Below are 56,284 nucleotides of genomic sequence, written 5' to 3'. Positions count from 1 at the left end.
CATTCTTCACGCCGCATCCGAGTCCAGCACGGCATCGGCCATATGAAGAACTGGAGATCCCTCGCCCGCCACCACGGCCGCCGCGAAGACATGAGCGACATCATCCAAGCCGTCGCCGCACTGCTCTCCCACCAGCAGGCCGCCACGTCGGCGATCAGCACGCAAAGGTGAGCACAACCGCCGACCCACGGTCCTCGACGCGCCACCGCCAACCATGCACGAGCTCGTAAGGGTTGTCCCGCTATTTGTGCGTCCGGCCCATCGTGTGGTGGCGCGGACACTGACCGGGCGGCCGACTGGCCAGATCGGGCTCTAGGAATCCGGTTGGGCCCGCCCGCGGACGATGCGTATCCTCTCGGACCATGTGCTACCACGCGTTCAACGGTGCCTTCCGGCACTACGTATGCATCGCGTGCCGGCTCTCCTTCAAAGGCACCACATGGCCGATCCGGAAGCGCATCTGTCCTGGCTGTCGTGAACAGCTCGTCTTCGCCGGCTACGACTTTGCTGCGCCCCGGCGACGCGACACGAAGGCATGGTCAGTTGTTGCGACTGTGCTCGCGGAGGGGCTGACCTACGATCACCGCCCCGGCTGCGGCTGCTCATGGCTCCCCTCTTTCCGGCCCCGGACCCGAGCTCAGGTGCGTGTCCGGCGCCGCGCAGCCGAGCGGCTGGGCCTGCCTCTGTCGGTGACTCTCGCTCGACGCGACGCCTTCACCTCAGAGAGCCGCGACGAGCAACCGCCCTCTCCGTCGGCCGCGAAGCGCGATACGACCTGAGCGCCGCGGCGACGCGGCAAGCCGCGCTGGCCATGTGAGCGGTCAGGGCGTGGTTCGCCTTGAGAAGATCCCGCTGTGGCTGGAATGATCACGGCAGCGGAGCCGTCCTGGATACCCCCGTTCACCGGGCTGCGCTCGCGCGACTTTCGAAAGCTGGTCACGCTGTTGCGCCGAGAAGGCGCCGATCGAACTCGCCGCGGGCGTCCCTGGTCACTGCCGCTGGAAGAGCGGGTACTCCTGGTCACCGCGTACTGGCGGACCAACCTGACGTTGCGGCAGCTCGCTCCACTGTTCGGTATCTCCAAGTCATCCGCCGACCGGATAGTCGGCCACATCGGGCCGCTGCTGGCACTCAAGCAGCGGCGGCGGTTCCACGCCGGCACCGTGCTCATCGTGGACGGCGCACTGGTGCCTACCCGCGATCACAGCATCGCCGAGCAGTCCAAGAACTACAGGTACTCGACCAATCACCAAGTGGTCGTCGACGCTGACACACGGCTGGTCGTTGCGGTCGGACGACCAGTGCCGGGCAACCGCAACGACTGCAAGGCATGGGCAGAATCGGGTGCGAAGGCAGCCGTCGGCAGGACCACGACCATCGCCGACGGCGGCTACCAGGGCACTGGCCTGGCGGTCCCGCATCGTCGGCCCGCGGGCGGCGAACTGTGCGGATGGAAGCATGAGCACCACCGCTCCCACAAACAGGGCAGGGCTCGCGTAGAGCACGTCTTCGCGCGCATGAAGACCTGGAAGATCCTTCGCGACTGCCGACTCAAGGGTGACGGTGGCCACTACGCGATCTTGGGTATCGCCCACCTGCACAATCTTCGTCAGGCCCGCTGATCGGACGGCCGACCGGCAACCAGGAGCGCACAAGATCAATTGCGGGACAGCCCTTACTCCCTGAGTGTCGGCGTTCCGCCTCGATGCGCGCGATAGGGGCGCTGCTGATGATGATGGCCGCGGCCCGGGGCAAAGGGCCGGAGAAACTTCCCCTCTTGCGAGTCTTCTTCCCGCTTCCCCCGGGAACGTTGCTGTGCTCATCGGTGTACTCGCGCCCGGCGTTGCGGCGGTCACGCCGTCTGGGAGCGGGTGGAGGTGATCACGATGGATGTGTAGGGCATGGTGGCGTGGCCGCCGAGCTTGTCGATCGCGGTCCCGGCGCTGTCCAGGACCTCCGCCATTTTGTCTGCGGGGAGTTGGGTGAGGCCGCCGAAGGTGGGGAGCTGGTCGAGCCACTCCTCTCGGGAGTAGGTGCGCTCCCAGGCGAAGCGCCACTGTTCGGGCTCGCTGAAGCTGCCAGTCTGCCGGATCCCGTCGGCGATTTTCGCGAACAGCGGCTGGTAGGCGTCCACGGCCGAGCCCCTGAGCAGGCCGGGGTTGAACGGGGAATCGGGGGCGACCCGTTGGAGTGCTTCTGCGAGGGCGTCGATCACCTCGGCCGGGAGCTGGGGGACGTGGTGGAAGGGGGCGAGTCGGCCGCCGGGCTTAAGCACCTGGGCCGCCTTGGCCGCGCCGGCGACGGGGCCCACCCAGTGCCAGGCGGTGCCGGCGATGACCGCGTCGAACTGCCGCCCGGCCGGCTGCCAGTCCTCGAACCTGGCGACCTCGACCTCGATACGGCTGCGTCGCGCGAAGGCGGCCATCCGCTCGTCGGGCTCGACACCGAGCACCGTGCAGCCGGCCGCCTGGAACTGCCGGGCCTCGATGCCGGTCCCGGCTCCGACGTCGAGGACGTGCCGGCCGGGGCTTGCCGCGACGATCCTGTCCACCAGGGCCTGGGGATACGGCGGTCGGGCGCGGTCATAGCGTTCGGCATCCACTCCGAACGACTCGGCTGTCTGCCGGTGGCGGTGGGGCTCGGGGCCGGACTCGGCCGGCTGTCCCTGCGATAAAGTGGGCATGCGCCCACACTAGTGGGCACATGCCCACTTGTTAAGGCAGAGCGGCGCGGAGAGGGAGACAATGCCGTCAGGGGTGCACATTCACAACGTGCGCGGTCAGTTGTTCGAAGCCGCCGAGCGTGTCCTGCTTCGGGACGGGCCTTACGCGTTGACCAGCCGGGCGGTCACGGAGGAGGCGAACTGCGCCAAGGGTGTGCTGCACCGGCACTTCACCGATTTCGACGCTTTCCTGGCAGAACTGGTCCTCGACCGCGTCCGCGACATCGAGGACCGGACCACGACTCTGCGCGCGGCCGCCGGCACCGGGAGCGTGGTGGACAACCTCGCCGACGCGCTGCAGGATCTGTTCGGGCCGGTCACGGTGGCGATCGTCGCGCTCATCACTTTCCGTGACGGCCTCCGTGCCCGGCTGCGCGAGGCCGGTCTGACCGGCATCCCACTCGCCATGCAGGGCACCGCCATGATCGCCGCATACCTCACCGCCGAGCGGGAGTCGGGGCGACTGGCCGGTGACGCCGACATCGACACACTCGCCCCCACCCTCGTCGGGGCCGGGCACCTGCTATTCGCCGACCGGACAAGCGCCCCACCGCAGACCGCCGCCGTCCACAAGATGGTGACCACCGTCATCGCCAGCGCCTTGCGACCACTCCCATCGTGACCTGAGCGCACAGACCGCACGTCGCCGCCAGCGAGCTTACACAATCGTCGTTTCCGTATCTGACGGGCCGGCTGCGTGGGTGTAGCGCAAGCTGGCCTGGGCGCTGAGGTTGAACATGGTGGCGATGCGGAGGGGATTGGGTCCGGCGGCGGTCGCTTCTTCGAGGACTTGGTCCTGGCGGAGGCTGTCGGCCGTGGCGGGCAGCCCCTTGAACAGGCGCTTGAGCCAGAAGTCGCTGACCGGACTCTTCCTCTTGGCTGTCTGCTGGGTGCGGACGAGATACGGGCTTGCCATCGCCGCTGGGCGAGGCAGCAGGCCGCAGACCGAGACGCCGTCGATCTGCCGTGCTCGGCGGCCCAGCGGCCCTTCGGACGCGGTCAGCGTCCAGACGAGAACGGAGCTGTAGAAGGCTGCGCTCGCCTGCGCGTCGTCCGTGATGAGCTCGGCCCAGGCGAACGTGCTGGGCTGGTCGCTGCGGCCTGGCTCCGCGGCGTCCCCTGCCTCCCGGAGCGAGAAGCGCGTGCCCGCGGAGTCGGCGACGAGCGCAGTGACGGCGCCGGTGCTGTCGGGGGACGGAGGCAGCAGCACGGATCCGCCGACCGCGGCGACCTCGTCGACCCCGACATGGAGCACCCAGCCGGGTGCGGGCGCGTCTTCGCCGGAGGCCGCGCCGATGGCGCTTACCCACTGCGACTTCGGGCCCAACAACCTTCCCGTGGACCGGGTGGCCTTCCAGGTCACTGCCGTGGTCGACTGGGGGTTCGCCCACTTCGGCGGCCCCCTCGAGGACCTGTCCCGATGCGAGCAGATCGTCGGGATGCACCACGCCAAGCACCGCCAGGGGCCCGACCGCCTCTTCCGTGTCTATGGCGGGCGGGTGGCCGGTTCGCCAGGCGGCCGGGTGCGCCGACTTGGAGCGGTTCTGCTGCCAGTGGACGCTCCACGGTCACCCGGGCCGTCCACAAGATCCGCCCGTTGCTGGCCGCTGTAGCCGATCACCCACCGCGCCAGCCAGGCATCGTCGGTACCCGCAACGGACCCGCTCGGACATACAGCTGCAGTCCGAACAAGGAGCCTGTCGTGTCCCGGTCCGCGTAGTCATGGTCACCAGGTCCTGCGTCATGGCCGCCTCCTCCACGGCTACTGGATCCAGGCGGGAAATGGACACGTATGACGACGAACTGAGTCGCAAGGTGGACGCCTGGGTCCGGGAGCAGCTCACTGCCTCGCCGGAGTGGGCACCCGAGCAGTACGTCAGCCTTCGTCGCCATCTGAAGGCTGACCCGCCTTCTGTCGACACAGTGAAACCGCCCGCCGTGTCCCCCTCATCGAAGAAATTCGGCCCATGGTCGCCCGACGCCTGCTGACAATCGGCGACCAACCCGACGCCCGCGTCTTCACCGGCCCCCGCGGCGGACGGATCACCACCGCCGTGCTGCGCGACGCCACCCACTGGGACGACGTCGTCCAGACCCTCGGCTACGAACACCCGCGCCGACACGAGCTGAGACACACCGGCCCGACCTAGACGGCGGACGCCGGAGTCCCCCTGCACGTCCTCCGGTTGATCGCCGGCCACGGCTCCCTGCAGACCACCCAGCGCTACCTCCACCCCGACCTGCAGTCCGTGATCCACGCCGGCCGCACCCTCAGCAACCACCTGAGCACTACCCCCGGCCTCCCGCCGCCCTCCCCCGGCATGTCCGCGACCCTGCGGAGATTGTAGGAACCAGACAACTCCGCGTAGGGCTGAGATGAACATGGCCCCCGGCGAAATCACGCTGACCTGCGGCTTTTCCACGACCGTGATCCCCAGGTGGTCCCCAGGAACCTGACGCTCCATCACATGGAAACGGTTGCCAAAAACCCGAAGGGCCCGCTGACCTGGCTAAATGCCAGTCCAGCGGGCCCTTCGTGCACCGTCGGGACGACAGGATTTGAACCTGCGACCCCTTGACCCCCAGTCAAGTGCGCTACCAAGCTGCGCCACGTCCCGGTGCTTGGTCGGTCGGGGTGGTGGCCCCGGGTGACCGTGCACGAGAACGATACCGCACCTCGGGGGGTGTTTGTGCGCAGAGGGGGTGGGGGCCGGGGCGGGGGGAGTTGAGTAGGGGTACTCATGTGGGGTGGGGCGGGGCGGGGGGAAGGTCGGGGCATGACGAAACCGATTCAGCAGGAGACGACGGCGGCGTATGCGGCGCAGGCGGCGATCTCGTTCGCGGTGGCGCTGGGGGCCATGGTGGTCGGGGTGGCGTATCTGCCGGTGGGGGGATGGGAGCGGGCGTTTCTGGGGCTGGGACTGCTGTATGTGGTGACGGCGGCGTTCACGCTGGCGAAGGTGGTGCGGGACCGGCAGGAGGTCGGGCAGGTCGTGAGCCGGGTGGACCAGGCGCGGCTCGACAAGCTGCTCGCGGAGCACGACCCCTTCAAGATGGAGGGCATCTAGTCGGCGGCCCGCGCGTGACGCGTGCGGGTGCGGGACTTCCGACGGTCGGGGGCCTCCACGGGGACCGCCCCGGCGGGGGCCCTCAGGGCGTAACGGGGGCGTCGGACGCGTCGCACGGGGAGGGCGCGGAAGACGGGGAGGGGGCGGAAGAAGGAGGGGGCGGGGAAGCCGTTTCAGGAGGCGTGTCGCCCAGCAGATAGCGGGCTCCGGGGCCCGCCGCCCCCGCCGCGTCGTCGACGTTGTAGAGACCGCAGCGCGTCAGGGAGAGGCAGCCGCACCCGACGCAGCTGGTCAGCTTGGCCTTGAGGCGTCGCAGCTCGGCGATCTGGTCGTCGATGCGCTGCTCCCAGGACCGGGCCACGCCGTTCCATTCGGCGGTGGTGGGGACGTGGTCGACGGGGAGCCGGGCGAGGGACGCGCCGACCTCGTCGAGCGAGAGCCCGATCCGCTGGGCGGCGCGGATGAAGGCGAGCCGGCGCAGCGTGGAGCGGCGGTAGCGGCGCTGGCCGCCCGAGGTGCGCTCGGAGTGGATCAGCCCGAGGTCCTCGTAATAGCGCAGCGCGGAGGCGGCGATGCCGCTGCGGGCCGAAAGCTCGCCGATGGGCAGCAGGTCACGGGTGGAGAGGGTCACATCGGCCCAGCATACGCTTGACTTCAAGTCGGCTTGAAGTTGCAAGGTCGTCCCATGACGATGACGCACCGCACCGGGCCGTCCGGCCACTCAGAAGAGCCCGAGCGCTACGGGTACGACGACCTGCGCCACCTGATGTCGCGGATGACCGGCGACGAGAAGCACGACACCGCCGCCACGTCCACCCTCGACGTCCTGTGGGTGCTGTACGACCGGGTACTGCGGGTCGGGCCCGAGAGCGCCGACGCCCCGGACCGGGACCGCTTCCTGCTGTCGAAGGGCCACGGCCCGATGGCGTACTACGCCGTTCTCGCCGCCAAGGGCTTCATCCCGTACGAGTGGCTGGCCGGTTTCGGGACGTACGACTCCCCGCTCGGCCACCACCCGGACCGCACGCTCGTACCGGGCGTCGAGATCGGTTCCGGGTCGCTCGGGCACGGGCTCGGTCTGGGGGTGGGCAGCGCGCTGGGGCTGCGGGCCCAGGGGCTGGACGAACCGGCGGTATGGGTGCTCGTGGGCGACGCCGAGATGGACGAGGGCAGCAATCACGAGGCCGTGCAGTACGCGGGGGCGGTCGGCCTCGACCGGCTCCATGTCGTCGCGGTCGACAACGCCTCGGCCACGTACGGCTGGCCCGGCGGGCTGGCCTCGCGGTTCGCCGCCGAGGGCTGGTCCGCGGTGACCGTGGACGGCCGGGACCACGCCGCGCTGTACGAGGCGTTCACCGCGCCGCATCGGGGACGGCCGCACGCCGTGGTCGCCCGCGTCGAGCCGAAGTGACCGCCGGGTCCACGGGCGACGACAAGCGACGTCACCCGAAGGTCGACACCCGAGCGACAGCGGCCGAGACCGAGGCCGATGCGGAGACCGAGGCCGAGGACAGGCCGACACCGCGACCGCGACCGAGACCGCAACTGAGGGCAGGCGAAGAAACGACATGACTGGGGATTCCATGGACACCATGCGGGAGCGGTTCGCCGCCGTCACCACCGAACTGCTCGACTCCGATCCGCGGCTGGCCGTCGTCCTCGCCGTGATCTCTTCGGACCGCTTCAGTGACGCCGCCCGCGCCCACCCCGACCGGGTGATCGACGTCGGGATCAGGGAGCAGTTGCTGGTCGGCGCGACGGGCGGACTGGCGCTCGCCGGGCTGCGGCCGATCGCGCACACCTTCGCGAGCTTCCTGACCGAGCGGGCCTTCGAGCAGGTCAAGCTCGACATCGGGCACCAGGGCGTGGGCGCGGTCCTGGTCAGCGCGGGGGCCTCGTACGACGTCGCCGCGGGCGGGCGTACGCATCAGGCGCCGGGCGACGTCGCGCTGCTCGACACGCTCGACGGCTGGACCGTCCATGTGCCGGGGCACCCCGACGAGGCCGACGCGCTGCTGCGGCACGCGGCGGCGGACGGTGACAGCCGCGTCTACGTACGGCTCAGCGATCACTCGAACGTGGCGCCGCGACCCGTCTCGCCCGGCCGCTTCCAGGTGCTGCGCGAAGGGCGCGCCGGGGTCGTCCTGGCCGTCGGGCCCATGCTGGACGCCGTCCTCGACGCGACGGCCGGGCGCGATGTGACGGTGCTGTACGCCTCGACGGTACGGCCGTTCGACGCGGCGACCGTACGGGAGGCGACCGCTCGGACCGATGCGGCCGACCTCGTCGTCGTGGAGCCCTACCTCACCGGTACGTCCTCGGCGCACGCCGCCGAGGCGCTGGCCGACGTCCCGCACCGCGTGCTCGCGCTCGGCACCCGCCGCGCCGAACTGCGTCACTACGGCACCTGGCAGGAGCATGTCGCCGGGCACGGCCTGGACGCGCGGTCGCTACGGGCCCGGATCGACGCGTTCCTGCGGGTCTGACCCGCGAGGGGACGTGGCGGAGGGCGGCACCGCCCGCCCGCGGACCGAGGCCGGAACCGTACGACCGGGGCGCGGGCGGCAAAGCCGGGGCGCGGTCCGAATGCCTGGAGCTGAGGGCCGTTGACCCCGGCCGCGGTCGGAAAGTTCGGGGCCCCGTACCGCCCCGGCCGCGGTCGGGAAAGCCTCGGCCCGTACGCGCCCGGCCTCGGTCCCGGGCCAGGCTCCGGTCCCGGCTCCCGGCTCCCGGCTCCCGACCTAGAGTCGACTCGGCGAGAACCCCTCAGGCCCCGTGCCCGCCGTCCGGCGCCGGTACGGCCCCCTGCCGCGGTACGCCCGCCGAGTGCGTCGGCTGCGCGGCGGCGGGCCCGCCCTCGAAAGCGCCAGCACCTGCTGGAGCAGCCGGACCGCCAGGAGCCCCGGCAGCGCCCGGACCACCAGGCGCGCCCGACCCCGGCGCGGGCGGCACCGCCCCCTTGCCGCTCCCCCCGGCGGCACCCCCGCCGGAGGCGCCCGGCTTCGGCGGCGCCGCAGAAGACCGCCCCACCTGCCGCCGCGCGTCCTCCGCGCTGTTCTGCGCGCCGAGCGAGCCGAAGTAGAAGCCGGAGACGGTGGCGAGGACGGTCATCAGCGAGGTGACGATGGTCTTGCGGAGGTCGCCGGAGTCGGCGCCCGACGACAGCATCGCGACGGCCAGCGCGAAGGCGACGAGCGCGAGGATGAGGACGGCGATGACGCTGCGGGTCAGACCGCGGACGCCGCGCGGCTCGCGGAGGTCGCGCAGCAGGTCGCGTACCTCGTGGTCGCGGGCCGCGTCCTCGAGCAGCCGGTCGGTGATCTGCTGGCGCCAGGCCGTGGCCCGCCGCACATCCATGATCAGCGGTATCACCGCGACCGCTGCGACGGCCACGACCACCACCGAGATGAGGACGAGCGCGGAGCCGCCGTTGAGCCCGCTGATCGGCTCGGCCGCCGCGGCCGGCCCCCGGCCGGTCCCGGCATTCGCCGCCGCGACGTGAACGGTCGTGAAGTCCGTCATGGTGAAGCGCCCCCCTCGTCCGCACCACGGGTCCGCCCCCCGCGCCCCGGGCGGGCATGCTCCCAGCGCCGCCGTACGCCGGTCAAATCGGCAGGTACCGCCAACTCCCTTACGGCGGAAGGCAGTACGTCACCGCCGCGCCCGGCGCGGAGCCGACCCGCTCCCCCGGACAGGCCCTAGCCACGCGGGCCCTCATCTCAGGAGAATCATCCGTGACCGACCAGGCCACCGGCATGTCCCAACGCCGTTGGGGGCCGCGGAGCCTGGCGGCCGTACAGCCCGATACCGCCCCATACCCGTACAGCCGCATGCGATACAGCGGGCACACCACCAGCATCCTCATGAGGAGCAGCACGATGCGCGACGCGTCACAGTCCGGGGTAGTTCCGTACTACGAGGATGTGTCGCCCGGCACCGGCGCGCTCGCGCCGCGCGCGTGGTGGGCGGTGTCGGACGCGCGGCGGGTGAATCTCGGCGGCGCCTGGCGCTTCCGGCTGTCGGCGACGGCGGACGCGGAGGACGACTCCTTCGCCCAGCCGGGGTTCGACGCGACGCGCTGGGGCGCGGTGACGGTGCCGTCGCACTGGCCGCTCCAGGGGCACACCCATGAGCACGAGTACGGGCGGCCCGCGTACACCGACGTCCGTTTCCCGTTCCCGGTCGACCCGCCGCACGTGCCGACGGAGAATCCGACCGGTGACCATCTGCGCGCCTTCGACCTGCCGGACGACTGGCCGGGCGGCGCGGCGGTGGTGCGTTTCGACGGTGTCGACTCGTGCGCGCGGGTGTGGCTGAACGGGCAGGAGCTGGGGACCTTCAAGGGCAGCAGGCTGCCGGTGGAGTTCGAGGTCGGCGAACTGCTGCGCCCGCGCGGCAATGTGCTGGCGGTCCGGGTCCACCAGTGGTCGTCCGGAAGCTACTTGGAGGACCAGGACCAGTGGTGGCTGCCCGGCATCTTCCGCGATGTGACGCTGATCGAGCGGCCCGAGGGCGCGGTGACCGACTTCTTCGTGCACTGCGGCTACGACCACGCGAGCGGCACGGGCACGCTGCGGGTGGACTGCGAGCCGGGCGGGACGGTGACCGTACCGGAGTTGGGGCTCGACCTGGCGACCGGTGAGGAGGTGACGGTGCCGGTGGAGCCGTGGTCGGCGGAGGTACCGCGGCTGTACGACGCGGAGTTGGCGACCGAGGGCGAGCGGATACCGCTGCGGATCGGCTTCAGGACCGTCGCGGTGGAGGACGGTGTGCTGAAGGTCAACGGCCGCCGGATTCTGCTGCGCGGGGTGAACCGGCACGAGTTCGACCCCGACCACGGCCGGGTGGTGGACGGCGAGACGATGCGCCGCGACCTGCTGCTGATGAAGCGTCACAACATCAACGCGGTCCGCACCAGCCACTATCCGCCGCATCCGGCCTTCCTCGACCTGTGCGACGAGCTGGGCATGTGGGTGATGGACGAGTGCGATCTGGAGACGCACGGTTTCGAGGTGGTCGGCTGGCGCGGCAACCCGGTCGCCGACGAGCGGTGGACGCCCGCGCTGCTGGACCGGGCCGCGCGGATGGTGGAGCGGGACAAGAACCATCCGTCGGTGGTGATGTGGTCGCTGGGCAACGAGTGCGGCACGGGCGCCGGGCTCTCCGCGATGGCGGACTGGATCAGGCGCCGTGACCCGGCCCGGCCGATCCACTACGAGGGCGACCTCACCAGCGCCGACACCGACGTCTACTCCCGGATGTACGCCAACCACGCCGAGACCGAGCTGATCGGCCGCCGCGAGGAACCGCCGCTGGCGGACGCGGAGTTGGACAAGCACCGGCGCGAACTGCCCCTCATTCTCTGCGAGTACGCGCACGCGATGGGCAACGGGCCCGGCGGGCTCAGCGAGTACCAGCGGCTGTTCGAGGCATACGAGCGCTGCCAGGGCGGCTTCGTCTGGGAGTGGATCGACCACGGGCTGCGGCAGCGCACCGCGGACGGGACGTCGTACTTCGCCTACGGGGGCGACTTCGGCGAGGAGATGCACGACGGGAATTTCGTCTGCGACGGGCTGGTCTTCCCCGACCGCACGCCGTCACCGGGGCTGACCGAGTACAAGAAGGTCGTCGAGCCGGTGAGGATCGAGGGCGACGCGAAGCGCGGCACGGTCACGGTGACCAATCTGCACGACTTCACCGACCTGTCGTATCTGGCGTTCCGCTGGTCGTACGAGGTGGCGGGCGCGCGGAGCGACGCGGGCCGGTTCGAGGTGCCGTCGCTCAGCCCCGGGCAGAGCGCGGTGCTCGAACTGCCGCGGGCGGCGCGGACGGTGGGCCGCGGCGAGGGGTGGTGGACGGTGCGGGCGGTGCTCGCCGAGGACACCGCGTGGGCGCCGTCGGGTCACGAGGTGGCGTGGACGCAGTTCGCGGCCCCCGCGCCGGCGGACGCGGCCTCCGCGCGCGTCGGCGATCCGCACTCCCCGCGGCTCGCCGAGGGCGGTCTGATCGTGCTGGGCCCCGGCGTCTTCGACGCGGCGGACGGCACGCTGCGCTATCTGGAGGGCGCGGCGGTCACCGGACCCGTGCTGGACGTGTGGCGTGCCCCGACCGACAACGACCGCGGCGCGGACTGGAATCCCGAGGGGCAACTGGACCGGCTGTGGCGGGAGTTGGGTCTCGACCGGATGCGGCACCGGATCGTCTCCGTGGCCGTCGGCGGTGACGCGCTCACCGTCACCACCCGGGTCGCCCCGGCCTCCTCCGACCTGGCGCTGCGTACCGTCTACACCTGGACGGCCACCGGGGACCGGCTGCGCCTGGGCGTCGAGGTCACGCCCGAGGGCGACTGGACGCTGCCGCTCCCCCGGCTCGGGGTACGGCTCGGCCTGTGCCGGACCCTGGACCGCGTCGAGTGGTACGGCGGCGGGCCCGGCGAGGCGTACCCCGACACGCGCGCCGCGTCCCGGATCGGCCGGTACACCGGCACCGTGGACGGGCTCCAGACGCCGTACGTACGCCCCCAGGAGAACGGCGCACGCGCGGACGTGCGGTGGGCGCGGCTGCGCCGCGCGGACGGCACCGGGCTGCACGTGGAGGGCGAACCGCCGTTCTGGTTCACCGCCCGTCCGTGGAGCACCGGGGAACTCGACCGGGCCACGCACACCCACGAGTTGACGCGTTCCGAGGTGCTGTGGGTGCACCTCGACCACGCGCTGCACGGCATGGGCAGCGCGGCCTGCGGCCCCGACGTACTCCCCCGGCACCAACTGCGCGCGGCTCCCGCCGCCTTCGCGTTCACCTTCATGAGCCTGCCCGCCGCCGCTGACCCCGAGGAGCCCGCGGACCTCCCGCTTCTGGAGACCGAGTGACCACCGCGGTACGCCCGTTCAGGCCGGAGGACCTGCCCGCGCTGTACGACATCTGCCTGCGCGCGGCTGACGCGGGCGGGGACGCGAGCGCGCGGTATCCGGAGCGGGACCACGAGCTGCTGGGGGCGATCTTCGCGGCGCCGTACGCCGTGCTGGAGCCGGAGGCGGCTTTCGTGCTGGACGACGGGTGCGGCCGGGCGGTCGGTTACGTGCTGGGCACCGGTGACACGGCGGCCTTCGTCGAGCGCTTCCGCGACGAGTGGCTGCCGACGGTCGCGGACCGCTTCCCCGAACCGGCCGGGGAGCCGGGGACGCCGAGCGAGACGATGGCCGTGCTGCTGCACCACCCGGAACGGATGGCGCAGCAGCCGGAGTTGGCCGCGTATCCGGCGCATCTGCACATCGATGTGCTGCCGGACTTCCAACGCGGCGGCCACGGGCGGGCGTTGATGGAGGCGTTCCTCGGCGCCCTGGCCGCCAGGGGCGTATCGGCGGTGCATCTGGGGATGCTCACCGCCAACGCTCCCGCGCGGGCCTTCTACGACCGGCTCGGCTTCCACGAGATCGCGGTGCCGGACGCCGGGGAGCTGACCTACTTGGGCCGCGCCACCTCGTAGTCGCCGCTGTCCGTACGACCGGCGTCCTCGGAATCGGAGCCGGAAGCGGACTCGGACCCGGAAGCGGACTCGGACCCGGACTCGGCCGCCGCGTCCCCGTCCACGCTTCCGGCGGCCTCGGGAGCCTCGGCGGTCTCCGACCCGTCCGGTGCGTTGATCCGCTCGGTCCCCTCCGCGTGCTCCGGCCGCTCGGGCCAGCCGCCCGCGGGCGGCATGGCGACGGCCCGCCACCACCAGTCCTCGGGCTGTTCGTCGGCGGGCTCGAAGGGCGCGCCGGGCCGCGGGGTGGCGATCTTCGCCCCGGTCTCGCGCGCGGCGGCGACGCTGCCCTCGGCGGGCACCGCCCAGGAGTGCATGGCCAGGTTGAAGGTGGCCCAGTGGATCGGCAGCATCGTGCCCGCGGGCGTGCCGCCCGACAGGTCGCTGTGCGCCAGCAGCCCCTCGGCCGGGGTCATGTGGATGTCGGGCCAGTACTCGCTGTAGGCGCCGATCTGGATCATCGTGGCGTCGAACGGGCCGTGCTGCGCGCCGATGTCCGCGAAGCCGGGGAAGTAGCCGGTGTCGCCGCTGTGGTAGATGCGGTGGGTGCCGTCGGTGACGGCCCAGGACGCCCACAGGGTCTGCTGGCGACCGCGCAGGCCGCGTCCGCAGAAGTGCCGGGCCGGGGTGGCGGTCAGGGTGAGCCCCGCGATCTCCGTGGACTCGTTCCAGTCCAGCTCGCGCAGCCGCTCGGGCGGTACGCCCCAGTGCTCCAGGTGCGCGCCGACACCCAGCGGCACCGCGAAGACGGCGTCGCTGCGGACCAGCGCGACGATGGAGGGCATGTCCAGGTGGTCGTAGTGGTCGTGCGAGATGACGACCGCGTCCAGGCCGGTCAGCGACTCCAGCGGGACCGGCGCGGGGTGCACGCGCTTGGGGCCCGCGAAGGCGAAGGGCGAACAGCGCTCGCCCCACACCGGGTCGAACAGCACGCGCCTGCCGCCGATCTCGGCGAGCACCGTGGAGTGGCCCATCCAGGTCAGCCGCAGCCCGGAGGCGGGCGGGCGCGCGATGTCGGCGAGCGTGGTGGGGTGCAGGGGCACCGGCCCCGCGGGCTTGCGCGGCTGCCTGGCCTCCTTGCGGAAACTGGCCGGAAGCGCCTTGAACATGCTGCCGCTGGGGACGCTGCGGGCGCCGACGGGGTTGACGAAGGCGCCGTCCGCGTAATTCGGTGAGGAAAGGATGCGTTCCAGCCGGGCGCCCGTGGGGTCCGCGCCGAACGACGGGGGGCGCATCTTCACGAGGCGGGACGGCTGTCGGCCGGCGCCGGTCACGGGTCCTCCAGAGCAGATGACGACGAGCGGCGGGGTCCCGCCACCACCCATTATGCGGCGGTCCGCCGCGTCCGCCGGGGCGCCGAGGCCCCGGGCCGGGCCGCCTTCACCGGTTCTCCCCCGTCCCCGGTGTCACATCTGCCGTCATATCCGCCTACGGTGGCCCGGCCGCCGCGACGGCCGTTTCGCGTCACTCCCCCGGTTCGCCGCTCCCGCCGCCGACCAAGGCCCCGCCGCACTCCACGCCCCCGCCGCCCGACACGTCCCCGTCCCCGTCCCGATCCCCGTCACCGAAGGCCAGCGACACGTGGTCGCGGACCGGCCGGAACCCCAGATGCCGGTACAGCGCGTTGCTGACCGGATTGGCGAGGTCGGCGAAGAGCACGACATCGCGGGCGCCCGCGTCGAGCGCGGCGCGCGAGACGGCCGCGGTGGCGCCGCCCGCGTACCCGTGGCCCCGGTGCGCGGGCGGGGTGTAGACGGCGACCACCCGGACGGTGCCCGACGGGTCCGCCGCGTCGGCGGCCCTCCCGGCCATCGCGACGGGCTCGCCGTCCCGCTCCCACAAGGTGCGTCCGCCGAGCGCGATGGCGTCGTCCATGGCCCGCTCGTCGTCCACGGGCGGCTCGCCGATGTCGACGGTGAAGGCGCGGTGCCAGCGCAGCAGCAGCTCGCGGTCGGCGGGGCCCGCGACCCTGGCGCGGCCGGGCGGCGCGGGGCTGCGCGGGGTGAGGCCCCCGAGCCGGTAGAGCCGCATGGCGCGCTCGACCGTGACCTCGGCGCCGGTCCTCGCGGCCCAGGCCGCGCCGAACGCCTCGGCGCTCTCGCGCTCGCCGCGCACCCCGCCAGGAGCCTCGCCGGGCCAGACCTCGGCCAGCTCACCGGCCGCGGACGGCGGGCCGCCGGTCAGCAGCGGAGGATGCGGCGGCGTACGGAGGAAGGCCGCGGCGACCGCGGCGCCGGGTTCGGGGCGCCACCAGCCGAACAGCGGCGGCTGCCCGCCGTACGCGTCGAGCCCGCGGCGGCGCAGCGCGGCGGTGACGGTGACCGGCACCGAATTCTCCACAGGGCGCTCCCGCAGGAACGGTCCCGCCTCGGTCTCGAACGCGGTCAGGTCCGCGGTGATCGTCCAGCTCATCGGCCCATGGTGGCCCCGCCCCCGGGCCGCGCGCACGCCGTTTTCCGGCGTCGGCCGCGCGGGGCGGTCACGGCGTCAGCAGCCCCCGGCGCTCCAGCAGCGGCTCGGTGCGCGGCGGCCGGCCGCGGAAGGCGGCGAAGGCCGCCATCGGGTCGACGCTGCCGCCCCTGGAGAGCAGCGCGCGGCGGAAGGTGTCGCCGTTGGCGCGGCGCAGGCCGCCGTTGTCCTCGAACCAGGTGACGGTGTCGGCGTCCAGGACCTCGCTCCAGATGTAGGAGTAGTAGCCCGCGCTGTACTGGCTGGCGAAGATGTGCTGGAAGTACGTCGTCCGGTAGCGCGGCGGGATCGCGGGGTGGGCCAGTCCCGCCTTCTTGAGCGCCGCCGCCTCGAACGCCAGCGCGTCGCCGGGGTCGGTGCCCGCGGGCAGGGTGTGCCAGGCCCAGTCGAGCAGGGCGGCGGCGAGGTATTCGACGGTGGTGAAGCCCTGTCCGAACCGGGCGGCGTCCCGCATGCGGTGGACGACGTCGGCGGGCATCGGCTCGCCGGTCTCGTGGTGGACGGCGTAGCGCTCCAGGACCGAGGGCCACAGCGACCACATCTCGTTGACCTGGGAGGGGTATTCGACGAAGTCGCTCGGCACGCTGGTGCCGGAGAAGTACGGGTAGCGGACGGCGGAGAACAGGCCGTGCAGCGCGTGCCCGAACTCGTGGAAGAGCGTGTCGACCTGACTGAACGTCAGCAGCGCGGGCTCGCCCGCCGCGGGCTTGGCGATGTTGTGGTTGTTGACCACCACCGGTCGCTTGCCCAGCAGTTCCGACTGGCTGACCAGGGAATTCATCCAGGCCCCGCCGCGCTTGGACGCGCGGGCGAAGAAGTCGCCGAGGAAGAGGCCGAGGGGGCTGCCGTCGGCGTCGAAGACCTCGAAGACCCGGACGTCGGGGTGGTAGCCGACCAGGTCGGGGCGTTCGGTGACGGTGATGCCGTAGACCTCGTGGGCGGCGTGGAAGACCCCGTCGTGCAGCACCTTGTCGAGCGCGAAGTACGGGCGCAGCGCGGCCTCGTCGATGTTGTGGCGCTCCTTGCGGACCTTCTCCGCGTAGTACGACCAGTCCCATGCCTCGACGGGTCCGCCCGCCAGTTCCGTGAGGGCGTCCGCCTCGCGCTCGGCGTTGGCCAGAGCGGGCGGCACCAGGCGGTCGAGCAGGTCGGTGACGGCCTGCGGGGTGCCCGCGGTGCGGTCGGCGACGACGTACGCGGCGTGGCTGGGGTAGCCGAGCAGCGCGGCGCGTTCGGCCCGCAGGGTGGCGATGGTGACGGCGAGCGGGCCGTTGGTGTCCTGGGCGCGGTTCAGGGACGCGGTGAGCAGGCGGCGGCGCACGTCGCGGTCGTCCAGCGAGCCGAGTTCGAGCTGGTTCGAGAAGTTGCGCAGGCTCAGTACGTAGGAGCCGTCGTGGCCGAGCGCGGTGCCGTTCTCGGCCGCGGCGGCGATCGCGCCCGCGGACAGGCCGGAGAGCTGGGCGGGGTCGTCGAGGACGAGGGCGGCGGCCTTGCTGGCGGCGACGATGTTCTGGCCGAAGGCGGTGGAGGCGGCGGCGATCTCGGCGTTCAGCTCGCGCAGCCGTCGCTGGCCGTCCGCGTCAAGCTCCGCGCCGGAGCGCTGGAAGGCGGTGCGGTAGCGCTCCAGCAGGCGCAGCGACTCGGCGTCGAGGCCGAGGGAGTCGCGGGTTTCGTACAGCGACGTGATCCGGGCGTAGAGGCCGGGGTTGAGGCGGACGGCGTCGTTGTGCGCGGCGAGCAGCGGGCTGATCCGCGACTCGGTCTCCTGCACGGCGGGGGTGATGTGCGCGGACGCCTGGTTGAAGAAGGCGGCACTCACCCGGGCGAGCAGCGCGCCCGAACGCTCCAGCGCGACGAGGGTGTTCTCGAAGGTCGCGGGCTCCGGGTCGGCCGCGATGGCCTCGACCTCCGCGAGGTGCTCCGCCAGGCCCTGCTCGAAGGCGGGCAGGTAGTGCTCGTCCCTGATGTCGGCGAACGGCGGCAGCTCGTACGGCAGCGGACTCGGGCTGAGGAACGGATTCGTCGTCACCCCGTCGACCCTACGCGGCGCCCTGCCCGCCGTCAGGCCGTGACGAGCGCTCGCGCGGATCGTGAAAAGCGCCCGCACAGGTCACTGACCTGTGCGGGCGCCGATGTGATGCCGGTACGGCGGCGGGACGGTGATGTGCTGCCGGTACGACGGTGGGACTGCGGTGCCGTGCGGCTACGGTCCCGGTGTCAGCCGCCACTCTTGCGACGGAATTCCCGCTGTCCTCCGGCCTTGCCGTGCGCGCCATGGATCTTGGACTGGTTGTTGCCGCCCGAGGCGGATCCCTTGCGCGCGCTCTGCTTGCGCTCCAGTGCCTCGCGGAACTTCCGCTTCACCTCGTCCTCGTCCGGCGCCTGCGCCTCGGCGTCCGAATCGGTCTCCGGTTCCGCCGCGGCGTCCTGCGGTGCTGCTTCAGCGGCCACGGTGGCCTCCTGCTCTTGGTCGGTCATGCCACCAGAGTCGCATGCCGGACGGCGTCGGCCCACCCGATATCGCCGGGGCACACGGCGCGTGTACGGTTCCGTTCACCACTTCCGGGGAGGATCAGACTGATGACCTGGCTGTTGTACGGCGCCACCGGCTACACCGGCCGCTTGATCGCCCGCCGCGCCGCAGCACTGGGACAGCGCCCTGTGCTGGCCGGTCGCAACGCCGCGAAACTGGTGCCGCTGGCCGCCGAACTGGGCCTGGAACACCGGGTGTTCGGTCTCGGTGACCCGGCCGCGATACGCCATGGACTGGACGGCGTGGAGACGGTGGCGCACTGCGCGGGCCCGTTCGCGCGCACCGCGCTGCCGATGGCGACCGCCTGTCTCGACTCCGGTACCCACTATGTGGACATCACCGGTGAGATCGATGTCTTCGAGTCGCTGCACGCGCTCGACGCGCCCGCGGAGAAGGCCGGGATCACCCTGCTGCCCGGCGCGGGCTTCGACGTGGTGCCGACCGACTGCGTCGCCGCGCTGCTCGCCGCCCGGCTGCCGGACGCGACCCAGCTCGACCTCGCCTTCCTGATCGGCGGCGGGGCGAGTCCCGGTACCGCGCGGACCGCGCTCGAAGGCATGGGCGTGGGCGGCAGGATCCGTACCGGCGGCGAGATCCGTACGGTGCCGGTCGGCTCCCGACAGGTGCAGGCCGCCTTCCCTTCCGGCACCCGCAAGGTCGTGTCGATCCCGTGGGGCGATGTCAGCACCGCCTACTACTCGACGGGCATTCCCGACGTGACCACGTACACCTATGTGCCCGTACCGACGCCCGCGCTCGCCGCGAGCAGGCTGCTGCGGGTCGGGCCGCTGCGCGGGGCGCTGGCGGGCGTGGTCGGCAAGCTGGTGCGCGGTCCCGGCGAGCGCGCCCTGAGCGGGAGCCGCAGCGAGGTGTGGGGCCGTGCCCGCGACGCGGCGGGCAACACGGTGACCGCGACCCTCACCGGACCCGGCCCGTACGGCATGACGGCCGATTCCGTGCTGCGGATCATCGGGCGGCTGCCGGGGCTGCCGACCGGCTTCCAGACCCCGTCGCTGGCGCTGGGCGCGGACTACGCGGGCACGCTGGACGGGGTGACGGTCACGGTGGAGGCGCTGGGCTGAGCGCGGCGCCGGGCGCGGTGTCCTGACGCGGCGCGGTGTCCTCACACGGCGGGCGGTCCCACCCCGCAGGGGCCGCTCAGCCGCGGTTGCCGACCAGGAACAGCAGCCAGATGAAGAAGGCCAGCGCGTGGGCGACCACGACGTAGACCAGGACGCGCAGGACGACGCCGCGTTCCTTGCGCTTCTCGCTGCCGTTGGTGGTGCCGACCACGAGCGAGCGGGGCGGGGGCACCTGCTCGGGGGTCGGGGCGGGTGCCGGGTTCTGGCCGCTCATCGCCGGGCTCCTCTGGTCTCGTCGCCCCGGGCACGTGCGCGGGGCTGATCCGTACGGTCCTGGTGGGTGCCGCGCGTGGGGTCGGCGCGGCCGGTACCGATGCGCGGGGCGTCGGCGGGCGCGGGGCCCGCGGCGGCGTCCTGCGGGCTGACGCACAGGGCGGAGGTCTCGCTCTGCATGAGGGTGTGGACGAACAGCAGGTCCACTCCCCCGGCGTCCGCCGCCTCCAGCCGGTGCGGCACCAGCGAGTCGAAGTGCGCGGAGTCCCCCGCACCCAGGGTGTGGCCGCGGTCGCCGAGGCTGAGCAGCAGCGTGCCCCCGGTCACGTACAGCCACTCCTCGCCGGGGTGGACGCGGACGAGCGCGCGCTGGGCGCCCGAGGGTATGTGCACGCGCAGCGCCTGCATCGCGCGGCCGGTGCCGCCCGCCCGCCAGTACGTCCAGCCGCCCGCGGGCACGGCCGTCATACGGTCGCCGCGTACGATGGGATCCGGCTCGGCCTCCGTCTCGCCCAGCAGGTCGGAGACGGTGGTGCCGTAGAGCCGGGCCAGGCCGAGCAGGACCGGCAGCGAGGGCTGGCGCAGGCCGGACTCCAGCCGGGACAGATGGGCCGCGGACAGCTCAAGCCGTCGGGCGGCGGTCTCCAGGGTGAGGCCGCTGGCGCGTCGCCGGTCCCGCAGGCGGGGCGCGAGGACGAGATGGTCCGTGGACAGCGCACCCGGGGGTGGCGCACTGTCCACGGAGTCGAGGATGTCCGTGCCGTGGGTGGCGTCCATGTCTTCCATGGAACAGCACGGCTTGCCTCTCAGGCAAACGAGTTACCTCAGAGGCAAAAACCCGCGGTGATCAGCGCTTGCGGCCGATGCCCCCGTAGACCCCGATCTTGCGCAGCTCGGCGGGCTTGAGCTCCGGGCCCTCCGGGTGCCAGAGCGGGACCTGGACCAGACCGGGCTCGATGAGGTCGTACCCGTCGAAGAAGGCGAGCACGTCGGCGTGGCTGCGGGCGGTCAGCGAGGCGGTGGCCTTCTTGTAGACCTCCATCACCTCGGGCGCCACGTCGGTGTGGAAGTCCGCGGTGGCGTGCGAGAGCACCAGGTAGCTGCCGGCCGGCAGCGCCTCGCGCAGCGTGCCGAGCATGCCTGCCGGGTCCTCGGCGTCGGTGACGAAGTGCAGCACCGACACCAGCAGCAGCGCGACCGGCTCGTCGAAGTCGATCAGTTCGCTGATGGTGGGGTGCTCCAGGATCGTGCGCGGATCGCGCATGTCCCCGAGGAAGAAGCCGGTGTTGCCGGTGCCGATCAGCCGCGCCCCGGCGTGGGTGGCCACGATCGGGTCGTTGTCGATGTAGGCGATCCGGACGTCGGGCGAGACCGAGTGCGCGACCTCGTGGGTGTTCGGCGAGGTGGGTATGCCGGTGCCGATGTCGATGATCTGCCGGATTCCGCCCTCCACCAGGTGGCGGACGGCTCTGCTCAGGAACGCGCGGTTGGCGCGGGCGCCCAGGACCACGTCCGGGGCGACGTCGAGGACACGCTGAGCGGCTTCCCGGTCCACCTCGTAGTTGTCCCAACCACCGAGGAAGTAGTCGTACATACGGGCAGGATGCGGTTTGCTGGTGTCTATCTCGTCGACGGGGAATCCCTGGTCGGTCACGCCGTCCTCCGCTTCCTTCGCTTCTGCTGTGCCGCTGTGTTCTGTGCGTCATAGGTGGTGCGTCCCGCGTCGTACGCGGCGCTTCGCGCGTGGGTGACACGCGGTCCTTCGTGCGTGGTGCTCATCCGAGGAGGAAATCCGCTTCGCCCGCCTTGGCGCCCTGGATGAAGGTGGTGATCTCGTGATTGGTGTAGATCAGCGCCGGACCGTCGGGGTCGGTCGACTGGCGCAGCGCCACCCGTCCGTCGTTCAGGCGTTTCGCTTCCACGCAGGAGCCGCCGTTGCCGCCGCTCCAGGGTTTGCGCCACCCGTCGGGACCGAGTTCGGTGGCGGGCATTCCGTTGTAGATGCCGTCGTGATGTCTGCCGTGGGCGGCGTCGTGCACGGTGTCGTAGATGTCGCCGTACCCGTACACGCCGTCGTTGCTGACGCGATCCATGGTTCAGATCTCCTTGCGCATGCCATCGAGGATGGCCTTGGTGCTCTGTGCCGGCGCGGCCTGCGCGCACATCCGGTCGAGTGCCTCCAGGAAGGTGGACACGTCGTCCCGCTCGTCGAAGTAGACGCCGCCCACCAGGCTCTCCGCGTAGGCGATGTCCGGGATCTCCTGGAGCTGGAACCGGAAGATGTGGAAGGGCCCGTACATGGCGGGGTGCGGGCCGGAGGCGAACGGGATGACCTGGAGGCGCACGTTCGGCAGCTCGGTCGCCTCGGCGAGGGCGTCGATCTGCTCGCGCATCACCCGCCGGCCGCCGATGGGGCGGCGCAGCACGGTCTCGTCCATGACGACCCACAGCAGCGGGGCCTCGTGCTTGCGGACCAGCGTCTGGCGCTCGACGCGCAGTTCGACCAGGCGGTCTATCTCCTCGGCCGCCGCGTGCGGCATCCCCGCGCGCAGTACGGCGCGCGCGTACGCGGGGGTCTGGAGCAGGCCGGGCACGTAGTGCGGCTCGTAGGCGCGGATGACGGTGGCCTCGCCCTCCAGGCTGACGAAGGCGCTGAACCAGTCCGGCAGGACGTCGCGGAAGCTGTGCCACCAGCCGGGCCGGTTGGCCTCGCGGGCCAGGGCCAGGAAGCCGCCGATCTCCTCGGGAGTGGTGATTCCGTAGGTGATCAGGAGTTTTTCGACATAGGGGATCTTCAGCCCGACTTCGGCCTTTTCCATCCGCCGGATCGTGGCGTGGGTGACATCGAGGGCCTGCCCGGCCTGTTCGAAGCTGAGCCCGGCCCGCTCGCGGAGGTCCTGGAGTCGCTTGCCGAGCACCATGCGCAGGACGGTCGGAGCGCCGCCCGGCCGCGGGTCCATCACGTGGCTCAACCCCCAACTCCCTTGACTGATAAGCAGTGTGGCATGTCGTCAGCGTCAGCGACAGCGTGTTCTGTTGAATTTGCAAATTACAGAACGGACCTTGCCATGTGTCCGGCACGAGCCCCATAGTTACGGAGTGGTTCCTTCACCCAACGCTCTCCGACGCGAGCGCCATGACACCGGTGGCGGCTGTGGCCGCCACGACGTCTTTCGGCTGCCCGCGCAGAGCGCTTCGGTGGCCGACGCCCGGGGCCGGATACGCGACCGGCTGAGCGAGTGGAACGTGTGCCCCGAACTGGTGGACGACGCGAGCCTGGTGGTGACCGAACTGTTCACCAACGCGGTGCGGCACACCGACAGCGAGAAGATCACCTGCGTCGTGCACCAGCGCGGCGCGGTGATACGGCTGGAAGTGACCGACCAGGGCCGGGGCTCCAGCAGGCCCGAACCGTGCGACGCGGGCGCGGACGAGGAGGGCGGTCGCGGACTGCTCCTGGTGAGCGTGCTGGCGACGGCCTGGGGATCGGAACCCGCGGAAGACGGGACAGGGCGCGTGGTGTGGGCCGAACTGGCCGTACACCCCGCGCCCTCGTGTTAGCTACAGCGGCAGCAGATCGGGCCGCTTCGGCTCGACGTCGTCGCCGGAGGACTCCCCGCGCAGCCGCCGTCCGATCCACGGCACCAGATACTCCCTGGCCCACTGGATGTTGTCCTTGCGCACCGCGGAGGCCGGCCGCTGGGACAGCGGCGGCCACGCCTGGTCGGGGTCGGCGGGCACGTCGAGGCCGAGCACCTGCGCGGCGCGCAGCGCGACCCTGGTGTGCCCCTCGGGCGACAGGTGGAGCCGGTCGTCGCTCCAGGCCCTGCGGTCCTGCACCGAACGCAGCGACCACAGGTCGAGCACCGGACAGTCGTAGCGGTCGGCGATGGACCTGACATGCGCGGTGTACGTGGCGATCTTGCCGCGCAGGTGCCGCAGCACGGGTACGTCGCGGGTGTCGAAGCCCGTACAGACCAGCACCGTGCCGACGGCGCCGCTGAGATCGGCGACGGCGGCCTCGAAGCGCTCGGCGATGGCGTCGGGGTCACCGCCGGGGCGCAGGATGTCGTTGCCCCCGGCGCAGAAGGTCACCAGGTCGGGAGCGAGTTCCTTGGCGCGCGGCACCTGCTCGGCCACGATCTGGTCGAGCAGCCGGCCGCGGACCGCGAGATTGGCGTAGCGGAAGGTGTGTTCCTCGCGCCGGTCGGCGAGGAGTACGGCCAGGCGGTCGGCCCAGCCCACGTACATACCGTCAGGACCGGGGTCGCCGACGCCTTCGGTGAAGCTGTCCCCCACCGCGGTGTACGACCCGATCGCACCGTTGTCGTCTGTTTGCGAATCGTCAGCCACGTCGGACCATCTTTCTCCTCCGGGTGTGACTTACGCGACCGTAAGGAGGGGTTGACGCGACGTGATTCATCCCACCAGGTCAAAGCCGCCAGGAAGGAATACGCCGCCGGGTGACGGCGCACCGGACACATACCGTTCGGTACGTGGTGCTCCGCGCTGCCGTATCGTCGGCAGTGCCCCAGGTCGCGACGTATGAGAGGTAGGAGGATCACCGGTGACGCAGGAATTGCCGCGGACCGACCCGACCGGATCCGAGCCGATAGCCGAGGCGCTGTCAGAGCCCGCACTGACCGGTGTGCGGAATTTCCGGGACGTCGGGGGTCTGCCCACGACGGACGGGCGCCGGGTACGGCCGGGCGTGCTGTTCCGCAGCGGTCACCTCGCGCACGCCGACGCCGACGCCATCGCGTTCCTCACCGGGCTCGGCCTGCACACGATCTTCGACTTCCGCAACCGGGACGACATCCGCGTCGAGGGCCCGGACGTCGACCTGCCGGGCACCGTCAATGTGAACCTCCCGCTCAGCGACCCGGCGAACAACAACAACGCCGGTTTCTGGCACACCGTCCGCAACGGCGACCTGGCCGCGCTGGAGGAGGTGCTGGGCGAGGGGCGCGCCGCGGAGCGGATGGCGCAGTCCTACCGCACGCTGATCCGCGAGCGCACCGCGGAGCACGCCCGGATGCTCGAACTGCTCACCGAGCCCGCCGACCCGGCCGTCCCCGCGCTGCTGCACTGCGCCGCGGGCAAGGACCGCGCGGGTACGTCGATCGCGATCATCCTGCTGGCGCTGGGCGTCGAGCGCGCCGCCATCGAGGCGGACTACCTGGAGAGCAACGCGCCGCACCGCCGCTACCGGGTGCGCCGCGGCGACGGCAGCACCGGCTCCGAGATCGACCCGGCGGTGATGGCGCTGCTCGACCCGCTCTTCGAGGCGCGGGCGGAGTACCTGCGGGCCGCCTTCGAGACCATCGACGAGGAGTGGGGCTCGGTCGACCGCTATCTGGAGGAGGGCCTGGGCCTGACGAAGGAGCGGCGCGAGCGGCTGCGGGACGTGCTGCTGACGGACTGAGAGATCTCCGGGGGCCCGTACGCGCGGCGTACGGGCCCCCGTCCGTGTCCCGGCGGTGCGCCTCAGCGGTTGGCGACCGCCTGCTTGACCAGCGTGCGGCCGAAGTCCCACATCAGGCCGCCCCCGCCGTGCGCGTCGTCCATGACGGCGGTGAAGGCCGTCACGAAGCGGTCGACGTCCGCCTCGTTCACGACCAGCGGCGGGATCAGCTTGATGACCTCGACGTGGTCGCCGGAGACCTGGGTGAGGATGTGGTGCCGCTGGAGCAGCGGCACCACGACCATCTGCGCGAAGAGCCCCTTGCGGGCGGCCTGGAGCATCGTCCAACGGCTGCGCAGGCCGAGCGACTTGGGGCGGCCGAATTCGATGCCGACCATCAGGCCGCGACCGCGGACGTCCTTCAGGAACTCGTACTGGTCGGTGAGCGCGGCCAGCCGGGTGCGCAGCAGGTCGCCCATCAGCCGGGAGTTCTCGACCAGCCGCTCGTCCTCCACCACCGACAGCGTGGCCAGTCCCGCCGCCATCGCCTGGGCGTTGGACCCGAAGCTGGCGGAGTGCACCAGCACCCGGTCCATGGAGGAGTAGACCTTCTTGAAGATCCAGTCCTTGCCGAGCGTGGCGCCGACCGGCACGTATCCGCCGGAGAGCGTCTTGGCGACGGTCAGCAGGTCGGGCTCGACGCCCTCCTCCTGCTGGTAGGCGTAGAAGGTGCCGGTGCGGCCGATGCCGGTCTGCACCTCGTCGCAGATGAGCAGCGCCTTGTGCTTGTGCAGCAACTCCTGGGCGGCGCGCAGGTATCCGGGCGGCGGGATGTAGACGCCGTGGCCCTGGATCGGCTCGATGATCATCGCGGCCACGTCGCCGCGCTTCAACTCCCGTGCGAGCGCTTCGAGATCGCCCACCTCGATCGGGGTGTCGGGCAGCAGTGGTGCGAAGCCGTCCTGGAATCCGGCCTCGCCGTTGACGGACAGCGACCCGGTGGTCAGCCCGTGGAAGGAGTGCTTGCAGTACAGGACGCGCGTCTTGCCGGTGGCGTACCGGGCGAATTTCAGCGCGGTCTCGACGGCCTCGGTGCCGCTGTTGCCGAAGAACACCCGGTCCAGGTGCGGCGAGTGGGCGAGCAGCTTCTCGGCGAGCAGGCCGGGCAGCGGCTGGCAGTCGAAGCGGGTCAGGTCCGCGAGCCCCGCGTCGAGCACGTCGTGCAGCGCCTTGCGGACCACCGGGTGGTGGCGTCCGACGCCCATCACGCCGAATCCGGCGAGCATGTCCAGGTAGTCGTTGCCGTCGGCGTCCCAGAAGTGCGCGCCCTCGGCCCGCTCGTAGACCTTGTCGAAGCCGATGGTGTGCAGCATCCGCGGAAGCTGGTGGTTCAGGTGCTTGGCGTGCAGGTCGTAGCGCTCGCCGCCGCGCTCGGCGAGCAGCGTCGCCAGGTCGAACCCCTTGGCCGGGCCGGGCACTTCGCCGCCGCCGGCCTGCGGGGCGGGCCCTTCGCCCACGCTGCTCTCAGACGATGTCATCGCTCACCTGCTCCTTGCGTACGTGAATGGGTACGGCCTCCCGCGCGGTGTCGTCCGCGGCCCCGGCCGGTTCCCCGACCGTCACCGTACGCGCGCCGCCGTTCCGGGTGTCGGTACGGGTGTCGATACGGGTCAGGGCCGCGCCGATCCGACCCGCGATCTCGGCGGGGGTCAGTCCGATGTCGGCCAGCACCTCGGCGCGCTTGGCGTGCGCGAGGAACTGCTGCGGGATGCCGAAGTCGCGCAGCGGCACGTCCACACCCGCGTCGCGCAGCGCCTGCGCGACGGTCGAACCGACGCCGCCCGCGCGGCCGTTGTCCTCCACGACGGCCACCATGCGGTGGCGCGCGGCCAGTTCGGGCAGCGCCGGGTCGACCGGCTTGACCCAGCGCGGGTCGACGACGGTGACGCCGATACCTCGGCCGGCCAGCAGTTCCGCGACCGACAGGCAGGTGGCGCCGAGCGCGCCGACCGAGACCAGCAGCACATCGGACGTCTCGCCCTCGGACGGCCGGTGCAGCACGTCCATGCCGCCGACCCGGTCGACGGCGGGCAGCGGCTCGCCGACGGTCTCCTTCGGGAAGCGGATCACGGTGGGCGCGTCGTCCACGTCGAGGGCTTCGCGCAGTTGGGCCCGCAGTTGGTCGGCGTCGCGCGGCGCGGCGATCCGCAGCCCCGGCACGACCTGGAGGATCGACATATCCCACATGCCGTTGTGCGAGGCGCCGTCGACCCCGGTCACCCCGGCCCGGTCGAGGACGAAGGTGACTCCGCACTTGTGCAGGGCCACGTCCATCAGGACCTGGTCGAAGGCGCGGTTGAGGAAGGTCGCGTAGACCGCGACCACCGGGTGCAGTCCGCCGGTGGCCAGGCCCGCGGCCGAGGTCGCGGCGTGCTGTTCGGCGATGCCGACGTCGTAGACCCGGTGCGGGTACGCCTTCGCGAAGGCTTCGAGTCCGACCGGTTGCAGCATGGCCGCGGTGATCGCCACGACGTCGGGCCGCTCGGCGCCGACCCGGACCATCTCCTTGCCGAAGACGGAGGTCCACGACGGGCCGCCGACCGGGGCGAGCGGGCGGCCGGTGAGCGGGTTGATCGCGCCGACGGTGTGGAAGCGGTCCGCCTCGTCCTGCTCGGCGGCCGGGTAGCCGCGGCCCTTCTCGGTGAGGCAGTGCACCAGCACCGGGCCGCTGAACCGCTTGGCGCGGCGCAGCGCGGTCTCGACGGCGGCGATGTCGTGGCCGTCGATCGGGCCGACGTACTTCAGGCCCAGGTCCTCGAACATGCCCTGCGGGGCGAAGGAGTCCTTGAAGCCCTTCTTCGCGCCGTGCAGCGACTCGTAGAGCGGCTGCCCGATGACCGGGGTCTGCTGGAGGACGCTCTTGCCCCAGGACAGGAAGCGTTCGTAGCCGTCGGTGGTGCGCAGCGTGGTGAGGTGGTTGGCCAGACCGCCGATGGTCGGGGCGTACGACCGCTCGTTGTCGTTGACGACGATGATCAGCGGGCGGTCCCGGCCCGCGGCGATGTTGTTCAGCGCCTCCCAGGCCATGCCGCCGGTGAGCGCGCCGTCGCCGATGACGGCGACCACATGGTCGTCGCCGCCCTTGATCTGGTTGGCCTTGGCGAGGCCGTCGGCCCAGCCGAGGACGGTGGAGGCGTGGCTGTTCTCGATCACGTCGTGCTCGGACTCGGCGCGGCAGGGGTAGCCGGACAGGCCGCCCTTGCTGCGCAGTTTGGAGAAGTCCTGGCGGCCGGTGAGCAGTTTGTGGACGTAGGACTGGTGGCCGGTGTCCCACAGGATCCGGTCGGCGGGCGAGTCGAAGACGCGGTGGAGCGCGATCGTCAGCTCCACCACCCCCAGATTCGGTCCCAGGTGGCCGCCGGTCCTGGCCACGGCCTGGACCAGGAACTGCCGGATGTCGGCGGCCAGTTCGTCGAGCCGGCCTTCGGGCAGTGCCTTCAGGTCGCGCGGGCTTCGGATGTTCTCCAGCATCGACATAAGTGGACCTCGTTCCCCCTGCCGGGATTGCTATGTTCAGCCGACCGTTCCCGCGACGGCTTGGCCGCCGACGGTCACGGAGGGTTCACCCGACGTGGTGCCGTCGGCCTCCATCTGCTCGGCGAGTTTCATCGCCTCTTCGATCAGCGTCTCGACGATCTTCGACTCCGGCACGGTCTTGATGACCTCACCCTTGACGAAGATCTGACCCTTGCCATTGCCCGACGCCACACCGAGGTCGGCCTCACGGGCCTCACCCGGACCGTTGACGACACAGCCCATCACCGCGACCCGCAGCGGGACCTCCATACCGTCAAGACCCGCCGACACCTGATCCGCGAGCTTGTACACATCCACCTGCGCACGCCCGCACGACGGACACGACACGATCTCCAGCCGCCGCTGCCGCAGATTCAACGACTCCAGAATCTGAATCCCGACCTTGACCTCCTCCGCCGGAGGAGCCGACAACGACACCCGGATCGTGTCCCCGATACCCTCCGACAGCAGCGCACCGAACGCCACAGCGGACTTGATCGTCCCCTGGAACGCCGGACCCGCCTCCGTCACACCCAGATGCAGCGGATAGTCCGACTGCGCGGCCAGCAACCGGTACGCGTTGACCATCACCACCGGGTCGTTGTGCTTCACCGAGATCTTGATGTCCCGGAAACCGTGCTCCTCGAACAGCGACGCCTCCCACAGCGCGGACTCCACCAGCGCCTCAGGCGTCGCCTTCCCGTACTTCCTCAGCAGCCGCGCGTCCAGCGACCCCGCGTTCACACCGATCCGGATCGGCGTCCCCGCGTCCGAAGCCGCCCGCGCGATCTCCTTCACCTTGTCGTCGAACTGCTTGATGTTCCCCGGATTCACCCGAACCGCCGCACACCCGGCATCGATCGCCGCGAACACGTACTTCGGCTGAAAATGAATGTCCGCGATCACCGGAATCTGCGACTTCTTCGCGATCGTCGCCAACGCGTCGGCGTCATCCTGCGTCGGACACGCCACCCGCACGATCTGACAGCCCGAAGCCGTCAGCTCCGCGATCTGCTGAAGAGTGGCACCGATGTCAGAAGTACGGGTCGTCGTCATCGACTGGACGGAAACAGGCGCGTCCCCGCCCACCGGGACCGACCCGACCTGGATACGACGCGAAACACGACGCGTCGCCAGAGGCCGGGCCGGCAGGGAGGGCAGGCCGAGCGCGACCGGCTCGACTGCTGTCATCGTCAGGTCACTTCGCCCTGTTGGAGGCGACCGTCTCACGGGCGGCGCGGATGGACTCCTTCAGGGAGCCCATGGTGGCCATGACGGCCGTGGGCTCGTAACCGCAGTGCGCCATGCAGTTGTCGCACCGGTCGTCCTTGCCCCGGCCGTACTTGTCCCAGTCCGTCTCGTCCAGGAGCTTCTGGTACGTGGCCACGTACCCGTCGGCCATCAGGTAGCAGGGGCGCTGCCAGCCGAAGAGCGAGTAGTTGGGGATCGCCCACGCGGTGCAGGGGAAGTCCGCCTTGCCCTCCAGGAAGTCCAGGAAGAGCGGGCTGTGGTTGAGCCGCCACTTGCGCCGGTTGCCGTCGTCGAACGCCTTCTTGAACAGCTCACGGGTCTGCGTCACGCCCAGGAAGTGGTCCTGGTCGGGCGCCTTCTCGTAGGCGTACGCGGGAGACAGCATCATCTCCTCGACCTTCAGATCGTCATTGAGGTAGTTCATCACCTCGATGATCGTCTGCGGCGTGTCGGTGTTGAAGAAAGTCGAGTTCGTGGTGACCCGGAAACCGCGGCGCTGGGCTTCCTTGATCGCGGCCACGGCCTCGTCGAAGGTACCTTCCTTGGCCACGGACTCGTCGTGCCGCTCGCGCATACCGTCAATGTGAACGGTAAAGGCAAAGTAAGGAGAAGGTGTGAACTTCTCGATTTTCTTGCGCAGCAGAAGGGCATTGGTGCAGAGGAAGACGTACTTCTTCTTCGCGACGAGTTGCCGGACGATCTCGTCGATCTGGGGGTGCATCAGCGGCTCACCACCCGCGATGGACACCATCGGCGCGCCCGACTCCAGCACCGCGCCGACGGCCTGGGCCACCGGCATGCGCTGCTTCAGCACGTTGGCGGGGTGCTGGATCTTGCCGCAGCCCTCACATTTGAGGTTGCAGGCGAAGAGCGGTTCGAGCTCGACGATGAGCGGGAACTTTTCGCGGCGCCTGACCATTTTCTGTTCGAAGAGGTACGACGCGACACGGATGGTCTGACGGAGCGGCATAGCCATCTAGCTCACCTCCAGGGGAGCACGGTAGTGCGGTGCCAATCAAGAAAGGCAGGAACAAGATCTCTGAGCACCCGGAATGCGATGATCCCGGTGCGAAGCGTTCCGACACGTACGAGTTCGAACTCGGGCGTGTCGACGACGACTCGGGCCGCCGCGATGTGGCGCGCGCCTTCGGCGAGCGCGGCGCGTCGCATCGCGGCCGATTCCATGTCCACGGCGATGGCACCGGTCGCCGCCAGTGCGGTGCGCTCGGCGCCCCGCACGACATGGTCGGATTCTGCGAGGGGGCCGGTGTGCACGGTGTGACCGGCCGCCTTGAGCGCGGCGGCGAGCGCCTCGCTCTCGTGGCCGTCCTCGGCGACCACGACGTCACCGGGGCGCATGCCGGGCGCGAGCCCGGCACAGAAGCCCGTGGTGAGGACGGCCGAGCCGCGCAGCTCCGGTTGGTGCAGGGCCTCACGGACCACCCGGTCGGCGGCCGTGGGTCCCATGCCGGTCCTGAGCACGGTGACCCTTTCGGCGGCGTTCCGGGCCGCTCCCCTGCGCAGCGCGACCTTCTCGATGCGCAGGGCGCACACCACCAGCAGCGGCGGTCCTGTATGGCCCACGAACTAGGCCCCCTTTCCAGCGGCGGTTCCGGCGGTGACGGCCGGGGCACCCGCGGTACCGAACGGCTCGTCGCGTACGTATCGCCCGAGGGCGGTCAGCGGGAAGACCATGCGGTAGAGGTGGTAGTTGATCGAGAAGTCGCGGGGGAAGCCCGTACCGGTGAAGTACGGCTCGTCCCACGACCCGTCGGGGAGCTGGGTGTCGGTCAGCCAGCGCACCCCGCGCGCGACCGCGTCACCGTCCCGTTCGCCCGCCGCCAGCAGCGCCATCAGGGCCCACGCGGTCTGCGAGGCGGTGGAGGCACCGCGGCCCACCCATTCCCGGTCGGAGTAGGAGCGCAGGTCCTCGCCCCAGCCACCGTCGTTGTTCTGCACCGATTCCAGCCAGCTCACCGCCTTGCGGATCGCCGGGTGGCTCGACGGCAGACCGGCCGAGGCCAGCGCGGGGACGGCGGACCCCGTGCCGTAGATGTAATTGACCCCCCAACGGCCGAACCAGGCGCCGTTGTCCTCCTGTTCCGCCAGCAGCCACTCGATGCCGCGGCGGGCGTGCTCGTCGTGCTCGAGACCGAGCGCGGCGAGCATCTCCACCACGTGCGCCGTGACGTCGGCCGACGGCGGGTCGATGACCTCGCCGAAGTCGCAGAAGGGCAGCCGGTTCGGGAACCTGCTGGTGTTGTCGGCGTCGAAGGCGCCCCACGCGCCGTTCCGCGACTGCATCCCGACGTTCCAGCGCACGGCCTTCTCCACCGCGGAGTCGACGCGCGCCCGGTCCGGGTGGTCGATCCTGCGCAGGGCGAGGACGACCTCGGCGGTGTCGTCGATGTCGGGGTAGATGTCGTTGTGGAATTCGAACGCCCAGCCGCCCGGGGCGAGCTGGGGCCGCTGCACGGACCAGTCGCCCGGCCGGGTGATCTGCTCGCCGAGCATCCATTCGGCCGACTTGACCAGCGCCGGGTCGTCCGCGGGAACGCCCGCGTCGGCGAGCGCGATGGCCGCGAGGCAGGTGTCCCAGACCGGGGACTGGCACGCCTCGATCATCCGGACGCCCTCTTCCGGCCATACGGCGAAACGATCCAGCGAGTCGAGACCGGCCTTGACCACCGGGTGGTCGAGCTCGTAGCCCAGCAGGTGCAGGGCGATCACGGAGTAGACGGCGGGTGGCTGGATTCCTCCCCAGCAGCCGTCGGCCTCCTGACGCTCGATGATCCAGCGGGCACAGGCGTGCATGGCGCTGCGCCGCACCATGCGCGGGCTGAAGCGGCGGTAGACGTGCAGCACCTGGTCGAGCCGCTCGAAGACGCCGTCCCAGGTCCTGATGGAGGCTCTGCGCCGCTTGGGGTTGGGCTGTTTGGGGTTGATGTGCAGCTCGTCGATGCCGAACGGCGCCGGGCGGACCGGGCGGTGGGCTCCGACGACGGTGAGCGGCACGATGGTCTGCCGCGCCCAGCAGCCGAACGAGTAGATGTTCAGCGGCATCCACTTGGGCAGGTAGATGATCTCGGGCGGCAGTTCCGGGAGGTCGTCCCAGCTCCACCAGCCGAACAGGGCCAGCCAGATGCGGGTGAAGACCCGGCTGGCCGCCACTCCCCCTTCGCCGCGCGACCACTTGGCGGCGAGTGCCATGTGCGCCTCGTCCGGGGAGTCCCCGGCGAGTCGCAGCGCGACATACGCCTCGATGGTGGCCGACACGTCGCCCGGCCCGCCGTGAAAGGTGGGCCAGGCGCCGTCCTCACGCTGCTGCGAGCGGATCCACCGGGCGGAGGCCGCGGTGGTCTGCTCGTCCTGGATACCCAGGAACTGTCGGAGCAACAGGTCCTCGGCGTCCATCGTCACGTTCGTTTCGAGGTCGCCCTTCCACCATCCGTCGGGGTGCTGCCGTGCCAGAAGGTGGTCTGCGGCGCGCTGCACGGCACGCTGCGCCGCCGCCTCGGTGCCGTCGGCTGGAACAGGGTCCGGCTCCGAGGTGCTGCTGGCCGAAGGTGTCCGGTGGGTTGGCGTCCCTGGACTGCCATCGGTCGTCGCTGTCATGGCTTCCCCTTTGCAGTTGAGACTATCTGCGGTGTTGGGGCGGCCGTCGGCCGTCACATAAGAGGGACCGGCGACGTTAGCGCTCCACGTTTCGTTCTGTCGTTCTCTTTATTTCTCGCGGACCACCACAAAATCCGCGAGACCAACGAGCTTACGTTGAATTTGTTCCGGCATGTCCATTTTGTCCAGCGCGGCGATGGCGGTCGCGTACTGCCTCCTGGCCTCCTGGGAGGTCCACTCACGTCCACCGGCCTCTTCGATCAACGCCGCGCGCATAGCGAACTCTTCCTCGCTGAAGGCACCGGTTTCAGGATTCTTCGCGTCCGCCGCGAGCAGTTCACCCAGGCGCTCCGACGCGGACCCTCCCGCGGCGAGCGCGGCGACCACGGGAAGCGACTTCTTGCGCTGCCGCAGGTCGCTCCAGGTCTGCTTGCCGGTGGCCGCGGGGTCGCCCCAGATGCCCAGCAGGTCGTCCACCGCCTGGAAGGCGAGCCCCAGGTGGTAGCCGTACTCCTCCAGCGCGTCGGCGTCGGACTCCGAGGCCCCGCCGAGCACCGCGCCGATGGAGGACGCGCAGGCCAGCAGCGCGCCGGTCTTGTTGCCCTCCATCTCCAGGCACTCCTGGACGGTGACCCGCTCGCGGTGCTCGAAGGAGATGTCCTGCGCCTGACCGTCGATCAGTTTGCGGGTGGCGGTGGTCAGCCGGCGGGTGGCCCGGCCGGCGTCGACCGTGCCCTGTTCCAGCAGCAGCTCGTTGGCGAGCGCGAAGAGCGCGTCGCCGACCAGGATCGCCTGGGCGGGACCGTGCACCTTCCACACCGTGTCGCGGTGCCGTCGCTGCTCGTCGCCGTCCATCAGGTCGTCGTGCAGCAGCGAGAAGTTGTGCACCAGCTCCACGGCGACGGCGCCGGGTACGCCCGTCTCGGCCGAGGCGCCCGCGGCCTCCGCGGACAGCAGGGCCAGCGCCGGGCGTACGGCCTTGCCGCCGTCGCCGTCCGCGGGGCGGCCCGCCTCGTCGATCCAGCCGAAGTGGTAGGCGGCGACGGTGTCCATCGGGGGTGCGAGGCGGGCCACGGCCGCGCGCAGTACGGGTGTGGTCAGGATGCGGCCGTTTTCCAGCAGTTCGATGACGCCGGTGGCGGTCACGTTCTCTCCTCTGGTTGCACCAATAGCACTCATGCCGCCTCCAGGACGCCGTTGTCGAATGGCATCCCGAGCGCGGACAACGCTTCTCGGGAGGCGTGCAGGCCGCTGCGCACCGCGCTCTCCATGGTCGCGGGCCAGCCGGTGGCGGTCCACGACCCGGCCAGGTAGAGGCCGGGGGCGCGGGTCACCGGACCGGGCCGCAAGCTCCCGACACCCGGAGTGGGCGCGAAGGTCGCGGTGCGTTCCCGGGTGACGAAGAAGTCGCGGACGCCCGCGCCGCGGGCCGCGGGCAGCAGCCGTTCCAGCTCGGGCAGGTAGCGGGCGCGCAACTCGGCCACGGGGAGGTCGATCTCGTCCTCCACCGCCGACTGGGACACGGCCACGTACTGACCGCCGCCGGTGAGCCCGGAACTGACGGTGCGGTCGAAGACCCACTGGACGGGGCTGCCGAGTGCCGCGAAGAACGGCTGTCGGAGCACCTGTCTGTTGTAGATCACATGCATATTGAGGATCGGAGCGGTACCGATGCGCAAGAGCTTTTCCGGATCTTCGAGCGATCCGGCGGGCAGCAGGCCGTGCGCCTCGCGCTGCGGGACCGCCAACACCACGATGTCCGCGTCGAGTTGCTCGCCGCGTCCCGGTCCGGTCTCGATCGAGACGTGCCAGCCGCCGTCCGCCGCCTCTTTGATGCCGGTGGTACGGGAGCGCAGCATGGTGCGTACGCCCGCGGTGTCCAGCGCGGCGCGGGCCCGGCCGTCGTGCAGGTCGCCCAGCGGCGCCGAGGCCCAGCCGATGTCGGCGGCCCCCGGGTCGGAGAGCAGTCCGGTCTTGAAGACCTTCGCGGCCAGGCCCAACGAGGCGTCGGCCGACCGCGCGTTGAGCGTGGCCACACCGACCAGGTCCCACAGCGCCTCGATGGTGCGCGCCGACTGCCCGCGCGCACTGAGCCAGCTCGCGAAGTCCGTACGGTCCAGGGCCGGGTCGTCCAGGTCGAGGCGGCCCAGCGCGAGCGCGGCGCGGCCCACCGAGGCCCGCTCACGCGGACTCAGATGCGGGTAGCGGAGCAGGCTCGCGGCCAGGTGCAGGGGCACCGGCAGCGCGGTCCTGGACAGCCGCCCCAGCCGGAGCGTGTCGGCCTCCAGCACCGGTACGTCCAGCCGGTCCTGAAGGGTCACCAGGTCGCGGGCCGCGATCCGGTCGATGAACCACTGGTAGGCGTCGCAGCAGCGCAGAAAGACGTGCTGGCCGTTGTCGACGGTCAACTCGCCGCGCTTGAAGGAGAAGGCGAGGCCGCCGAGCCGGGGTCTGGCCTCGGCGAGGGTGACGCGCACCCCGGCGTCGGCCAGCGCGAGCGCGGCCGTCGTACCGGCGAGTCCGCCGCCGACCACGACGGCGGTGCGCATGCCGCCGCCGTCGGTGGTGATCCGCTCATGCGCGGTCATGCGTCCTCCCCCCTTCGGCCCCGCCGTGTCCAGCACGGCGAACCGTTGCTGGCAGTGACGCCGTACGTGTCCCGGTGGTTGCCTCGTCGTGCGCGTACCGTGCCCCGTGCCGTGCGCGCGGACCCGCGCCGTCGCGGGACGGTCTCACGCGTCACCTCGTGGGGAGCGGGCGGTACGGCGGGCGTCGAGCCCCGCGAGGCCGCGGACGGCGACGTACGCCTTCTGCCGTCCGGGCAGTGACACCCGGCCGCGCAGGACGGCCTCGGGGTCGGCGGCGATCCGGTCGAGCAGCCTGCGGTAGATCCCGGCCATGGCCGAGACGCAAGCGCCGCTGCGCCGGTCGAGCATGGGGAGCAGCCGGTATCCGGTGGCGAACAGGGCGCGGGCGCGCCGTACTTCGAATTCCACCAGGCCGGGGAAGTCGGAGCCGGGCGGCGCGGTATCGCTGTGGAAACCGGCCGCGCAGCCGAACTTGGCGAGATCCTCGGCGGGCAGGTACGTCCGTCCGTTCGCGGCGTCCTCGCGGACGTCCCGGAGGATGTTGGTGAGTTGTAGGGCGAGGCCGAGCGTGTCGGCATATTCTGCGGCACGCGCATGATCGTGCCCATTCGCGGTGCCGAACACGCCAAGCGAGAGCCGTCCGATCGCGCCGGCCACGCAACGGCAGTACACGGCGAGGTCGTCCCAGGTCTCGTACGTCTCGCCGCGGACGTCCATCAGGACGCCGTCGATGAGTTCGTCGAGCCCTTCGAGCGGCAGCGGGAAGCGGCGCGCGGAGTCGGCGAGCGCGACCGCGACCGGGTCGGTGTCGTCCTCCGCGACCTCTCCCGCGCGGACGCGGGTGAGCAGCGCGCGGGTGCCGTCGAGCCGCTCGGCCTTCTCCCGCGGCGGCAGTTCACCGTCGCCGATGTCGTCGACCCGGCGGGAGAACGCGTACAGCGCGGACATCGCCTGCCGTTTGGGGGCGGGCAGCAGGCGGATGCCGTACGCGAAGTTGCGGGCCTCGTGGCCGGTCACAGCCTCGCAGTAGCGGTAGGCCGCGAGCACGGGACCGGACGTGTGGGCGGAACCGTTCACGGTCCGGCTCACCCCTCTCTTCGCAATGTCGACCCCACCTCGCGCAGCAGGCTGGGCTTGGTGGCTTTCGGCGATACCGCCAGTACGTCGTACCCCGCCGCTTCGACCGCCTTCAGCGCGGCACGGCCGCCGCCGACGAATCCGGCGAGCAGCAGCCTGAGCCTGCCACGGACGCTGCCCACCAGGGGGGTACCTTCATCCAACAAGTATCCGGCGCGTTCCGCCTCGTGCGCGACCAGGGCGCGCACCTGTGCGCCGGCCGTCGCGGCGGCGAGATCGGCCTCCTCGACCGAGAAACGCTTCATGTCCTCGGCGGGCAGATAGATCCGGTCGCGGCCGAGGTCCTCGGCCACGTCCTGGAGATGCTCCACGATCTGGAGCGCGGTGCAGACCGCGTCCGAGCGCCGGACGCGCTCGGGCGTCGAGGTGCCGGTGATGGACAGCACCAGTCGGCCGACCGGATTGGCGGACAATTCGCAGTACGCCAGCAGGTCGTCGTAGGTCGCGTACCGCCGCACCTGCTGGTCCTGCCGGTTGGCGGCGATCAGACCGAGGAAGGGCTCGGGGCTGAGGTCGTGGCGGCGGACGGTGGGCTGGAGCGCGAGCAGCAGCGGGTGCCGGGGAGTGCCGTCGAACACGCGGTTGAGGTCGGCCTCGAAGGCGTCCAGCATCGCGAGCCGGTCGTCGGCGGAGTCGGCGGACAGTCCGAGTCGCAGCGCGTCCTCCCGGCCGCCCCCCGCCAGGTCGCCGTCGCCGATGTCGTCCACCAGCCGGGCGAATCCGTACACCGCCATCAGGTCCCGGCGCCAGGCACGCGGCAGGAACACCGGTGCCACGGGGAAGTTCTCGCGCGCGGCCTTGTCCAGGACGGCCCGGGACTCGGCGTCCCCGGTCACCATGCTCTTCCCGGCACACAGGCGGCGAGCGTGCCCCGGAGCAGGATGGTCCCGATCATCATGGCCGCCACACCCCCCGTTCTACACCGCCCAGCAGATACTTCCCATTTCGGACACGCCGCACCGGGTGTCGCACCCGGGTGTCGGTCAGCGGTTTCGATCATCTCCAGGCTCCCAGCACCGGTACAGCTTACGACCGGTGATGCTGCGGCGTACGCCGGGGGCGTGACACGTGGTGGGATTGACATACAAGGTCCCCGCCGGATCGTCCGACGGGGACCTCGTACGCCTGCGAGCAGGCAGGGAACGCTACTTGCCGGTGTGCTCCTCGTACGCCTTGAGCACGTCATCGGTCAGACCGTCCATCAACAGCTCGCCCTTCTCCAGCCACACCACGCGGTCGCACGTGTCGCGGATGGAGTTGTTGTTGTGGCTGACGAGGAAGACCGTGCCCGCTTCCTTGCGCAGTTCCCTGATCCGGGCCTCTGACCGGCGCTGGAACGCGCGGTCGCCGGTGGCCAGCGCCTCGTCGATCATCAGCACGTCGTGGTTCTTGGCCGCCGCGATCGAGAACCGCAGGCGCGCCGCCATGCCGGAGGAGTACGTCCGCATCGGCAGCGAGATGAAGTCGCCCTTCTCGTTGATGCCCGAGAAGTCGACGATCCCCTGGTAGCGGCGGCGCACCTCGTCCTGCGTCATGCCCATGGCCAGACCGCCCAGGATGACGTTGCGCTCACCCGTGAGGTCGTTCATCAGCGCCGCGTTGACGCCCAGCAGCGACGGCTGGCCGTCGGTGTAGATCTTCCCGCGCTCCGGCGGCAGCAGACCCGCGATGGCGCGCAGGATCGTCGACTTGCCGGAGCCGTTGGAACCGATGATGCCGATCGCCTCACCGCGGTACGAGGTGAAGCTGACGCCCTTGACCGCGTGCACCCGGCGGACGTTCGGCGAGCCCTTGCGGGAGATCAGCCGGCCCAGGGCGGCGGTCGCGCTGCCCTTGCCGGTGCCCGCGCCGTGCACCGTGTAGACGATGTGCACGTCGTCCACTATCACGGTGGGAACGCGGCTGTCGGAGGGCTGCTGTGCCCTCTCGACGCTCTGCTGCTCAGCCACGGCCATATTGCTCCTCCGCCTTCCAGAAGTAGACGTAGCCGCCGACGCCCACCAGCACGGCCCAGCCGACCGCGGACGCCCACACGTGCGGCGGCAACTGGGAGGAGGTCACGCTGTCGATGAGCGCGAAGCGCATCAGATCGATGTAGACCGCGGCCGGGTTGATGTCGAGCAGGATGCGTACGAAGTGCGGCGCGTCGCTGGTCAGCTTCTCGATGCTGTACATGACGCCGGACATGTACATCCAGGTGCGCAGGATGAACGGCATGAGCTGCGCCAGGTCCGTCATCTTGCTGCCCAGCCGCGCCACGATCAGCGCCAGGCCGGTGTTGAAGACCCACTGCGTGATCAGCGCGGGGAACATCAGCAGCCAGGAGGCGTTCGGCACCTCACCGGTCATCAGCACGATCGCCAGCAGGACGAACATCGACATGATGAGCTGCTGGAGCTGCATCAGCGTGAAGGCGATCGGCATCGAGGCGCGCGGGAAGTGCAGCGCCCTGATCAGACCGAGGTTGCCGGACACCGCGCGCACGCCGCTGAGTACCGAGGACTGCGTGAAGGTGAAGATGAAGATGCCGGTGACCAGGAAGGCGATGAAGTTGTCGATGCCTTTGCTGGTGCCGATCAGCAGACCGAAGATCAGGTAGTACACCGCCGCGTTCAGCAGGGGCGTCATCACCTGCCAGAGCTGGCCGAGGCGGGCCTGGGTGTACTGCGCCTGGGTGCGCGCCTTGGCGAACTCGTTGATGAAATGTCGACGGCCCCAGAGCTGCCGCGTGTACTCCACCAGGCCAGGCCGGGCGCCACTGACGGACAAGCCGTACTTGGCCGCTACCTGGGCGGGGCTGAGGCCGTCATCGGCCGTGGGTGCCGGGGGGACACCGACGGCGACCGCACCATTGTGCGTTGTCTCGCTCACAGTTGACACTTTCGTCCTCAAGGTGCGCGCCGGGGCAGGGGAATCCCGGGCTGCGCCTGATGCTCTCAGGTCCGAGCTTGTCAGATGATCGGGGGTCGGCCTAGCCGGGTCAACCTCCAGACGGTCCGCCAGCGCATCGGCCGCCGTTGACCGCAGGGAGTTGTCCATCCCTCACGGAATCCGCCGAGCCACGCTCGCAGCGCCGGCCCGGACGGCCGGCGCACCAGCGTCAGCGCGAACCAGACGCCGAGGTACGCCGGGACCAGCGGCCAGGGCAGATTGCGCCGGGCCAGCCACACTCGGTTACGGGCCACCAACCGGTGGTACACCGCGTGCCGGGCGGGTGAGGTCGCCGGATGGAACAGCACCATGTCATGCCGATAGTCGATCAGCCAACCCGCGTCAAGAGCGCGCCAGGCCAGATCTGTCTCCTCGTGCGCGTAGAAGAATTCAGCGGGCAGCGGACCGACCTGCTGGATGACGCGGCTGCGCACGGCGCACGCGCCGCCCAGGAAGGTGGTGACCCGCGAGTCCCGCATCGGGTCGGCGGCGCGCAGCCGGGGGACGTGCCTGCGCTGCGTCTGCCCGGTCTCGGGGTCGGCGATCCGGAAGCTGATGATGCCCAGCTCGGGGTCGGCCTCGAAGGCCCGCCTGACCAGCTCCGCGGTGTCGTCGCCCGGCAGCAGCCCGTCGTCGTCCAGGAAGAGGACGACGTCCACTTCCTCGGCGCCGGGGCCGAACATCTCGATGCCGACGTTGCGCCCGCCGGGGATGCCCAGGTTCTCGGGCAGCTCCGCGGTGCGCACCTCGGCGGGCAGCGGCGGCAGCGGTGACCCGTTGCCGACCACGGCGACCGTCACCGGCGGGCCCTGCTGCTTGGCGACCGAGTCCAACAGGTCGTTCAGCTCCGCGGGGCGGTTGCCCATGGTGATGATGACCGCGCCGACGCGCAGCGGCGTCCCCTGCGTGCTCACTTCAGCCTGCTGGAGGCGAGGACGGAGACCAGGTGCAGCAGGGTCTGGAGCAGCGCGATGCCCGCCAGCACGGCGACGCCGAGCCGGGTGAAGAACAGGTCGCCGCGCGCCTGATCCACGATCGCGAGCAGCAGGATGAGCAGGGACGCCTCGACGCCCAGCACGAGGCGGTGCCACTTCAGCGCGGCGGCGGCCTTGCGGGCCAGCGCCACTCCGGAGGAGCGCGGCTCGGACGCCGCCTCCTTGACCGGCGGGAGCCCGCCCTGGTGCCGGGCGACCCCGACGAGGTCGGTCTCGGCCTTGATCAGCACCGCGCCGAGCGCGGCGAGGGTGCCGAGGAACGCCCACAGCCAGTCGATCCGGCCGCTGCCCCACAGGTCGGCGGCGCGCAGTCCGAAGCCGACCAGGACGGCGGCGTCGCACAGGTAGGCGCCGACGCGGTCGAGGTAGACGCCGGACAGCGAGAACTGCTGCTTCCAGCGGGCGATCTCCCCGTCCACGCAGTCCAGCAGCAGGTAGAGCTGCACCATCAGCACGCCGAGGACGGCGCCCGCGATCCCGGGCACCAGCAGCGCCGGGGCGGCGAGGACGCCGAAGACGGTCATGAGGTACGTCAACTGGTTGGGCGTGACGCGGGTGGGCGCGAGGTGCCGGTCTATGCGCAGCGACAGCTCACGCATGTAGAGCCGGCCGGCCCAGTGTTCGCCGCTGCGGCGGTCCTTGACCCCCGGGGGGTGAACGACCGGGCGCAGTTCAGCTACTGATGGCTTTGACATAGTCGGCGTATGCGTCCCTGATCTCGGTGGCGGAGAGGTCCAGGTGTTCCAGGATCGTGAAGCGGCCGGGGCGGGTCTGCGGCGCGTAGCGCACCGCTTCGACGAACTCCGGTTCCGTGAAGCCGATCTCCTCGGGGAGAACGGGCAGTCCGTGGCGGCGCAGGGTCTCGGCGATGAGGCCCGACTCCTCGCGCGCGCCGCGCAGGTGCATCGCGAAGGCGGCGCCGATGCCGACCTGCTCGCCGTGGGCGGCGGCCCGCTGCGGGTGGAGCAGGTCGAAGGCGTGGCTGATCTCGTGGCACGCGCCGGACGACGGGCGGGTGTCACCGCTGATCGACATGGCGATGCCGGTCAGCACCAGGCCCTCGGAGAGCGTGACCAGGAAGTCGTCGTCGCCGATGCCGCCGGGGTGCCGCAGCACGGACTCGCCGGCGCTCCTGGCCATCGCCGCGGCCAGGCCGTCGATCGGCTCGCTGTTCTCGCGGTGGGACAGCTCCCAGTCCGCGAGCGCGGAGAGGTTGGAGATCGCGTCGCCGATGCCGGCCCTGACGTAGCGGGCGGGCGCCTCGCGGATCACGTCGAGGTCGATGACCAGCGCGATCGGCGTCGGGACACCGTAGGAGCCGCGCCCGTTGTCGTTGTCCAGGGTGGCGACCGGTGAGCACAGGCCGTCGTGCGAGAGGTTGGTGGCGACCGCGACCATGGGAAGGCCCACCCGCGCGGCGGCGTATTTGGTGACGTCGATGATCTTGCCGCCGCCGAGGCCGATGACCGCGTCGTAGCGCTTGCCGCGCATGGAGTCGGCGAGCTTCACGGCCGCGTCGATGGTGCCGCCGTGCACCGGGTACCAGTCCGCGCCGGGCAGCTCGGGGGCCAGCCGGTCGCGCAGCTTGAGCCCGGAGCCCTCGCTGACGGCGAAGGCGAGCTTGCCGGAGGTGGAGATCCGCTGATCGGCCAGGAGTACGGCCAGGTCGGCGATCGCGCCGCCCCTGATGTCGACGACGACCGGGGAGGGGATGAGCCTGGTCAGTACTGGCACGCAATCACCCGCCCCTTGGCGAGGTCGTCGTTGTTGTCGATCTCGACCCAGGCGACGTCACCGATCGGGGCGACGTCGATGGTGAAGCCGCGGTTGACCAGCTCCTGGTAGCCGTCCTCGTAGTACAGGTCGGGGTCGCGCTCGAAGGTGGTCTTCAGCGCGTCGGCCAGCTCGGCCGCCGCCTCGCCCTCGATGAGGGTGACGCCGATGTACTCACCGGTGGCCTCGGCCGGGTCCATCAGCTTGGTGATCCGCCGCACTCCCCTGCCGGGCTCCGCGACGACCTTCATCTCCTCGTCGGCGAGGTGCTTGACGGTGTCCAGGGCCAGCACGATCCGCTTGCCGCCGCCGCGCGCGGCCAGCAGGGTCTTCTCCACCGACACCGGGTGCACGGTGTCGCCGTTGGCCAGAATCACCCCGTGCCTGAGGACGTCGCGCGCGCACCACAGGGAGTAGGCGTTGTTCCACTCCTCGGCCTTGTCGTTGTCGATCAGGGTGAGGGTGAGGCCGTACTTCTCCTCCAGCGCCGTTTTGCGCGCGTAGACCGCTTCTTTGCGGTAGCCGACGACGACGGCGACCTCGGTCAGGCCGATCTCCGCGAAGTTGGACAGGGTGAGGTCCAGGACGGTCAGGCTGTCCGCAGCCCCTTCGGGACCGACGACCGGCACCAGTGCCTTGGGCAGGGTGTCGGTGTGGGGGCGCAGGCGTCTTCCGGCGCCGGCCGCCAGCACGAGGCCGATCATGCGGGTTCTCCTGTTTCGTCGTGTACAGCGGGAGCCCCTGCGGACACCCAGAAGCGGACGCTCTCGGTGAGGACCAGCAGCGCGAGCGCCGCGGCGAGCACCGTCAGCGCGACCGTGAAGCCTGTGTGGTGTGCGACGGCGGCCAGGAGGGCGACCACCAGGGTGCGGCCCTCGTGTCCGCCGGCCGCCCGTACCAGGGCCCGCGGCGGCGCCCCGGTGCCGCCGCGGATGCGGTACACCGTGTCGTAGTGATGGTAGGCGACCGCGGCCACCAGACCGAAAGCAGCGGGCAACGCCCCGTTTACCCCGGAGACGGCCGCGAGGGCCAGCACCGTGCCGTACTCACCGGCCCTGAAGATCGGCGGGACCAGCCAGTCCAGGGCCCCCTTGAGCGGCCGGGAGACGGCGAAGGACGAGGTCAGGACGTAGACCACGGCCACCAGCGGCGGCCACCAGCTGCCCCGGGAGGAGAGCGCGGCGGTGGCGGTGACCGCGGCGGCGCCGAGCAGGGCGACCGCGGGCGCCGCGAAGGACGGCATACGACCGGCGAGCGGGCGCAGGATCCGGGCCCCGGCCTCGGCGAGCGGCCCGCTGTCGGCGAGGTCGGCGAGCGCCTGGGCGGCCCGGTCGGTGCGCTGCGCCTTGCGGGTGAGTGAGCGCAGGACGCGGCCCGCGGTGGTGTAGCAGGCGGCGAGGCCGCAGCCGACCAGCAGGACGACGAAGGTGACGCGCGGGGTGGTGACCGCGGTGAGCACGGCTATCAGCGCCCAGCGCTCGCCGATCGGCAGCACGATCATCCGCCGTACCCACACCGTCCAGCCGACGCTGTCGAGCCTGCCGGACAGCGCGGCGGTGGGGCTGGTGTTGGCGGTGGCGTCGTGGTTGGCCTCGTTGAAGGCGAAGTCGACGACATGGCGGCAGGTCTGGAGGACCATCGCGCCGAGCGCGAGCGCCCATACGTCGTGGCCGCCGCGGGCGGCGCCGAGCGCGAGGCCCGCGTAGTAGGCGTACTCCTTGGCCCGGTCGAAGGTGGCGTCGAGCCAGGCGCCGAGCGTGGAGTACTGGAGCGAGTAGCGGGCGAGCTGGCCGTCGGTGCAGTCCAGGACGAACGAGGCGAGCAGCAGGACGCCCGCCGCGACGTATCCGGTCCGGGTGCCGGTGGCCGCGCAGCCCGCGGCGATCAGCGCGACCAGCAGCGACGCGGTGGTGACCTGGTTCGGGGTGAGGCCGCGGCGGGCGCACCAGCGGGCCAGGTAGCGCGAGTACGGGCTGATGCAGTGGGTGGTGAAGAAGCCGTCGCGGGACTTCACCGCGCTGCGCAGCCGTACCGCCTCCTCGTCCACGGCGGCGACGGCCTCGGCCGTCGCGGCGCGCTCGGCGGCGTCGGCGGGGACGGCCGCGACGAGGACGCCCAGCTCGGGGCGGTGCGGGGCGGCGCCCTGCGCGTCGAGGGCGGCGGCCAGCGCGTCGGGGACGACGGCGGCCGAGGTGGCCGCGCGGGCGGCGGGGGCGGTGTCGCCGTCGGCGGCGGACAGCAGGGTGCCGGTGGGGGCCGATACGGACGAGGCCGGTACGGAGGGAGCGGTCTGCGACGGGACGGTGGCGCCGCCCTGCGCGGTCAGCCCGGTGACGGCGGCGGTGAGCGCCTGGCGGCCTGCGGCCTTCGCGGACACGGCGCCCGCAATCGCGGCGGTGTCGAAGCGCGGGTCGGTCAGGGCCAGGCGCAGCGCGTGCCGGTGGCCGACGAAGCGGCGGTCGACGACGGCGACCCGGTCGGCGGCGGGCACCTGGGCGAGCCGCGCGGCGACGGCGACGGGCGTGTCCGCCTCGACCACCTGGAATCCCAGCGCCCGCAGGTCGTCCGCGAGCGGCGACGCTGATCCCGCGGCGGGCGGGCCGGTGAGAATGGCGGTCGACAGAGGAACTCACTCCCTGGATGCGTGCGAAGGGCTTGCCTGTAAGGGCCGCGGTCGGCAAGTCCGGGCCAGGCACGACGGCAGAGGCTATCGGATCCACGTCCGCCACCGTTCACCGCCCGTTCGCCTGAACTTGGCGTGCCCGGCGTGATCATCATCGTTGATCACGGGCGCCCGGACAAACGACGGACGCGCTCACCCGTACGAGTGAGGTGGGCGGTGTTCCCCGCGCCCCTTCTGCGCGCCTCATCACCGCAGGTCACCGCACATGACAACGGTCTCCAGTACCGGCTTGCCCACGGTGGGTAACCGGTGTTGACTGACCGCCGCACACCGGATGGCACGGCGGTCCGACGAGAGGGGGACGCGGCCATGGGGTCAGGCCACGCGCACGGCCACGGCGAAGGTCGCACGCGCAGCGGCGGCCAGGAGCGCGGCGGCGAGCGGAAGGACGGCGACGATCGGAAGGACGGCGACGGCGGCCGGAAGAGGGGCCACGGTCACGACCACAGCCACGGTCTGCGGCCGGGCGCCGACGGCACGGCCGGTTCCGCGTACCGCGGCCGGCTGCGGATCGCGCTCGGCATCACGCTCTTCGTGCTCGCGGTCGAGGTGGTCGGCAGCGCGGTCACCGACTCCCTCGCGCTGCTCGCCGACGCCGGTCACATGGCGACCGACGCGGCCGGTATCGCGATGGCGCTGCTCGCCATCCACATCGCCAACCGCCCCGCCAGCGAGCGCCGCACCTTCGGCTTCGCGCGCGCCGAGATCCTGGCGGCGGTCCTCAACGCGGTGCTGCTCTTCGGCGTCGGCGCGTTCATCTTCTACGAGGGCGTACGGCGGCTGATCAGCCCGCAGCACATCGACGCCGGCGGCACCGTCGTCTTCGGCGCGATCGGTCTGGTCGCGAACTCCGTATCACTCGTTGTGCTGATGCGCGGGCAGCGCGAGAGCCTCAATGTGCGGGGCGCTTTCCTCGAGGTGATGGCGGACGCGCTCGGGTCGCTCGCGGTGATCGTGGCGGCCGTGGTGTTCATGACCACCGGCTGGCGGCAGGCCGACCCGGTGGCGTCACTGCTGATCGGTCTGATGATCGTGCCGCGCACGTGGAAGCTGCTGCGCGAGGCCGTCGACGTCCTGCTGGAGGCCGCGCCCAAGGGCGTTGACATGGGCGATGTCCGCAGCCACATCGAGGGGCTGCCCGGTGTGGAGGGCCTGCACGATCTGCATGTGTGGACGATCACCTCGGGGATGCCGGTGCTGTCGGCGCACGTGGTGGTCAGCCAGGAGGTCCTGGAGGCGGTCGGCTACGAGAAGATGCTGCACGACCTTCAGGGCTGCCTCGGCACGCATTTCGATGTGGAGCACTGCACCTTCCAGTTGGAGCCGGTCGGGCACGCGGAGCACGAGGCGCGGCTCTGCCACTGAGCGGCACGCGAAGTGAGGCAGACTGAGGGCCTGTCGTCGAAAGCGAAGGATGGACATGCCCACCAGTCCTGCCACCGGCCGACCCGGCTCCCCCACCGCCGTACAGTCGCCCAATGGTGTTGCCGCGCAGACCCTGGCAGATGCCGAGCAGACCCCGGCGGGTCAAGCCGTGGCGGAACCGATCCTGCTCGAACTCGTCGACGAGGACGGCCGGACCATCGGCACCGCGGAGAAGCTGTCCGCGCACCAGGCACCCGGACGCCTGCACCGCGCCTTCTCGGTGTTCCTCTTCGACGGCGAGGGCCGGCTGCTGTTGCAGCGCCGCGCGCTGGGCAAGTACCACTCCCCCGGTGTCTGGTCCAACACCTGCTGCGGGCACCCGTACCCCGGTGAGCAGCCGTTCGTGGCCGCGGCCCGGCGCACCGCCGAGGAGCTGGGCGCGGCGCCGGTGCTGATGCGCGAGGCGGGCACGGTCCGCTACAACCACCCGGACCCGGCCTCCGGTCTGGTGGAGCAGGAGTACAACCACCTGTTCGTCGGGCTGATCGGCGACGCGCTGCGGCCGGACCCCGAGGAGATCGACGACACGGCGTTCGTGGGCCCGCAGGAGCTGGCGCGGCTGCGCGCGGACGGACCCTTCTCGGCGTGGTTCCAGACGGTGCTCGACGCGGCGCTGCCGACCGTGCGCGAGGTCACCGGCGGTACGGCGGGCTGGTAGCCCCCGTCCGGCGGGCCCCGTCCGGCACCGGGCAGGACGGGCAGGGCAGCGCGGGACGGGCACGCAGGTCAGGACGGGCAGGCAGGTCAGCGCAGGACGGGCCGGGGTTTCAGAGGGCGGTGGTCCGCAGCGGGAGCGCCGCCCAGATCACCTTGCCGCCGGTCTCGGTCTGCGCGATGTCGCACTGGCCGCCCGCCTCCGCGGTGATCGTCTTCACCAGCAGCAGCCCGCGCCCGCCGGTCTGCCCGTGGTCGGCCTCCAGCGCCCTGGGGCGGTACGGGTGGTTGTCCTCGACGGCGATCCTGATCCAGTCGGCGCCGACCGCGACCTCGACGGTGATCTCGGGCGACAGCACGGCCGCGTGCTTCACCGCGTTGGTGACCAGCTCCGAGACGATGACCAGCAGTCCGTACAGCAGGTCCTCGTCGATCGGCACCCCCTGGTCGGCGACGAGGGCGCGCACCCCGCGCCGCACCTGGGGCACGGACGAGTCGAGAGCCGGGGCGGTGAACCGCCACACCCCCTCGTACGGTCTCGGAGCCGGAGCCTGATCGGGCGGGACGCTCCCGCGCACCTCCATGACCGCACCCACCGTCGCTTTCGCGTGACGTGTCCCCGCGGCCCCTGCCGACAACCCCGGCAGCTTCCGCCTCACAGGTCGAGTGTCCGTAACGGCGGGAGCCGAACAGGCAGGAAACCGTAAGTCCGCACCTTTCTGTAATTTTTGACCGGAAACGATCGCCGACTTCGTTTTTTCGATCGATTCGCGGCAGTCTTCGGACGCTTCCCGAACTCTTCGACCGAGATCATCTGCACGTGCACCGGCGTACCGGTGCGTCCTGGCACGGCGTACCGGTGCCTCCCGGCGCGGGCGCCGTGCGCCCCCGGCCGGCCGCGCGCCGGTCGATAGGATCTGTCGGCACCGGCCAGCGCATGTCGCCCCCGTGAAGGAGCACGCATGTCCACCTCCGGCCCTGGGCTGCTCGTCAGCGCCGCGGACGGCACCGCGACCGTGACGATCAGCAATCCGGCCCGGCGCAACGCGATGACGACGGCCATGTGGCAGTCGCTGCCGGGACTCCTCCACGACCTCGCGGTCGATCCCGCCGTCCGCGTGCTGGTCCTCACCGGCGCGGGCGACACCTTCTGCGCGGGCGCCGACATCACCGACCTCGCCGACCCCGTCTCGTCGAGCGGCGCGCAGTCCGCCGCCATGGCCGCGGAGGAGGCGCTGGCCGCCTTCCCCAAGCCGACGATCGCGGCCGTACGCGGCTACTGCGTGGGCGGCGGCTGCCAGCTCGCCGTCGCCTGCGACCTGCGCTTCGCCGCGCGGGGCGCCCGCTTCGGGATCACGCCCGCGCGCCTGGGCATCGTCTACGGCGCCGCCTCCACCCGACGCCTGGTGCGGCTCGCGGGGCCCGGTACCGCCAAACACCTGCTGTTCTCGGCCGAGTTGATCGACGACGAGCGGGCGCTGCGCACCGGCCTGGTGGACGAGGTGCTGCCGGAGGACGAGCTGGACAAGCGGGTCACGGAGTTCGCCGGGGTGCTGCGGTCGCGCTCGCAGCTCACGCAGGCCGCCGCGAAGGAGTTCACCGCGACGGCGGACGCGTCGGACGACGCGGCCCGCGCCGCCCACTGGGCCCGGCAGGCCGCCCTCAGCGGCGACACCGCCGAGGGCGTCGCCGCCTTCCTCGAACGCCGCGAGCCGCGCTTCACCTGGACCCCGGCAGCGGACTGAAGCAATTGCGCGGCCGACCGAGCGGAGGAACGAAGTCGATGGCACGGCTCACGACGGCCGAGGTCCGCCGCTGGCGGGCCCGCTCCCAGGGCCTGACCGAGGACGGAAGCGACGCCGCGGGCGGCAGCGCGGGCGGCAGCGCGGGCGAAAGCGACGGCAGCGGCAGCGGCAGCGGCAGCGGCAGCGGCAGCGGCAGCGGCAGCGATCGTACGGTGGCGGACGCCGTCCGGCTCTCGGCCGGTCTCCAGGCGCAGGACGCGAAGGCGTGCCGCCTCCAGGTCAGGGCGCGGACCGGCGGCACCCACGGCGCGCCGACCGCGGCCGACGTGGACACGGCGTGCGGCGCGGACCGCCGCGCCGTCGTCCGCACCTGGCTCATGCGCGGCACCCTGCACGCGGTGGCGGCCGAGGACGTCCGCTGGCTGACCGCGCTGCTCGGGCCGCGCGCGGCCGACGCGTACCGCGGGCGCCGCGCCCGGCTGGGCCTCGACGAGGAGCTGTGCGAGCGGGCGCTGCCCGCCCTGGAGCGGGTGCTGGCCGACCGGCCGCCCGTACCGCGCGCCGAACTGGTCGATTTGCTCGCGGCGGAGGGGGTGGCCGTGGACCCGGGCGGCCAGGCCCCGGCGCACCTCGTACTCTTCGCGGCGGCCAGGGGCGTGCTGTGCGTGAGTGGTGGCTGAAAGACGTCCCCGACGACGGCCCGACCGGCGACGACGCGCTGGCCGAACTGGCCGTCCGGCACGCCACCGCCTACGGCCCCGCGTCGGTCGCCGACTTCGCGCGCTGGTCCGGGCTGCCCCTGGGCCAGGCCAGGCGCGGCCACCGGGCGGCGACGGACCGGCTCGCGCAGGTCGCGGGCCCGGACGGCGAGCCGTTGTGGGCCGCGGCCGGCACGGCGCCGCCTCCGGCGCGGCCCGCGGACCGGCCGCAGGTACGGCTGACCGGGCACTTCGACCCGTATCTGCTCGGCTACCAGGACCGCGACGCCCTGCTCGACCCGGCCTTCGCGACCCGTATCGCCACGGGCGGCGGCATGCTCATGCCCTGTGTGCTGCGCGACGGCGCGGTGGTCGCCACCTGGCGCCACACCTGGCAGGGCCGCCGTCTCACGCTCCGCGTCGAGCCGCTGACCGGCCCCCTCCCCGCCCCGGTCGCCGCCGGCATCACGGCCGAGGTCGCCGACATCGGCCGCTTCCTGGGCACGGAGGCCGCGTGGGAGTGGGCGCGGGGACTGTAGGCGTCCCCATGACCGGCCCGGCTGAACGCCCAGCCCATACGGGTCGCACCGGCACGCGGTCCGCGCCGGAGTGGGCGCAGGGGTCGCGGGCGTCCCCCTCAGGGCTCAGCGCGTACGGGTCACCGGCACGCGGTCCCCGGCGGAGTGGACGCGGGAGGTTGCAGGCGTCCCCCTCACGGCCCGGCTGAAGGCTCAGCGCATGCGGGTCGCGCCCACCGCCACGCGGTCGGCGGCGCCCGGCGGCATGGCCGGGTGGCGGCCGAGGAGGATCACGCCGATGGTGATGGCGGCGAGACCGGCGGCCTCCCAGGCGAGGGCGCCGGGGGTGACGCGCAGGCGGTCGCCGAGGAAACCTATGCCGCAGGCGATTCCGGCCAGCGGCTGGGCGGCGGTCAGCGCGGGCAGCGACATCCGCAGCGAGGCGGTCTCGAAGGCGCTCTGGACGAGCAGCATGCCGGTGAGGCCGATGACGGCGATGGCGTACGGCTGCCAGTGCACGGCGAGGGCGGCCACACCCTCGTCACCGGCCAGTTGGCTACAGATCCGGGTGAGGGCGTCCTGGAGCCCGTAGAGCAGGCCCGCGGCCAGCGCGAGGAGCGTGGCCTCGGAGGACGGCGGCAGCCGCTTGGCCGCGCCGGTGAGCAGCAGCGCGAGCCCGGCGACGATGCCGAAGACCAGCCAGTGCCGCAGCGCCCCCGCCTCGGCCGCGCTGCCCTCCGGCTGGCCCGCGACGATGAAGGCGGTCACGCCGAGGGCGAGCAGGACGACGCCGCCCCAGCCGCTGAGGCCGAGGGACTGGCGTGGGGTGAGCCAGCGGGCGAGCGCCATGGCGAAGAGCAGATTGGTGGCGGTGAGCGGTTCGACCAGGGAGACCTCGCCGTAGACGAGGGCGACGGCTCCGAGCACCTGGCCGCAGACCATGAGGCCGACACCGAGCAGCCAGTCCGGCATCCGCACCAGGTGCAGCAGCAGCCGGAAGGACAGGAAGTCCGCGAGCGAGGCACGCGCGGCCGCACGCTGCTGCAACACGAAACCTAGGCCGAGGCAGCACGCGGCACTGACTCCCAGCAGGAACACGGCCACGCGGTCACTGTATAGGCACTGACCGCGGGATCGAGGGGTTCCGTGGGCTTCGCCACAGGTCCGCGTCGCCTTCGGGACAGCGACGCGGACAGCTCACCGACAGCTCACGAACAGCTCGCGGACAGCGGTCCCACGGGAGCCGGCCGGCCCGGCGGACAGCCGAGCGCCGCCCGGCCGACAGCCGGGCGACAGGGCGCCCCGCAGCCGCCGTACGGGTCACGGCCGCGCGTTCGGAACCGTTTCCGCGCTCTCCCACACGGTGAGGAACGCCAGCCGCAGGCACGCGGCGAGCGCCGGGTGCTCGATGTAGAGCGCGGTCGTCGCGCCGGTCCCGGCCACCGGGTCCGGCATGTCGCAGAGCACCAGCGACGCGTCGGCGACCACCAGCTTCAGCGGCAGCGCGGAGGTGAAACGGTGCTCCTCGCCCGCCGCGCCGAAGCGCCGTACGTTCTCCAGCACCTCCGTGTCGTCGAGCGAGTCGTGGGTGTAGATCGCCCGCACCGAGCCGCCCGAGCGGCGCAGCCGACGTACCACCTTGATGCCGGGGGTGTTCGCGGCCGGGGCGACGAAGGGCGGTTTGCAGAAGCTCAGCAGTTCGGTCTTGGCCTGGCCCTGGATGTCGGTGAACGCCTCGGCTATCGACTTGGGGTCGCGCAGGATCTCGACGTAGTCGATCGGCACGGTCTGCGTGCGGCCGTCGGCCCAGACCGGGACGAGGGCGGCGGTCAGCGCGGAGGAGACGCGGTCGAGGCGTTCGAGAGTCTCACGCTGGAGGGCCATGAGGCGGGCGACGGCCAGTTCCGGCGCGACGGCCGAGAAGGTGGCGACCCGGCCGGGGTGCGCGGTCGCCAGCCGCCGCCGTACCAGCGTGTCGAGCACGTCGTACACCCGCTGCCGGGGTACGTCCGCCGCCCGCGCGACCTCCGCCGCCGTGTACGACTCACGTCGCACGAGGGCGAGATAGACCCGCGCCTCGTACCGCGCGAGACCCAGCGCGACAAGGTCGTTGACCGGTTCTTCCTCCGTCTCCATGGCGCCACAAGGTATACGGCGGAGATCGACTTGCGGAAGCGAGCCGGGGTCGGATCCAGGCCGATCCGAGGGCAACTCTTTGCCATAGGCCGGTAGTTACTTGGGCCCTCGGTCACTACGTTCAGCATCGGTCACCACTCACGGTGGTGGCAGTCGGCAGTAGATGACATCCGGATCACCAGTGAACGTGCGCCACACGAAGTCCCAGGCGTCGCCGTCGCATGATCGGTTGTCATGACCTTGACATGAAGGTCAGCGGCGGACGCCCTCGGGAGCCGATCCCCCCATGGAGGGCAGTTCATTGAAGTCGTCACACCCCGGCCGGGCCAGACGGGCCGTCCGCCGCACGGCGGTCGCCGTACTGTCGGCGGCGGCTCTCGTCACCGGCGGTCTGCTGGCCACCGCGGCGCCGTCCGTCGCCAGCACCCCGGCGTCGGGCGCGGCAGCCACCTCCGCGTCGTCGAGCACGTCCGCGTCGTCGCACGCCTCCGCGTCGTCGAGCACGTCCGCGAGCACGTCGTCCGGCGCGTCCGCGTCCGCGTCGTCGGCCGCTCCCACCCAGCGCCTGTGCGCCGTTCCCGCCAAGAAGGGCCAGATGGCCTGCATGGCGCTGACCCGTACCGACGTCGTCCACCACCTCGGCATCACCCCGAACGCCACCCCCTCCGGCTACGGCCCCACCGACCTCCAGAGCGCGTACGCGCTGCCGTCGTCAGCGGGCGCCGGAGCCACCGTCGCGATCGTGGACGCGCAGGACGACCCCAACGCCGCGGCCGACCTGAGCACGTACCGCGCGCAGTACGGGCTGCCGGCCTGCACCACGGCCAACGGCTGCTTCAAGAAGATCAACCAGAACGGCTCGACCACGTCGCTGCCGAGCGCCGACTCCGGCTGGGCCGGTGAGATCTCACTCGACCTGGACATGGTCAGCGCGGTCTGCCCGCAGTGCCACATCCTGCTGGTCGAGGCCACCTCGGCGAGCATGGACGACCTGGGCACCGCGGTGAACCAGGCGGTCACGCAGGGCGCGAAGTACGTCTCCAACAGCTACGGCGGCAGCGAGGACTCCTCCGACACCACCGCCGACTCGCAGTACTTCAACCACCCGGGCGTCGCCATCACCGTCAGCTCAGGCGACGAGGGCTACGGCGCGGAGTACCCGGCCGCGTCCAAGTACGTCACCGCCGTCGGCGGCACCGCGCTCAGCCGGGCCAGCGGCACCACCCGCGGCTGGACCGAGTCCGTCTGGAACACCTCGAGCACCGAGGGCACCGGCTCCGGCTGCTCGGCCTACGACGCCAAGCCCACCTGGCAGACCGACACCGGCTGCGCCAAGCGCACCATCGCCGACGTCTCCGCCGTCGCCGACCCGGCCACCGGCCTGGCCGTCTACGACAGCTACCAGGCGTCCGGCTGGCAGGTCTACGGCGGCACGAGCGCCTCGTCGCCGATCATCGCCTCCGTCTACGCCCTGGCCGGCACCCCCGCGGCCGGGACCACCCCCGCCTCCTACCCGTACTCCCACACCGGCTCGCTGAACGATGTCACCAGCGGCTCCAACGGCTCGTGCGGCGGCTCCTACCTGTGCACCGCGAAGGCCGGATACGACGGGCCGACCGGGCTGGGCACGCCGAACGGCACGGCCGCCTTCACCAACGGCGGTTCGACCGGCGGCAACACGGTGACGGTCACCAACCCGGGCGCCAAGTCCACCGCGGTCAACACCGCGGCCTCGCTCCAGATCAGCGCCAGCGACTCGGCCTCGGGCCAGACCCTCACCTACAGCGCCTCCGGCCTGCCGACGGGTCTGTCGATCAACTCCTCCACCGGTCTGATCAGCGGCACCCCGACGGCGGCGGGCACGTACAACGTCACCGTCACCGCCACGGACACCACCAGCGCCTCCGGCAGCGCGTCCTTCACCTGGACGGTCACCGGGTCGGGCGGCGGCGGCTGCACCAGCGCGCAGCTCCTGACCAACCCCGGCTTCGAGAGCGGCAACACCGGCTGGACGACGTCCTCCGGCGTCATCGACAACAGCACCGGCGCCCCCGCCCACAGCGGCTCGTACAAGGCGTGGCTGAACGGCTACGGGACCACCCACACCGACACGCTCTCCCAGTCGGTGACGATCCCCGCCTCCTGCACCAGCGCCACCTTCACCTTCTACCTCTACGTCAGCAGCCAGGAGACCAGCACCACCACGGCGTACGACAAGCTCACCGTCGCCGCGGGCAGCACCACGCTGGCCTCGTACTCCAACCTCAACAAGGGCACCGGCTACGTCCAGCGCTCGGTCAACCTGTCCTCCTACAAGGGCCAGACGGTCACCCTGAAGTTCACCGGCACCGAGGACTCCAGCCTCGCGACGTCGTTCCTGATCGACGACGCGGCGGTCAACGTCGGCTAGCCCGTCGTCCGCCGGGGTCCTCCGGATCGGCGACACCCGGCGACGGGAGGGCTTCCCGCCCCGGCCCCACAGGGGCGGGAAGCCCTCTCCGCCGCATCTGTGACGACGGCACCGCGTTCGCCGTCGCCACGGCCAGGTTCTAGAGGTCGATGACGACCTTGCCCCGCACGTGCCTGCCGGCCTGGAGTTCGGCAGCGCGGCGGATCCGCTCGACCGGGAAGGTCTCCGCGATCGGCACCCGGAGCCGGCCCGCGGCGACCAGGCGGGCGATCTCCTCCAGAGCGCCGGGAGCCGCGTTCGCGCCGTTGGCCGCGGGCACCCCGTCGACCTGCGCGGCGATGGCGCAGACGCGACCGTCCGGGACGCCGAGTTCCCTGGCGGCGTGCACGGTCTCCACGCCGTGCAGGTCGACGGCGGCCGTGACGCCGCCGGGAGCGAGCGATCGGACCCGGTCGGCCAGGCCGTCGCCGTAGACGACCGGCTCCGCCCCGAGCTCGCGCAGATAGTCGGCCGACGCCGCCGATCCCGTCCCGATCACGCGCGCTCCCGCGATCCGGGCCAGTTGGACGGCGAAGACCCCGACCCCGCCCGCCGCGCCGCCGATCAGCACGGTGTCGCCCGGGCCCGGATCGATGACGGCGAGGGCGGCGGATGCCGTACGGCCGGCGATCGTGAGGGTGGCGGCGGTACGGTCGTCGACGCCGTCGGGCGTGTGATGAGCCTCGTTCGCCGCCGTCCCCCCGGCCGGGTCGATCACCACGAAGTCGGCGACCGCGCGGGACAGGGCGCCCCCGAACACCCGGTCGCCGGGGGCGAACCCGCTCACCTCGGCACCGACCTGGTCGACCACTCCCGCGTAGTCGGTGCCGAACCCGGCCGGCAGGCTCAGGCCGAACCGGGCGACGGTGTCCGCGTCGGCGGTCATGATCCAGTCCATCGGATTCAGACCGGCCGCGGTGACCCGTACGCGGATCTGTCCCGGCCCGGCTTGCGGGGCGGGAACCTCGCGGACCTCCAGGGCCTCGGGGCCGCCGAACGACTCGAGCCGGACCGCCCTGCTCCCGTCCGCGGGA

General features: G+C 71.6%; 53 protein-coding genes, 1 tRNA gene and 1 pseudogene (2 of these 55 only partly in view). 18 read left to right on the top strand and 37 right to left on the bottom strand.

Annotated features, from left to right (window positions below):
* Positions 1–171: the 3' portion of a hypothetical protein gene (locus tag ACFY9V_RS30175; protein ID WP_355342756.1), read on the top strand. The gene continues 24 nt to the left of window position 1, outside the view; the window shows 171 of its 195 coding nt (coding positions 25–195); its start codon lies beyond the left edge, outside the window; the stop codon is at positions 169–171.
* A gap of 683 nt (positions 172–854) precedes the next feature.
* Positions 855–1,622, top strand: a complete 768-nt coding sequence (locus tag ACFY9V_RS30170; protein WP_391051480.1) for a transposase — start codon at positions 855–857, stop codon at positions 1,620–1,622.
* 230 nt (positions 1,623–1,852) lie between these two features.
* Here the strand turns inward: ACFY9V_RS30170 and ACFY9V_RS30165 are convergent, their stop codons facing one another.
* Positions 1,853–2,683: a methyltransferase domain-containing protein gene (locus tag ACFY9V_RS30165; RefSeq protein WP_391163758.1), complete on the bottom strand. Its 831-nt coding sequence runs from the start codon at positions 2,681–2,683 to the stop codon at positions 1,853–1,855.
* Between the two features lie 73 nt (positions 2,684–2,756).
* On the opposite strand from ACFY9V_RS30165, the gene ACFY9V_RS30160 reads away from it, so the two are divergent.
* Positions 2,757–3,344, top strand: coding sequence for a TetR family transcriptional regulator (locus tag ACFY9V_RS30160; protein WP_391051476.1), 588 nt, complete (start codon positions 2,757–2,759; stop codon positions 3,342–3,344).
* Between the two features lie 36 nt (positions 3,345–3,380).
* On the opposite strand, the gene ACFY9V_RS30155 is transcribed toward ACFY9V_RS30160, so the two are convergent.
* Entirely contained in the window at positions 3,381–4,085 is a 705-nt protein-coding gene (locus ACFY9V_RS30155) for a hypothetical protein (RefSeq protein WP_391163779.1), read from the bottom strand.
* Here ACFY9V_RS30155 and ACFY9V_RS30150 point away from each other — a divergent pair.
* Both ACFY9V_RS30150 and ACFY9V_RS30145 read left to right on the top strand, forming a co-directional pair.
* Entirely contained in the window at positions 4,018–4,335 is a 318-nt protein-coding gene (locus ACFY9V_RS30150) for a phosphotransferase (protein ID WP_391163757.1), read from the top strand. The two genes, ACFY9V_RS30155 and ACFY9V_RS30150, sit on opposite strands and share 68 nt — an antisense overlap.
* Before the next feature lie 354 nt (positions 4,336–4,689).
* On the top strand, positions 4,690–4,872 hold the full coding sequence (locus ACFY9V_RS30145; RefSeq protein WP_391163756.1) for a hypothetical protein: 183 nt from the start codon (positions 4,690–4,692) through the stop codon (positions 4,870–4,872).
* Positions 4,873–5,266: 394 nt separating this feature from the next.
* Here ACFY9V_RS30145 and ACFY9V_RS30140 read toward each other — a convergent pair.
* Positions 5,267–5,340, bottom strand: a tRNA-Pro gene (locus tag ACFY9V_RS30140).
* A 159-nt stretch (positions 5,341–5,499) separates the two neighbouring features.
* Here ACFY9V_RS30140 and ACFY9V_RS30135 point away from each other — a divergent pair.
* Positions 5,500–5,790 (top strand): YiaA/YiaB family inner membrane protein, encoded by a 291-nt coding sequence (locus ACFY9V_RS30135; RefSeq protein WP_188280171.1) that lies wholly within the window; start codon positions 5,500–5,502, stop codon positions 5,788–5,790.
* Between the two features lie 82 nt (positions 5,791–5,872).
* On the opposite strand, the gene soxR is transcribed toward ACFY9V_RS30135, so the two are convergent.
* On the bottom strand, positions 5,873–6,421 hold the full coding sequence (gene soxR / locus ACFY9V_RS30130) for a redox-sensitive transcriptional activator SoxR (protein WP_391163755.1): 549 nt from the start codon (positions 6,419–6,421) through the stop codon (positions 5,873–5,875).
* A gap of 60 nt (positions 6,422–6,481) precedes the next feature.
* Here soxR and ACFY9V_RS30125 point away from each other — a divergent pair, with 60 nt between their 5' ends.
* Both ACFY9V_RS30125 and ACFY9V_RS30120 read left to right on the top strand, forming a co-directional pair.
* Positions 6,482–7,201 carry a transketolase gene (locus tag ACFY9V_RS30125; protein WP_391163778.1) on the top strand — a complete coding sequence of 240 codons (720 nt, stop codon included), beginning with the start codon at positions 6,482–6,484 and terminating at the stop codon, positions 7,199–7,201.
* 172 nt (positions 7,202–7,373) lie between these two features.
* Positions 7,374–8,276 (top strand): transketolase C-terminal domain-containing protein, encoded by a 903-nt coding sequence (locus tag ACFY9V_RS30120; protein WP_355342876.1) that lies wholly within the window; start codon positions 7,374–7,376, stop codon positions 8,274–8,276.
* Between the two features lie 280 nt (positions 8,277–8,556).
* Here ACFY9V_RS30120 and ACFY9V_RS30115 read toward each other — a convergent pair whose 3' ends face one another.
* Positions 8,557–9,312 (bottom strand): hypothetical protein, encoded by a 756-nt coding sequence (locus ACFY9V_RS30115; RefSeq protein ID WP_391163754.1) that lies wholly within the window; start codon positions 9,310–9,312, stop codon positions 8,557–8,559.
* Between the two features lie 356 nt (positions 9,313–9,668).
* On the opposite strand from ACFY9V_RS30115, the gene ACFY9V_RS30110 reads away from it, so the two are divergent.
* Together ACFY9V_RS30110 and ACFY9V_RS30105 are read left to right on the top strand one after the other, a co-directional pair.
* Entirely contained in the window at positions 9,669–12,659 is a 2,991-nt protein-coding gene (locus ACFY9V_RS30110) for a glycoside hydrolase family 2 TIM barrel-domain containing protein (protein ID WP_391163753.1), read from the top strand.
* Positions 12,656–13,276, top strand: coding sequence for a GNAT family N-acetyltransferase (locus ACFY9V_RS30105; RefSeq protein WP_391163752.1), 621 nt, complete (start codon positions 12,656–12,658; stop codon positions 13,274–13,276). The genes ACFY9V_RS30110 and ACFY9V_RS30105 overlap by 4 nt, the downstream gene beginning before the upstream one ends.
* Here ACFY9V_RS30105 and ACFY9V_RS30100 read toward each other — a convergent pair.
* The 4 genes from ACFY9V_RS30100 to ACFY9V_RS30085 all read right to left on the bottom strand — a co-directional run bounded on the left by ACFY9V_RS30100 (position 13,252) and on the right by ACFY9V_RS30085 (position 18,262).
* Complete coding sequence (locus ACFY9V_RS30100) at positions 13,252–14,589, bottom strand: MBL fold metallo-hydrolase (protein WP_391163751.1); 1,338 nt, start codon at positions 14,587–14,589, stop codon at positions 13,252–13,254. The genes ACFY9V_RS30105 and ACFY9V_RS30100 overlap by 25 nt on opposite strands.
* A gap of 190 nt (positions 14,590–14,779) precedes the next feature.
* A complete protein-coding gene (locus ACFY9V_RS30095; RefSeq protein WP_391163750.1) occupies positions 14,780–15,727 on the bottom strand; it encodes a GNAT family N-acetyltransferase in 948 nt (315 codons plus the stop codon).
* A 67-nt stretch (positions 15,728–15,794) separates the two neighbouring features.
* Positions 15,795–17,813, bottom strand: coding sequence for a M3 family metallopeptidase (locus ACFY9V_RS30090; RefSeq protein ID WP_391163749.1), 2,019 nt, complete (start codon positions 17,811–17,813; stop codon positions 15,795–15,797).
* Between the two features lie 188 nt (positions 17,814–18,001).
* Positions 18,002–18,262 carry a DUF5302 domain-containing protein gene (locus ACFY9V_RS30085; protein WP_355342836.1) on the bottom strand — a complete coding sequence of 87 codons (261 nt, stop codon included), beginning with the start codon at positions 18,260–18,262 and terminating at the stop codon, positions 18,002–18,004.
* Positions 18,263–18,364: 102 nt separating this feature from the next.
* Here ACFY9V_RS30085 and ACFY9V_RS30080 point away from each other — a divergent pair, with 102 nt between their 5' ends.
* The gene (locus tag ACFY9V_RS30080) at positions 18,365–19,399 is read left to right on the top strand and encodes a saccharopine dehydrogenase NADP-binding domain-containing protein (protein ID WP_391163748.1); all 1,035 of its coding nucleotides are present in this window, start codon (positions 18,365–18,367) and stop codon (positions 19,397–19,399) included.
* Positions 19,400–19,475: 76 nt separating this feature from the next.
* Here ACFY9V_RS30080 and ACFY9V_RS30075 read toward each other — a convergent pair whose 3' ends face one another.
* From ACFY9V_RS30075 to ACFY9V_RS30055, 5 genes are all read right to left on the bottom strand, one after another.
* Positions 19,476–19,673, bottom strand: a complete 198-nt coding sequence (locus ACFY9V_RS30075; protein ID WP_355342840.1) for a DUF6126 family protein — start codon at positions 19,671–19,673, stop codon at positions 19,476–19,478.
* Entirely contained in the window at positions 19,670–20,449 is a 780-nt protein-coding gene (locus tag ACFY9V_RS30070; RefSeq protein WP_391163747.1) for a helix-turn-helix domain-containing protein, read from the bottom strand. Before ACFY9V_RS30070 ends, ACFY9V_RS30075 begins: the two co-directional genes overlap by 4 nt.
* A 70-nt stretch (positions 20,450–20,519) precedes the next feature.
* Entirely contained in the window at positions 20,520–21,326 is an 807-nt protein-coding gene (locus tag ACFY9V_RS30065) for an SAM-dependent methyltransferase (protein WP_391163745.1), read from the bottom strand.
* A 121-nt stretch (positions 21,327–21,447) separates the two neighbouring features.
* Positions 21,448–21,663: a DUF397 domain-containing protein gene (locus ACFY9V_RS30060; protein WP_355342882.1), complete on the bottom strand. Its 216-nt coding sequence runs from the start codon at positions 21,661–21,663 to the stop codon at positions 21,448–21,450.
* A gap of 105 nt (positions 21,664–21,768) precedes the next feature.
* A complete protein-coding gene (locus ACFY9V_RS30055) occupies positions 21,769–22,593 on the bottom strand; it encodes a helix-turn-helix transcriptional regulator (RefSeq protein ID WP_355342885.1) in 825 nt (274 codons plus the stop codon).
* A 178-nt stretch (positions 22,594–22,771) separates the two neighbouring features.
* On the opposite strand from ACFY9V_RS30055, the gene ACFY9V_RS30050 reads away from it, so the two are divergent.
* The gene (locus ACFY9V_RS30050) at positions 22,772–23,233 is read left to right on the top strand and encodes an ATP-binding protein (protein WP_355342846.1); all 462 of its coding nucleotides are present in this window, start codon (positions 22,772–22,774) and stop codon (positions 23,231–23,233) included.
* On the opposite strand, the gene ACFY9V_RS30045 is transcribed toward ACFY9V_RS30050, so the two are convergent.
* The gene (locus ACFY9V_RS30045; protein WP_355342849.1) at positions 23,234–24,025 is read right to left on the bottom strand and encodes an SGNH/GDSL hydrolase family protein; all 792 of its coding nucleotides are present in this window, start codon (positions 24,023–24,025) and stop codon (positions 23,234–23,236) included.
* 214 nt (positions 24,026–24,239) lie between these two features.
* Here ACFY9V_RS30045 and ACFY9V_RS30040 point away from each other — a divergent pair, with 214 nt between their 5' ends.
* Positions 24,240–25,097: a tyrosine-protein phosphatase gene (locus ACFY9V_RS30040; protein WP_391163744.1), complete on the top strand. Its 858-nt coding sequence runs from the start codon at positions 24,240–24,242 to the stop codon at positions 25,095–25,097.
* A gap of 62 nt (positions 25,098–25,159) precedes the next feature.
* Here the strand turns inward: ACFY9V_RS30040 and ACFY9V_RS30035 are convergent, their stop codons facing one another.
* From ACFY9V_RS30035 to ACFY9V_RS29955, 17 genes are all read right to left on the bottom strand, one after another.
* The gene (locus tag ACFY9V_RS30035; protein WP_355342852.1) at positions 25,160–26,614 is read right to left on the bottom strand and encodes an aspartate aminotransferase family protein; all 1,455 of its coding nucleotides are present in this window, start codon (positions 26,612–26,614) and stop codon (positions 25,160–25,162) included.
* Positions 26,601–28,613, bottom strand: a complete 2,013-nt coding sequence (dxs, locus tag ACFY9V_RS30030) for a 1-deoxy-D-xylulose-5-phosphate synthase (RefSeq protein WP_391163743.1) — start codon at positions 28,611–28,613, stop codon at positions 26,601–26,603. Before dxs ends, ACFY9V_RS30035 begins: the two co-directional genes overlap by 14 nt.
* A 36-nt stretch (positions 28,614–28,649) precedes the next feature.
* Positions 28,650–29,843 carry a flavodoxin-dependent (E)-4-hydroxy-3-methylbut-2-enyl-diphosphate synthase gene (ispG, locus tag ACFY9V_RS30025; protein ID WP_391051419.1) on the bottom strand — a complete coding sequence of 398 codons (1,194 nt, stop codon included), beginning with the start codon at positions 29,841–29,843 and terminating at the stop codon, positions 28,650–28,652.
* Positions 29,844–29,850: 7 nt separating this feature from the next.
* Positions 29,851–30,879: an adenosyl-hopene transferase HpnH gene (gene hpnH, locus ACFY9V_RS30020; protein ID WP_355339472.1), complete on the bottom strand. Its 1,029-nt coding sequence runs from the start codon at positions 30,877–30,879 to the stop codon at positions 29,851–29,853.
* A gap of 5 nt (positions 30,880–30,884) precedes the next feature.
* Positions 30,885–31,487, bottom strand: coding sequence for a 1-hydroxy-2-methyl-2-butenyl 4-diphosphate reductase (locus tag ACFY9V_RS30015; RefSeq protein ID WP_355339469.1), 603 nt, complete (start codon positions 31,485–31,487; stop codon positions 30,885–30,887).
* Positions 31,488–31,490: 3 nt separating this feature from the next.
* Positions 31,491–33,518: a squalene--hopene cyclase gene (gene shc, locus ACFY9V_RS30010; RefSeq protein ID WP_391051416.1), complete on the bottom strand. Its 2,028-nt coding sequence runs from the start codon at positions 33,516–33,518 to the stop codon at positions 31,491–31,493.
* 108 nt (positions 33,519–33,626) lie between these two features.
* Positions 33,627–34,697, bottom strand: a complete 1,071-nt coding sequence (locus tag ACFY9V_RS30005; RefSeq protein ID WP_188282688.1) for a polyprenyl synthetase family protein — start codon at positions 34,695–34,697, stop codon at positions 33,627–33,629.
* Positions 34,694–36,106 (bottom strand): hydroxysqualene dehydroxylase HpnE, encoded by a 1,413-nt coding sequence (gene hpnE / locus ACFY9V_RS30000; protein WP_391051414.1) that lies wholly within the window; start codon positions 36,104–36,106, stop codon positions 34,694–34,696. The genes ACFY9V_RS30005 and hpnE overlap by 4 nt, the downstream gene beginning before the upstream one ends.
* Positions 36,107–36,250: 144 nt before the next feature.
* Positions 36,251–37,195, bottom strand: a complete 945-nt coding sequence (gene hpnD, locus ACFY9V_RS29995) for a presqualene diphosphate synthase HpnD (protein ID WP_355339460.1) — start codon at positions 37,193–37,195, stop codon at positions 36,251–36,253.
* Positions 37,192–38,082 carry a squalene synthase HpnC gene (gene hpnC / locus ACFY9V_RS29990; protein ID WP_391119327.1) on the bottom strand — a complete coding sequence of 297 codons (891 nt, stop codon included), beginning with the start codon at positions 38,080–38,082 and terminating at the stop codon, positions 37,192–37,194. The genes hpnD and hpnC overlap by 4 nt, the downstream gene beginning before the upstream one ends.
* A 306-nt stretch (positions 38,083–38,388) precedes the next feature.
* Complete coding sequence (locus ACFY9V_RS29985; protein WP_355339454.1) at positions 38,389–39,198, bottom strand: ABC transporter ATP-binding protein; 810 nt, start codon at positions 39,196–39,198, stop codon at positions 38,389–38,391.
* Positions 39,185–40,114: an ABC transporter permease gene (locus ACFY9V_RS29980; protein ID WP_355339451.1), complete on the bottom strand. Its 930-nt coding sequence runs from the start codon at positions 40,112–40,114 to the stop codon at positions 39,185–39,187. Before ACFY9V_RS29980 ends, ACFY9V_RS29985 begins: the two co-directional genes overlap by 14 nt.
* A gap of 80 nt (positions 40,115–40,194) precedes the next feature.
* A complete protein-coding gene (locus ACFY9V_RS29975; protein ID WP_355339541.1) occupies positions 40,195–41,040 on the bottom strand; it encodes a glycosyltransferase in 846 nt (281 codons plus the stop codon).
* Positions 41,041–41,084: 44 nt separating this feature from the next.
* On the bottom strand, positions 41,085–41,864 hold the full coding sequence (locus tag ACFY9V_RS29970; protein ID WP_188282694.1) for a CDP-alcohol phosphatidyltransferase family protein: 780 nt from the start codon (positions 41,862–41,864) through the stop codon (positions 41,085–41,087).
* Positions 41,842–42,903 carry an iron-containing alcohol dehydrogenase family protein gene (locus ACFY9V_RS29965; protein ID WP_355339448.1) on the bottom strand — a complete coding sequence of 354 codons (1,062 nt, stop codon included), beginning with the start codon at positions 42,901–42,903 and terminating at the stop codon, positions 41,842–41,844. The genes ACFY9V_RS29970 and ACFY9V_RS29965 overlap by 23 nt, the downstream gene beginning before the upstream one ends.
* A complete protein-coding gene (locus ACFY9V_RS29960) occupies positions 42,891–43,646 on the bottom strand; it encodes a phosphocholine cytidylyltransferase family protein (protein ID WP_355339445.1) in 756 nt (251 codons plus the stop codon). Before ACFY9V_RS29960 ends, ACFY9V_RS29965 begins: the two co-directional genes overlap by 13 nt.
* Positions 43,643–45,565 carry a DUF5941 domain-containing protein gene (locus ACFY9V_RS29955; RefSeq protein WP_391163777.1) on the bottom strand — a complete coding sequence of 641 codons (1,923 nt, stop codon included), beginning with the start codon at positions 45,563–45,565 and terminating at the stop codon, positions 43,643–43,645. Before ACFY9V_RS29955 ends, ACFY9V_RS29960 begins: the two co-directional genes overlap by 4 nt.
* Before the next feature lie 369 nt (positions 45,566–45,934).
* Here ACFY9V_RS29955 and ACFY9V_RS29950 point away from each other — a divergent pair, with 369 nt between their 5' ends.
* On the top strand, positions 45,935–46,990 hold the full coding sequence (locus tag ACFY9V_RS29950; RefSeq protein WP_355339444.1) for a cation diffusion facilitator family transporter: 1,056 nt from the start codon (positions 45,935–45,937) through the stop codon (positions 46,988–46,990).
* Between the two features lie 55 nt (positions 46,991–47,045).
* Complete coding sequence (gene idi, locus ACFY9V_RS29945) at positions 47,046–47,708, top strand: isopentenyl-diphosphate Delta-isomerase (protein ID WP_391163742.1); 663 nt, start codon at positions 47,046–47,048, stop codon at positions 47,706–47,708.
* A gap of 109 nt (positions 47,709–47,817) precedes the next feature.
* Here idi and ACFY9V_RS29940 read toward each other — a convergent pair whose 3' ends face one another.
* Positions 47,818–48,288: an ATP-binding protein gene (locus ACFY9V_RS29940; protein WP_355339439.1), complete on the bottom strand. Its 471-nt coding sequence runs from the start codon at positions 48,286–48,288 to the stop codon at positions 47,818–47,820.
* A 378-nt stretch (positions 48,289–48,666) separates the two neighbouring features.
* Between ACFY9V_RS29940 and ACFY9V_RS29935 the strand changes: the two genes are divergently transcribed.
* Both ACFY9V_RS29935 and ACFY9V_RS29930 read left to right on the top strand, forming a co-directional pair.
* Positions 48,667–49,449, top strand: a complete 783-nt coding sequence (locus tag ACFY9V_RS29935) for an enoyl-CoA hydratase/isomerase family protein (RefSeq protein ID WP_355339437.1) — start codon at positions 48,667–48,669, stop codon at positions 49,447–49,449.
* Between the two features lie 38 nt (positions 49,450–49,487).
* Positions 49,488–50,686 (top strand): annotated as a pseudogene (locus ACFY9V_RS29930) (winged helix DNA-binding domain-containing protein).
* Positions 50,687–50,878: 192 nt separating this feature from the next.
* Here the strand turns inward: ACFY9V_RS29930 and ACFY9V_RS29925 are convergent.
* The 3 genes from ACFY9V_RS29925 to ACFY9V_RS29915 form a co-directional block, all read right to left on the bottom strand.
* Entirely contained in the window at positions 50,879–51,769 is an 891-nt protein-coding gene (locus tag ACFY9V_RS29925) for a DMT family transporter (protein ID WP_355339433.1), read from the bottom strand.
* Positions 51,770–51,985: 216 nt separating this feature from the next.
* Entirely contained in the window at positions 51,986–52,801 is an 816-nt protein-coding gene (locus ACFY9V_RS29920; RefSeq protein WP_355339430.1) for a helix-turn-helix domain-containing protein, read from the bottom strand.
* Positions 52,802–53,053: 252 nt separating this feature from the next.
* Positions 53,054–53,359 (bottom strand): hypothetical protein, encoded by a 306-nt coding sequence (locus ACFY9V_RS29915; protein WP_391163741.1) that lies wholly within the window; start codon positions 53,357–53,359, stop codon positions 53,054–53,056.
* Between the two features lie 37 nt (positions 53,360–53,396).
* On the opposite strand from ACFY9V_RS29915, the gene ACFY9V_RS29910 reads away from it, so the two are divergent.
* Positions 53,397–55,211: a putative Ig domain-containing protein gene (locus ACFY9V_RS29910; protein ID WP_391163740.1), complete on the top strand. Its 1,815-nt coding sequence runs from the start codon at positions 53,397–53,399 to the stop codon at positions 55,209–55,211.
* Positions 55,212–55,350: 139 nt separating this feature from the next.
* Here ACFY9V_RS29910 and ACFY9V_RS29905 read toward each other — a convergent pair whose 3' ends face one another.
* A protein-coding gene (locus ACFY9V_RS29905; protein WP_391163739.1) for a zinc-binding dehydrogenase crosses the window boundary here: on the bottom strand, positions 55,351–56,284 show its 3' portion. Its footprint extends 23 nt past the window's final position; only the last 934 of its 957 coding nucleotides appear in the window; its start codon lies off the right edge, out of view; its stop codon occupies positions 55,351–55,353.

Origin of the sequence: Streptomyces sp. NPDC008317, from assembly GCF_042955955.1 — a bacterium.
GTDB lineage: Bacteria > Actinomycetota > Actinomycetes > Streptomycetales > Streptomycetaceae > Actinacidiphila.
Note: the sequence above shows the minus strand (reverse complement) of the source record. Positions and strands in the feature narration are given on the sequence as shown.

Coding starts and splice junctions, on each gene's coding strand:
- ACFY9V_RS30165 (WP_391163758.1), bottom strand. CDS start 2,683: ATGCCCACTTTATCGCAGGGACAGCCGGCCGAGTCCGGCCCCGAGCCC.
- ACFY9V_RS30150 (WP_391163757.1), top strand. CDS start 4,018: ATGGCGCTTACCCACTGCGACTTCGGGCCCAACAACCTTCCCGTGGAC.
- ACFY9V_RS30145 (WP_391163756.1), top strand. CDS start 4,690: ATGGTCGCCCGACGCCTGCTGACAATCGGCGACCAACCCGACGCCCGC.
- ACFY9V_RS30135 (WP_188280171.1), top strand. CDS start 5,500: ATGACGAAACCGATTCAGCAGGAGACGACGGCGGCGTATGCGGCGCAG.
- ACFY9V_RS30125 (WP_391163778.1), top strand. CDS start 6,482: ATGACGCACCGCACCGGGCCGTCCGGCCACTCAGAAGAGCCCGAGCGC.
- ACFY9V_RS30120 (WP_355342876.1), top strand. CDS start 7,374: ATGGACACCATGCGGGAGCGGTTCGCCGCCGTCACCACCGAACTGCTC.
- ACFY9V_RS30115 (WP_391163754.1), bottom strand. CDS start 9,312: ATGACGGACTTCACGACCGTTCACGTCGCGGCGGCGAATGCCGGGACC.
- ACFY9V_RS30110 (WP_391163753.1), top strand. CDS start 9,669: ATGCGCGACGCGTCACAGTCCGGGGTAGTTCCGTACTACGAGGATGTG.
- ACFY9V_RS30095 (WP_391163750.1), bottom strand. CDS start 15,727: ATGAGCTGGACGATCACCGCGGACCTGACCGCGTTCGAGACCGAGGCG.
- ACFY9V_RS30085 (WP_355342836.1), bottom strand. CDS start 18,262: ATGACCGACCAAGAGCAGGAGGCCACCGTGGCCGCTGAAGCAGCACCG.
- ACFY9V_RS30080 (WP_391163748.1), top strand. CDS start 18,365: ATGACCTGGCTGTTGTACGGCGCCACCGGCTACACCGGCCGCTTGATC.
- ACFY9V_RS30075 (WP_355342840.1), bottom strand. CDS start 19,673: ATGAGCGGCCAGAACCCGGCACCCGCCCCGACCCCCGAGCAGGTGCCC.
- ACFY9V_RS30070 (WP_391163747.1), bottom strand. CDS start 20,449: ATGGACGCCACCCACGGCACGGACATCCTCGACTCCGTGGACAGTGCG.
- ACFY9V_RS30060 (WP_355342882.1), bottom strand. CDS start 21,663: ATGCCCGCCACCGAACTCGGTCCCGACGGGTGGCGCAAACCCTGGAGC.
- ACFY9V_RS30055 (WP_355342885.1), bottom strand. CDS start 22,593: ATGGTGCTCGGCAAGCGACTCCAGGACCTCCGCGAGCGGGCCGGGCTC.
- ACFY9V_RS30035 (WP_355342852.1), bottom strand. CDS start 26,614: ATGACATCGTCTGAGAGCAGCGTGGGCGAAGGGCCCGCCCCGCAGGCC.
- dxs (WP_391163743.1), bottom strand. CDS start 28,613: ATGTCGATGCTGGAGAACATCCGAAGCCCGCGCGACCTGAAGGCACTG.
- ispG (WP_391051419.1), bottom strand. CDS start 29,843: ATGACAGCAGTCGAGCCGGTCGCGCTCGGCCTGCCCTCCCTGCCGGCC.
- hpnH (WP_355339472.1), bottom strand. CDS start 30,879: ATGGCTATGCCGCTCCGTCAGACCATCCGTGTCGCGTCGTACCTCTTC.
- shc (WP_391051416.1), bottom strand. CDS start 33,518: ATGACAGCGACGACCGATGGCAGTCCAGGGACGCCAACCCACCGGACA.
- ACFY9V_RS30005 (WP_188282688.1), bottom strand. CDS start 34,697: ATGAGTGCTATTGGTGCAACCAGAGGAGAGAACGTGACCGCCACCGGC.
- hpnE (WP_391051414.1), bottom strand. CDS start 36,106: ATGACCGCGCATGAGCGGATCACCACCGACGGCGGCGGCATGCGCACC.
- hpnC (WP_391119327.1), bottom strand. CDS start 38,082: ATGGTGACCGGGGACGCCGAGTCCCGGGCCGTCCTGGACAAGGCCGCG.
- ACFY9V_RS29985 (WP_355339454.1), bottom strand. CDS start 39,198: ATGGCCGTGGCTGAGCAGCAGAGCGTCGAGAGGGCACAGCAGCCCTCC.
- ACFY9V_RS29975 (WP_355339541.1), bottom strand. CDS start 41,040: ATGGGCAACCGCCCCGCGGAGCTGAACGACCTGTTGGACTCGGTCGCC.
- ACFY9V_RS29970 (WP_188282694.1), bottom strand. CDS start 41,864: ATGTCAAAGCCATCAGTAGCTGAACTGCGCCCGGTCGTTCACCCCCCG.
- ACFY9V_RS29960 (WP_355339445.1), bottom strand. CDS start 43,646: ATGATCGGCCTCGTGCTGGCGGCCGGCGCCGGAAGACGCCTGCGCCCC.
- ACFY9V_RS29950 (WP_355339444.1), top strand. CDS start 45,935: ATGGGGTCAGGCCACGCGCACGGCCACGGCGAAGGTCGCACGCGCAGC.
- idi (WP_391163742.1), top strand. CDS start 47,046: ATGCCCACCAGTCCTGCCACCGGCCGACCCGGCTCCCCCACCGCCGTA.
- ACFY9V_RS29940 (WP_355339439.1), bottom strand. CDS start 48,288: ATGGAGGTGCGCGGGAGCGTCCCGCCCGATCAGGCTCCGGCTCCGAGA.
- ACFY9V_RS29935 (WP_355339437.1), top strand. CDS start 48,667: ATGTCCACCTCCGGCCCTGGGCTGCTCGTCAGCGCCGCGGACGGCACC.
- ACFY9V_RS29920 (WP_355339430.1), bottom strand. CDS start 52,801: ATGGAGACGGAGGAAGAACCGGTCAACGACCTTGTCGCGCTGGGTCTC.
- ACFY9V_RS29910 (WP_391163740.1), top strand. CDS start 53,397: ATGGCCTGCATGGCGCTGACCCGTACCGACGTCGTCCACCACCTCGGC.